This window comes from Nocardia brevicatena NBRC 12119 (genome assembly GCF_000308495.1).
Lineage (GTDB): Bacteria > Actinomycetota > Actinomycetes > Mycobacteriales > Mycobacteriaceae > Nocardia > Nocardia brevicatena.
This window is the reverse complement of sequence record NZ_BAFU01000029.1, coordinates 1-57671: the sequence shown is the minus strand read 5'-3', so window position 1 is coordinate 57671 and position 57671 is coordinate 1. Positions and strand designations below refer to the sequence as shown.

The 57671-nt window shown below is 65.3% G+C and carries 40 protein-coding genes, 1 tRNA gene and 2 pseudogenes (1 of these 43 running past the window's edge); 23 read left to right on the top strand and 20 right to left on the bottom strand.

The genetic code is table 11. From position 1 onward, the window contains the following. A protein-coding gene (locus tag ON20_RS06245; RefSeq protein ID WP_174361860.1) for a TetR/AcrR family transcriptional regulator crosses the window boundary here: on the top strand, window positions 1–404 show its 3' portion. Its footprint begins 295 nt before the window's first position; 404 of the gene's 699 nt are visible here — the last part of the coding sequence; its start codon lies off the left edge, out of view; the stop codon is at window positions 402–404. A gap of 18 nt (window positions 405–422) precedes the next feature. Here ON20_RS06245 and acpS read toward each other — a convergent pair whose 3' ends face one another. Beyond that, window positions 423–863, bottom strand: a complete 441-nt coding sequence (acpS, locus tag ON20_RS06240; protein WP_040833981.1) for a holo-ACP synthase AcpS — start codon at window positions 861–863, stop codon at window positions 423–425. A 12-nt stretch (window positions 864–875) separates the two neighbouring features. Then, complete coding sequence (locus tag ON20_RS06235; protein ID WP_051161777.1) at window positions 876–10235, bottom strand: type I polyketide synthase; 9360 nt, start codon at window positions 10233–10235, stop codon at window positions 876–878. A 386-nt stretch (window positions 10236–10621) separates the two neighbouring features. On the opposite strand from ON20_RS06235, the gene ON20_RS06230 reads away from it, so the two are divergent. The 4 genes from ON20_RS06230 (at window position 10622) to ON20_RS06215 (ending at window position 12919) form a co-directional block, all read left to right on the top strand. Beyond that, a tRNA-Leu gene (locus ON20_RS06230) sits at window positions 10622–10703 on the top strand. A 174-nt stretch (window positions 10704–10877) separates the two neighbouring features. Beyond that, window positions 10878–11300, top strand: coding sequence for a hypothetical protein (locus tag ON20_RS06225; RefSeq protein ID WP_083864698.1), 423 nt, complete (start codon window positions 10878–10880; stop codon window positions 11298–11300). A 3-nt stretch (window positions 11301–11303) separates the two neighbouring features. Beyond that, entirely contained in the window at window positions 11304–12377 is a 1074-nt protein-coding gene (locus tag ON20_RS06220; protein ID WP_051161775.1) for a tyrosine-type recombinase/integrase, read from the top strand. Between the two features lie 185 nt (window positions 12378–12562). After that, complete coding sequence (locus ON20_RS06215; protein WP_040833980.1) at window positions 12563–12919, top strand: hypothetical protein; 357 nt, start codon at window positions 12563–12565, stop codon at window positions 12917–12919. A 394-nt stretch (window positions 12920–13313) separates the two neighbouring features. Here ON20_RS06215 and ON20_RS06210 read toward each other — a convergent pair whose 3' ends face one another. From ON20_RS06210 to ON20_RS06195, 6 genes and pseudogenes are all read right to left on the bottom strand, one after another. Further along, on the bottom strand, window positions 13314–13808 hold the full coding sequence (locus ON20_RS06210) for a transposase (RefSeq protein ID WP_218002455.1): 495 nt from the start codon (window positions 13806–13808) through the stop codon (window positions 13314–13316). A gap of 55 nt (window positions 13809–13863) precedes the next feature. After that, entirely contained in the window at window positions 13864–14409 is a 546-nt protein-coding gene (locus ON20_RS40460) for a helix-turn-helix domain-containing protein (RefSeq protein ID WP_368853920.1), read from the bottom strand. Window positions 14410–14661: 252 nt separating this feature from the next. Continuing rightward, window positions 14662–15417, bottom strand: coding sequence for an ABC transporter permease (locus tag ON20_RS06205; RefSeq protein WP_245547079.1), 756 nt, complete (start codon window positions 15415–15417; stop codon window positions 14662–14664). Between the two features lie 30 nt (window positions 15418–15447). Next, window positions 15448–15660, bottom strand: a pseudogene (locus ON20_RS38585) (ABC transporter permease); the annotation flags it as partial. A 40-nt stretch (window positions 15661–15700) separates the two neighbouring features. Beyond that, window positions 15701–18334, bottom strand: coding sequence for a dipeptide ABC transporter ATP-binding protein (locus tag ON20_RS32865; protein ID WP_245547077.1), 2634 nt, complete (start codon window positions 18332–18334; stop codon window positions 15701–15703). 85 nt (window positions 18335–18419) lie between these two features. Further along, on the bottom strand, window positions 18420–20087 hold the full coding sequence (locus ON20_RS06195) for an ABC transporter substrate-binding protein (protein WP_083864696.1): 1668 nt from the start codon (window positions 20085–20087) through the stop codon (window positions 18420–18422). A gap of 391 nt (window positions 20088–20478) precedes the next feature. Here ON20_RS06195 and ON20_RS06190 point away from each other — a divergent pair, with 391 nt between their 5' ends. The 3 genes from ON20_RS06190 (at window position 20479) to ON20_RS06180 (ending at window position 23595) form a co-directional block, all read left to right on the top strand. Further along, window positions 20479–21555: a 2OG-Fe(II) oxygenase family protein gene (locus tag ON20_RS06190; protein WP_040833978.1), complete on the top strand. Its 1077-nt coding sequence runs from the start codon at window positions 20479–20481 to the stop codon at window positions 21553–21555. A gap of 146 nt (window positions 21556–21701) precedes the next feature. Further along, window positions 21702–22247 carry a DUF6879 family protein gene (locus ON20_RS06185; RefSeq protein WP_368853919.1) on the top strand — a complete coding sequence of 182 codons (546 nt, stop codon included), beginning with the start codon at window positions 21702–21704 and terminating at the stop codon, window positions 22245–22247. A 301-nt stretch (window positions 22248–22548) separates the two neighbouring features. Continuing rightward, the gene (locus tag ON20_RS06180; RefSeq protein WP_169332318.1) at window positions 22549–23595 is read left to right on the top strand and encodes a glycosyltransferase; all 1047 of its coding nucleotides are present in this window, start codon (window positions 22549–22551) and stop codon (window positions 23593–23595) included. Window positions 23596–24013: 418 nt separating this feature from the next. On the opposite strand, the gene ON20_RS06175 is transcribed toward ON20_RS06180, so the two are convergent. The 11 genes from ON20_RS06175 to ON20_RS06125 form a co-directional block, all read right to left on the bottom strand. Further along, on the bottom strand, window positions 24014–25135 hold the full coding sequence (locus ON20_RS06175) for a glycosyltransferase family 4 protein (protein WP_040833977.1): 1122 nt from the start codon (window positions 25133–25135) through the stop codon (window positions 24014–24016). Further along, the gene (locus tag ON20_RS06170) at window positions 25132–26031 is read right to left on the bottom strand and encodes a phytanoyl-CoA dioxygenase family protein (protein WP_040833976.1); all 900 of its coding nucleotides are present in this window, start codon (window positions 26029–26031) and stop codon (window positions 25132–25134) included. Before ON20_RS06170 ends, ON20_RS06175 begins: the two co-directional genes overlap by 4 nt. 44 nt (window positions 26032–26075) lie before the next feature. Continuing rightward, window positions 26076–26963, bottom strand: coding sequence for a phytanoyl-CoA dioxygenase family protein (locus ON20_RS06165; RefSeq protein ID WP_040833975.1), 888 nt, complete (start codon window positions 26961–26963; stop codon window positions 26076–26078). A 73-nt stretch (window positions 26964–27036) separates the two neighbouring features. Beyond that, entirely contained in the window at window positions 27037–28389 is a 1353-nt protein-coding gene (locus ON20_RS06160) for a cytochrome P450 (RefSeq protein ID WP_040833974.1), read from the bottom strand. Beyond that, a complete protein-coding gene (locus ON20_RS06155) occupies window positions 28386–28841 on the bottom strand; it encodes an ester cyclase (protein ID WP_051161765.1) in 456 nt (151 codons plus the stop codon). Before ON20_RS06155 ends, ON20_RS06160 begins: the two co-directional genes overlap by 4 nt. A 19-nt stretch (window positions 28842–28860) precedes the next feature. Beyond that, window positions 28861–29133 carry an acyl carrier protein gene (locus ON20_RS06150; RefSeq protein ID WP_040833973.1) on the bottom strand — a complete coding sequence of 91 codons (273 nt, stop codon included), beginning with the start codon at window positions 29131–29133 and terminating at the stop codon, window positions 28861–28863. 62 nt (window positions 29134–29195) lie between these two features. Further along, complete coding sequence (locus ON20_RS06145; protein WP_040833972.1) at window positions 29196–29993, bottom strand: cupin-like domain-containing protein; 798 nt, start codon at window positions 29991–29993, stop codon at window positions 29196–29198. A gap of 30 nt (window positions 29994–30023) precedes the next feature. Then, window positions 30024–30692, bottom strand: a complete 669-nt coding sequence (locus tag ON20_RS06140) for a hypothetical protein (RefSeq protein ID WP_051161763.1) — start codon at window positions 30690–30692, stop codon at window positions 30024–30026. Window positions 30693–30721: 29 nt separating this feature from the next. After that, window positions 30722–36967 carry a type I polyketide synthase gene (locus ON20_RS06135; RefSeq protein ID WP_169332317.1) on the bottom strand — a complete coding sequence of 2082 codons (6246 nt, stop codon included), beginning with the start codon at window positions 36965–36967 and terminating at the stop codon, window positions 30722–30724. A 72-nt stretch (window positions 36968–37039) separates the two neighbouring features. Further along, window positions 37040–38089: a 2OG-Fe(II) oxygenase family protein gene (locus ON20_RS06130; protein WP_040833971.1), complete on the bottom strand. Its 1050-nt coding sequence runs from the start codon at window positions 38087–38089 to the stop codon at window positions 37040–37042. 80 nt (window positions 38090–38169) lie between these two features. Continuing rightward, window positions 38170–39174, bottom strand: a complete 1005-nt coding sequence (locus ON20_RS06125; RefSeq protein ID WP_040833970.1) for a 2OG-Fe(II) oxygenase family protein — start codon at window positions 39172–39174, stop codon at window positions 38170–38172. Window positions 39175–41756: 2582 nt separating this feature from the next. On the opposite strand from ON20_RS06125, the gene ON20_RS40215 reads away from it, so the two are divergent. The 6 genes and pseudogenes from ON20_RS40215 to ON20_RS06095 all read left to right on the top strand — a co-directional run bounded on the left by ON20_RS40215 (window position 41757) and on the right by ON20_RS06095 (window position 48148). Further along, complete coding sequence (locus ON20_RS40215; RefSeq protein ID WP_306306820.1) at window positions 41757–42125, top strand: hypothetical protein; 369 nt, start codon at window positions 41757–41759, stop codon at window positions 42123–42125. Continuing rightward, window positions 42122–43186 (top strand): reverse transcriptase domain-containing protein, encoded by a 1065-nt coding sequence (locus ON20_RS06115; protein WP_306306819.1) that lies wholly within the window; start codon window positions 42122–42124, stop codon window positions 43184–43186. Before ON20_RS40215 ends, ON20_RS06115 begins: the two co-directional genes overlap by 4 nt. Before the next feature lie 150 nt (window positions 43187–43336). Further along, window positions 43337–44525 (top strand): annotated as a pseudogene (istA, locus tag ON20_RS06110) (IS21 family transposase). Then, the gene (gene istB, locus ON20_RS06105; protein ID WP_040833968.1) at window positions 44525–45322 is read left to right on the top strand and encodes an IS21-like element helper ATPase IstB; all 798 of its coding nucleotides are present in this window, start codon (window positions 44525–44527) and stop codon (window positions 45320–45322) included. The pseudogene istA and the gene istB overlap by 1 nt, the downstream one beginning before the upstream one ends. 468 nt (window positions 45323–45790) lie before the next feature. After that, window positions 45791–46681 carry a hypothetical protein gene (locus tag ON20_RS06100; protein WP_157228720.1) on the top strand — a complete coding sequence of 297 codons (891 nt, stop codon included), beginning with the start codon at window positions 45791–45793 and terminating at the stop codon, window positions 46679–46681. 84 nt (window positions 46682–46765) lie between these two features. Further along, a complete protein-coding gene (locus ON20_RS06095; RefSeq protein WP_040833966.1) occupies window positions 46766–48148 on the top strand; it encodes an IS1380 family transposase in 1383 nt (460 codons plus the stop codon). Between the two features lie 541 nt (window positions 48149–48689). Here ON20_RS06095 and ON20_RS39800 read toward each other — a convergent pair. After that, window positions 48690–49475, bottom strand: coding sequence for a ketopantoate reductase family protein (locus ON20_RS39800; protein ID WP_281032843.1), 786 nt, complete (start codon window positions 49473–49475; stop codon window positions 48690–48692). Between ON20_RS39800 and ON20_RS40930 the strand changes: the two genes are divergently transcribed. From ON20_RS40930 to ON20_RS37830, 9 genes are all read left to right on the top strand, one after another. After that, window positions 49420–50226: a DUF302 domain-containing protein gene (locus tag ON20_RS40930; RefSeq protein WP_281032842.1), complete on the top strand. Its 807-nt coding sequence runs from the start codon at window positions 49420–49422 to the stop codon at window positions 50224–50226. The two genes, ON20_RS39800 and ON20_RS40930, sit on opposite strands and share 56 nt — an antisense overlap. Continuing rightward, the gene (locus ON20_RS06075) at window positions 50204–51370 is read left to right on the top strand and encodes an alpha-hydroxy-acid oxidizing protein (protein ID WP_040833963.1); all 1167 of its coding nucleotides are present in this window, start codon (window positions 50204–50206) and stop codon (window positions 51368–51370) included. The genes ON20_RS40930 and ON20_RS06075 overlap by 23 nt, the downstream gene beginning before the upstream one ends. Next, window positions 51367–52485, top strand: coding sequence for an enolase C-terminal domain-like protein (locus ON20_RS06070; RefSeq protein WP_051161757.1), 1119 nt, complete (start codon window positions 51367–51369; stop codon window positions 52483–52485). Before ON20_RS06075 ends, ON20_RS06070 begins: the two co-directional genes overlap by 4 nt. A 4-nt stretch (window positions 52486–52489) precedes the next feature. Then, window positions 52490–53053 (top strand): TetR/AcrR family transcriptional regulator, encoded by a 564-nt coding sequence (locus tag ON20_RS06065; RefSeq protein ID WP_157228717.1) that lies wholly within the window; start codon window positions 52490–52492, stop codon window positions 53051–53053. Window positions 53054–53109: 56 nt separating this feature from the next. Then, window positions 53110–54201: an NmrA family NAD(P)-binding protein gene (locus ON20_RS06060; RefSeq protein ID WP_040833994.1), complete on the top strand. Its 1092-nt coding sequence runs from the start codon at window positions 53110–53112 to the stop codon at window positions 54199–54201. 128 nt (window positions 54202–54329) lie between these two features. Beyond that, window positions 54330–55132, top strand: a protein-coding gene (locus ON20_RS34055) for an IS5 family transposase (RefSeq protein WP_086008922.1) whose coding sequence is annotated in 2 segments (ribosomal slippage) — window positions 54330–54666 and window positions 54666–55132 — 804 coding nt in all. Because the reading frame shifts where the segments join, the coding sequence is not laid out codon by codon here. Between the two features lie 127 nt (window positions 55133–55259). Beyond that, a complete protein-coding gene (locus ON20_RS06045; protein ID WP_040833961.1) occupies window positions 55260–56651 on the top strand; it encodes an IS1380 family transposase in 1392 nt (463 codons plus the stop codon). A 315-nt stretch (window positions 56652–56966) separates the two neighbouring features. Next, window positions 56967–57467, top strand: a complete 501-nt coding sequence (locus tag ON20_RS38570; RefSeq protein WP_245547075.1) for a hypothetical protein — start codon at window positions 56967–56969, stop codon at window positions 57465–57467. Next, window positions 57464–57671: hypothetical protein (locus ON20_RS37830; RefSeq protein WP_040833960.1), on the top strand; the 208-nt coding region annotated here is incomplete at its 3' end. The genes ON20_RS38570 and ON20_RS37830, both read left to right, overlap by 4 nt.

The window sequence follows — 57671 nt, the reverse complement described above, 5'->3', positions numbered from 1 at the left end:
CCGATTTCCACGGCGAGGTGCCATCGCTGGACTGGCTGCGGCATATGAACCAGTTCGTCGACCACTTGGCCAAACTCTGGGTGACCGACCCGTCCCGGCGCGAGGTGTGGCTGGCCATGCAGTCCACCCCGTCGACCCGGGCCACCGGCGCGATCCACGAGAAGGAGTTCGCCGAGGTCGTCTCGCAGATGCTGCGGCCGCTCACGCCACGCACCCCGCGGAAACGCCGCACCATGATGGCCGAGGTACTGGTGCACGTGGTGTATTCGATGCTCAACTTCTCCGTGCAGGACGAACAGAGCCACGCCGACGCGGTGGCCGAACTGAAACGGCTGATGGTCGCGTACCTGCTGGTGGCGGAGAAGGAATCCCGAACGGCCGGCGGGGACGAGAACGAGAGCTGAGCCCGCCGGCGGCTCGGTTCAGGCGCCTTCCGGTGTCCGTCCCTCGATGAGATCGGCCAGTTCGCCCGGATCCTCCAAGACGACCATAGCGGCCGCGGTATCGCCGTCGTGGGTCAGCGACAGATGCACCCGGACCCGGGGCAGGAACTCCGCGGCCAGGCCGTGCAGTTTGATGCTCGGCCTGCCCCACGCGTCGTTGACCACTTCGATCAGCGGATACGGATTGTCCCCGATCTGCGGGCGGCGGGCGAACCGAGACGATGCCCAGGCCTTGAGCACCGCCTCCTTCGCCGCCCACCGCGCCGCGTAGCTGCGGGCCGGGTCCGTGCCCTTGCTCTGGCAGTAGCGCCGCTCACCAGCGGTGAAACTCTCCCTGAGCATGGTGGTTCCGGCGCGTTGCAGCTGTTCGGCGAACTCGGAGATGGTCACCAAGTCCAAGCCGATACCGAGGATCGTCATGGACACAACAGCCTACGGTGTCACCGACGAGTCGGCATCCGAACCGGTATGGGTCACACCGGTTCCGCCGCTCTGGCCGTTCACCCGATAGGCACCGTCCGCGCCGAGGCGCGCCTCGGCGGACAGCAGCACATCGGCCTCCAACTGTCGGATCTGCGCTGCCGGGGTGCCGTCGGCTCCGAGTCGCCGGTCGGCCGGACGCTCGTAGAGCGCGCGCCCGCCGCACATCGCCTCGACGAACCGCTGCCGGCCCTCGATCCGCCTCCGCTCCGCGCGACGCTGGTACTCCTCCCGCCGGTCCGGGTCGATCGCCTGGACGAACGCCTCCGGGTGCACGATGGCCAGCAGACCGGACACGTGCCCGAAGCCGAGCGAGGTGACCAATCCGGCCTTGAGTGGGAATCGGTCCCCGAACCGCAGCGGATGCCGCGGCCACACCAGGTGCGGATAGTCGAGCATCTTCTCGTCGACACAGTCCAGGCTGCGGTTCGGCGGAATCACACCCTGTTCCAGCACCTGGCACAGGCCGATCAGCTGGAACGCGGCCGCACCGCCCTTGGCGTGCCCGGTGAGGCTCTTCTGCGAAACCACGAACAGCGGGGCGCCCGCGCTGCGGCCGATGGCCTCGGCCAGGCGCTCGTGCAGCTCGGATTCATTGGGATCGTTGGCCGCGGTGGAGGTGTCGTGCTTGGACACCACCGCGATATCGTCCGGCCCGATACCGAGTTTGCGCAGTTCGGCGGCAAACCGGGACTCCCGGCCGCCCCGCCCGGCACCGAGCGCGCCGAGCCCGGGCGCCGGGATGGAGGTGTGCACGCCGTCGGCGAAGGACTGGGCATAGGCCACCACACCGAGCACCGGCAGACCGAGCTCGAGCGCGATATCACCACGGGCCAGCAGCACGGTGCCGCCGCCCTGCGATTCCACGAACCCGCCGCGCCGGCGATCATTGGCCCGGGAGAAATAGCGGTCGCCGATGCCCTTGGCGCTCATGGCCGCCGAGTCCGCGGTGGCGGACATGTCACCGAAGCCGACGATGCCCTCGATGCCCAGATCGTCGAAACCGCCGGCCACGACCACCTCGGCCTTGCCGAGCCGGATCTTGTCCACGCCCTCCTCGACAGACACCGCGGCGGTGGCGCAGGCCGCCACCGGGTGCACCATGGCGCCGTAGCTGCCGACATAGGACTGCACCACGTGCGCGAGCGCGACGTTGGGTAGGGCCTCCTGGAGGATGTCGTTGGGCCGCGGTTCGCCGAGCAGGTTGTCGATGTAGAGCGAGCGCATCGACGACATACCGCCCATACCCGTGCCCTGGGTGTTGGCCACCAGGCTCGGGTGCACCCAGTTCATCAACTCGGCCGGGCTGAGCCCGGCACCCACGAAGGCATCGACCGTGCAGGCGATGTTCCACAGCGCCACCCGGTCCACCGAGTTCGCCATATCCGCGGAGATGCCCCATACGGTCGGATCCCAGCCGGTGGGAATCTGTCCGCCGACGAACCGCGACAGCTTGGCCCGGCGCGGAACCCGGATCTCGGTGCCCGCCCGGCGGGTGACCGTCCAGTCGCCGGAGTCGGCGACCGGGGTGATGACCGTGTGCTCCGGATCGGCGGCGTGGAAGGCGCGGGCCTCGGCCTCGCCGCCGACCGTGAACGACAGATCCTGGTCGAGGAATACCGAGGTCATGAGCGGTGCGGTGTTGTCCACCATGGCGCCGTCATCACCGTAGCGGCGGATGCCGCAGCGCTCCACCACGGCGTCGTGGTATTTCTCGGCCAACTCGGATTCGTCGACGTATTCACCGGTTTCGACGTCGTACCAGCCCGGCTTGGGATCGTTCTCCCAGCGCACCATGTCGGTGGTCCAGGCCAGTTCCAGCACGCCCGCGGCGGAGAGCTCGTCGGAGACCTCCATTTCGAAGCGGGTGCGGGCCGACCCGTACGGGCCCAGCTCGCCGGCGCCGACGATCACGACCATATCGGCGGGATCGGCGGTGACCTCGCCCCATTCGGGGACAGGCAGCGCGGAGGTGAGCGTCGGCGGAGTGGGCAGCGCCGCAATGGTGCGCGCCGTCTCCGGCTCGGGCTCGGCGGCGCCCTCGGCCTGCCGCTGAGCCTGTTTGGCCAGCGCGGCCAGGTCCAGCTCGGCGCCGGCCAGGCCACCGGTCAGGTCGATCTGCTGCGGTTCCTCCGCGGTGACCGAGCGTGCCCGCTCGGTGCACCACTCGAGCAGCTCGTCGGCGATCTCGCCGGTGGACCAGGTGCGCACGCCGGCCTGCTCCACGGCCTCGACCATGGGGTCGTTACCGCCCATGAGGCCGGTGCCGCGCACCCAGCCGATCAGCGCGTGCACCAGGGTGACCCGCGTCGACCAGGACTTCTCGGCCCGCCACTTGGCGACCACCGCATCCAGCGCCGCCTTGGACTCGCCGTAGGCACCGTCGCCGCCGAACATGCCGCGGTTGGGTGAACCGGGCAGCACCACATGCAATGTGGCGTCCACATCGTGGTCGGCACCCAGCTTCGACAGACCGCCGATCAGCCGCTCCACCGACCACAACAACACCCGCATCTCCATTTCGGCGCGGGCGCCCGCGTCGACGAGATCGCCGGCCACCCGCGGCGCCGCGAACGGCAGCAGCAGGGTGGGGGTCATGGCGTCCTTGGTCTTGATCTTGGCGCCGCCCGCGTTGTCGACCTGTTCGGTGCCCACCCATTCGACGAGGGCGTCGACATCGGCGTAGGAGGCCATATTGGCGGGCAGTACCCACAGCGCCGCGCCCGGGCGGGCGTTGTCGCGGTAGAGCTGCTTGTAGAAGCCGAGTTTGGCGTCGTCGAGCCGGGACGTGGTCGCGATGACGGTGGCGCCGCCGGCGAGCAGCCGCGCGATGGCCGCCGCGGCGATGGAACCCTTGCCGGCGCCGGTGACCACGGCGATATCGGTCGACCACTCACCCGGTTCGGCGGTGTCGCGAGCCGCTTCGGCAATGCGCTCGTAGTGTCCGGCGAGCACCGAACGCGCCTCGCACATCGCCCGTTGCCGCCACCAGTCGGCCTGGGCGGCCACGGCCTCGCCGGCACCGAGGAAACCGGTGACCGGCAGCGCGGCACTCACCGCGTCGTCGGCGGTCCACATCCGGGCCAGGTCCTCGCGGGCGGTGGCCCAGCGGTCGTCGATCAGCACCGCCTTGCGGGCGTCGAACGCGGGCGCCACCAGCCGCGGCCAGTCCGAACCCAGTTCGGCCGAGACCAGGTCGACCAGGGAGTCCGCGGTGGCCTCCGGCGCGGAGACCCGGTCATTGAGACCGAGCTGTTCCAGCACCAGCCGGGCCGCCGACGCCAGCACGCCGTCGCGGCCGGTGATCTTCTCGGCGAACTCGCCCAGCGCGGCCGCGTCCACGGTCGCGCCGCCGCCACCGCCCGCGCTGGGCAGCGATACCGCGATCCCGCGCCGCGCCGCCACCGCCTGAACAGCGGCGTCGATCGCGGCGTCCACCGCGGCGGCGTCGTTCGGCGGGCCGGATACCAGTCCGCCCAGATCCCCGCCGCGCACGCTGGCGCCCTCCCGGGTGCCGAGGGAAACCTCGGCGGTGACATGGCTGGCCCAGCCGTCACCCAGCTCCCAGACCTTCTTCACCCGCTCGGCGACGGCGGCGGGCCGCTTGCCGGAGGGGCCGAACACCTTGCGCAGATGGTCGTTGATCGCGTCGCTCAGCACGGAACCGAACGGCTTGTAGGTGCGGGCCAAGCGTTCCACGGTGGCCGACAGGGCACCCATATCGGCGTCGGCCGCGCCGTCGATGGCACCCAACGACAGCTCGGACCCGAGGTCGACCAGCAACTGGTTGCGCCGGGAGCTCACACCGTCGCACAGGCCCTCGATGGTGTCCACCGAGCCGATCTGGTCGATCCGCAGTTTGGTCCACAGCGCGATGAGCACGCGGGTGGCGTCGGCGGCGGTGAACGCGATGTCGTCCGGACGGGGTCCGCCCGAGGCGACCGGCGCCGGGGCGACCGGCGCGGCCGCGGGTTCGGCCGCCGCGGCCGGGGCATCGGTGGCCTCTTCGACCGGTTCCTCCGCCGGGGCGGGATCGGTGTCGGTCGAGAACACGATGCCGGCCTCGCGCTCGATATTGAGCACCTCCACCGTGGTGGTGCCGTAATCGGGCAGCTTCAGCGTCTGGCTCGCCAGGTTCGCCACGGTGGGGGTCGCGCCGAGACCGATCTCGACAAACCGCTCCACGCCCAGTCCGCCGCTCGCGGTATCGGTGAACAGCAGATCCTGGGTTTCGATCCAGCGCACCGGGCTGGCGAACTGCCAGGCCAGCAGTTCGATCAGTACCACCCGGCACAGTTCGGTGGGCCGCTGCGACCAGCTGTCGAAATCGGCCAGCACCTGCGCGAGGGGCTCCGACGGCACCAGATCGGCGATCTCGGCGACGAAATCGCGTTCCAGCGAGAACGGCTTGGGCACCAGGTTCGGGATGTAGCGTCCGACCAGCACCTCCGGCCGCAGATCCTGCGGCAGCAGCTGTTCCAGCTTGCTCCGGAACTCCGGAACACCCTTGCGCAGCACCGTCGAATGGAACGGCACGTCGATGCCGGGCACCAGGATGAACGCCCGCTTGCCGCCGAATTCCGCACGGCGCCGATCGATTTCGTCCTCCAGCGCCTCCAGGCCCACGACCGTACCGGCGATGGCGTACTGCGAACCGCGCAGGTTCAGGTTGACGACCTCGAGGAATTCGCCGACCCGCTCGCCCACACCGGCGACGAAGTCGACCACCTCGTCGTCGGGCAGCCCGATCTGCGACGGACGGATGGCCGCCATGCGGTAGTCGCTGCGGCCCTTCTCGTCCCGCGGCACCAGCTGGTGCATGGCCGAACCGCGCTGGAACACCACTTCGAGCACCGCCTCCAGCGGCAGCACCCCGGCGACGGCGGCGAGGGCGTTGTACTCACCGACCGAATGTCCGGCCAGCAGCGCGCCCTCCGCGAACGCGCCGGCCTCCCGCAGTTCGGCGATCTGCGCGACACCGAGGGTCGCCATGGCGACCTGGGTGAACTGGGTCAGGTGCAGCACGCCATCCGGGTGCCGATGTTCCACCCCGCGCGCCTTGAGATAGGTCGGGTTGTCGCGCACCACGGCCAGGATGGAGAAGCCCAGGGCTTCCCGGGTGTGCTTGTCGGCGCGGTCCCATACCTCTTTGGCGGCCTTCGAGCGGGTCCGCGCGTCCAGGCCCATGCCCTTGCGCTGGATACCTTGCCCGGGGAAGGCGTAGACGGTCTTCGGGGTGGCGGTGCGGCCGGTGGCGGTCATCACCAGGTCACCGTCGGTCCGGCAGGACACCTCGACGATTTCGCTGCCCGCGTCGACCGCGATCCGCTCCACCCGGACATCGATCTCCGCGCCGGGGCGGACCATGCCCAGGAACCGGGTCGTCCAGGCGGTCAGGGTGCACGGCGGCACCGAACTGCTCGTATCCACCGCCGACACCGTGTGCTGCGCGGCGGCCGACAGCCACATACCGTGCACGATCGGGCTGCCCAGGCCCGCCAGCTTGGCAGCGGAATCGCTGGTGTGAATGGGGTTGTGGTCGCCGGACACGGTGGCGAAGGCGGCCATGGTGCGCGGCGCGACGATAGTGGTATCGCGGCGTCGCCGACGCGGTGTCTCGGTGACGTTGTCGCCGACGGTTCCGGCCGCGCGCGGCGGATCGACGAGTTCCCCGGCACCGGTACGACCGCGGATGGCGAACCGCTCGGTCAGCCGGGCCAACGGCACCACATCCAGGCCCTGGTCGCGCATCTCGCCGACCGTCACCTGCACCTCGACCACCCGGCCGAGATCGGTGTCGAGCACCGAGGCGGCCTCGGCCCGCACAACGAGAATGCTGGTGGTCTCCGGCAGTTCGCGCAGCAGTTCGATCTGGTGGTCCAGGTGGACCAGGTCGAGCATGCCCTCGATCACACTGGCGCCGGTATCGGTGCGGGCCGCGCCGAGCACCGCGAACACGGTGGGCCAGCACGCGCCGACCAGCACGTCGGGTGCCGTCCGGCCCAGTGTGCTCAACTCCGCCGGCAGCCCCGAACCGGTGACCCCGGCATGGTCGGCGATGAGGTCCGGCGTCCAGGCCAGGTTGATATGGGCGACCGTGCCCTTCACCTCCGGCAGTGTCTGCCCGGCCGCGACGGCCAGCAGCGCCGACATCGCGGTATCGGCATCGGCCTCGGTGACCAGGGGCGCGCCGCCGTTGTACGTCGATACCGGCACGGTGATCCGGATTCGCACCTCCCGGCCCGCGAACAGCGGCACGACGAGTTCGACGTAGCCGTGTTCGGCCTCCGGACCGGTGGTCTCGGTGAGGGTGGCGCCGGTCGGCGGGTGCGCCGCCCCCTTCTCGTCGACGGCCCACTCGTGCAGATCGCCCAGCCGGTGCACCGGGTTGAGGGTGGCGCGACCGGACCAGGTGATATCCGGCGCGGCCAGCACCACGTCGATCGGGCCGCCGGTCACACCGGCCACCCGGCGCGCGTCCACGACGGCCGGCACCGCGCCGGCCCGCATCATCGAGTAGGCGGCGTCCTGTTCGAAGCGGTCCAGCAGCTCGCCGACCGGTTCGTTCACCTTGGTGATCCCGGCGACCGATACGGTGCCCGGAATGACACACACCTGATCGGCGGAGTAGCGCGGATCGTGGGCCTGCCACAGCGAATCCGAACGCCACCAGCGCCGCACATCGGCGTCGATCACGGGGACGAAGTTCACCGGCTTGCCCGGGGTCTTGCACAGCGAGACGAAGAACGGCACATCGGCCGGATGCAGCAGCGTGGTGGCCGCGGTCGGATAGCGCTCGAGCAGAGCGGCGACGGCGGTGGCCGGGTTCTCCAGGTCGTCGTCGGCGAACAGGGTCTCGATCTGCCCGCGGTCGACAGGCGACAGCCGGGACTCGGCGCGGTGCAGCATCTCGGCGAACCGGTCGCGCCAGGTGATGTCCAGCCACACCGAACGGGTCGCCTCGGTGATCGCGTCGCCGAGATCGCTGCCGCAGTCGAAGTCCTGGCGGCGGTCCGTCCCGACGGCCAGTTCGATATAGCGCTCGAGCCATTCGGTGTAGGTCATGGTGGCCACATCGCCGAAGTACGGTTTGGCGGTGGCGTTCAGCGCGGTAACGATCTCGTCGCGCCGCGCGGCGACCGCGTCGGCGTCGCCGGCGACCTCGTCGAGCAGCCGGCCGGTGCGCGAGGCGGCGTTGTCGATCTCGTGGATGTCGGCGCCCAATTGGCTGCGCCCGGAGGCCATCCCGCCGCGGGCGGTGCCGGCACCCACCCAGTCGGGGGTGCCCGGCGTGTCCACCAGCAGCTGCTTCACCTCGGGCGCGGTGGTGGCCTCGAGGGTCGCCATGGCGGCGGTGCCGACCAGCACGCCGTCCAGCGGCATCGCGGGGTAGCCGTGCGCGGTCGACCAGGTGCCGGTCAGGTATTCGGTCGTCCGCTCGGGGGTGCCGATCCCGCCGCCGACGCAGACCACCACATTGTCGCGGCCGCGCAGTTCGGCGTAGGTGGCCAACAGCAGGTCGTCCAGGTCCTCCCAGGAGTGGTGCCCGCCGGCCTTACCGCCCTCGACGTGCATGATCACCGGGTAGTGCGGGATCGCGTCGGCGATCCGCAGCACTGCCCGGATCTGGGCGACCGTGCCCGGTTTGAACGCGACGTGGGTGATGCCCACCTCGGTCAGTTCCTCGACCAGCGCGACGGCTTCCTCGAGCTCCGGGATACCGGCGGTGACCACCACACCGTCGAACGGAGCGCCCGCCGCGCGGGCCCGCTGCACCAGACGCTTTCCGCCGAGCTGCAGCTTCCACAGGTAGGGATCCAGGAACAGCGAGTTGAACTGCACCTGTCGACCCGGGTGCAGCAGCTTCTTCAGCTCTTCCACCCGGTCGGCGAAGATCTGCTCGGTCACCTGGCCGCCACCGGCCAGCTCCGCCCAGTGCCCCGCGTTCGCCGCCGCCGCGACGATCTTCGCGTCCACGGTGGTGGGCGTCATACCCGCCAGCAGGATGGGAGACCGTCCGGTGAGCCGGGTGAACGCGGTCTCCACCACGATCCGTCCGTTGGGCAGCCGCACCGGCCGCGGCGCGTAGGCCGACCACGACCGGCTCGGTTCCGGGGCCGCGCCCGGGGTCAGCAGGCTGCGCTGGCCCTCGCGGGTCGCCGCCGCGACGATGCCGACCCCGCTGCCCTTCAGCGTGCCGCTGCTGACCCGGGTCAGCAGGTCGCCGGGGCCAAGATCGAGAATCCACTGTGCGCCCGCCTCGACGACCTCGTCCACGGTCGCCACCCAGTCGATGGGGTCGACCAGGATCTGCTGGGTCAACGTCCTGGCGAGCTCGGCGTCCAGACCGCACTGGTCCGCCCAGCCGGACACCAGATCAACGGTCTCGGCCAGCGCCGGGTGGTGGAATGCCACGTCGACGATGAGGTCCTCGAAGACCGGCGAGAACACCGAACCGCCGCGCATCTTGGCCTCACGTTCGCGGTTCTGCTCGGTGTGGATCTGTTCGCAGCGCTGCCGCACCCGCCGCAGCTGCGCGGGGGCGCCGGAGAGCACGGCACGCCGTCGACCGTTGCGGATGGACAGCACCGCCGCCGTGGCCGGGTCGACCCCTTCGGCCACCTCGGCGAGCACCGCGCGCAGTTCCTCGGGGTCGACATTCGACACGGCCACCATCGGCGACTGGTCGCCCACCGGCATGAGCCCGCGTCGCCGCGCCACCAGCCCGGCCGCGGCGCCGATCAGCTGGGCGATCGCGAGCATTTCGGCGTCGTACTGGCCGCTCCGCGCCAGCGCCGCGACGGCCAACTGCCCTTGGGAGTGTCCGATAACCGCGACCGGCGGGAATTCGGTGGTCTCCAGCCCTTGCAGGCGCAACGCCCGCAGGGCGGCGAGCTGGGCCAGCAGTACGCCCGGCATGGAGACCGCCGCCGAGCGCAGCACCTGCTCCGACGGCAGGGCCGAACTCCGCGAGGCGTCCTCGTCGGCGAGCTCGTCCTCGAGCATCCAGCCCATGGGGTCGAAGCCCATCGGGCGCACCATCAGCAACTGCCGAGCGACCGGTTCCAGCAGCGCGGCCGCCTCGTTCACCAGCGCGGTGAGTTCGGGCTCCAGCGCCGCGTCCCGGCCGATCTCTTCCAGTTCGCCGAGCCACCGGGCACCCTGGCCGCCGAACGCCAGCGCATACGGTGTCCCGCCGCGCAGTCGGTCCAGCAGTGGTGAGCGAACCCCTTCGGCAACGGTCCTACCAGCGGTGCCTGCCACGTTCACGCGGTACCCGGCCTTGGCCGCGGTGTTCTCGTTGATCGTCAAGACGCTTCGACTTCCTACTAGTGGCGACATGTCCTCGGAGACATCCCCGGCTCCTCCGGCGCGCGGGCGTTGCATACCCGATCGGCCTCTCCTGGCAAGGATCACACAAAATCATGAGGGAATCCTCAGGTTTCTCCCGACACACCACCCCTACCGCCCAGTTTTTCCGCACGAACGTACCAGAATTTATAGAAATATGACTCTCCCTCATGTTTGAACCCGCAGGTCCGGACGCGCATCCACGGTGCGGAAACATGAGCCTTCCTCACATTGAGTGTTATGTGATCGTTATAATCCCAGGTGGTGTTACTGACGAGTACGCCACACCCACCCGCTGCTTCGCGAACAGCCCCCGGCCCGGTAAAGTTTGGACGGTCGTACCATCAGCGCGAGTGGCGAAATTGGCAGACGCGCCAGATTTAGGTTCTGGTGTCCACGGACGTGGGGGTTCAAATCCCCCCTCGCGCACAAAAACCCAGCAAATTTGCTGGGTTTGCGTGCCGTGTGTTCGAGCGCACTCGAACACACGAAGGGATCAGGCATTATGCGTACTGACCTGCGGAAACTTCTGGCAGATCCGCCAACGATACCCGCCACCGGTGCCTTGGGGCCGCGTTTCGGCGGCATCCGCCGGGAGGATCGATGATTCCGGCACTCATACCCCCGCAGGCACCGCTGGACCAACTGGTCCACGGCCCCGCACCCATTCCCCCGGCCCACCATGTAGCCGACGGCGATGTCGTCTACGGCGTCTGCACGGTGGGCGAAGCAGGCCGGATCCTGGACCGGCACGTCTTCACCACCCTCGGCTGGCACCCGGGCACACGCCTGGACATCGACCCCACCGACGATGCGCTGCTCGTCGGCCGACTCCCGAGCGGACCGATCCGCATCACCGCTGATGGCTTCTTCCGGGTCCCGTTCCGGCAGCGACGCCGCGTGCACCTATTCGTCGGCGACCGGGTGCTGCTGATAGGTCGCCGAAGCAGCGGACGCCTTCTCCTGTATCCGCCGGCGGCACTGAACAACCTGCTCGGCGCTCGTCTCGCACTCCTGGGCGGGTGACCCATGGCATCAACACACCAGCCCACAGCACCCGCGGCCGACACCCTCGCCGCGGCCCGGCTGCTGCTCACCCAGCTGGGTCTCGCCCCTGCGGACCTCCTCACACCCACCGTCTCGGTGCCCACCTTCGCCGAAATCGTCCCTGTCGTGCGCGCGACCCTCGGCCCCGGTACACGCCGCACCTACGGCACGCACCTCGACAGACTCGAACAGTGCTGGGGCGATCGCCGACTCGACCAGGTGAGCAAACCCGATCTCGACGAACTGGCCCACTCCATCCGCTCGACCGCCCGTATCAACCGCGCCTCCCGCGGCGGCGCCGGCGCGGTCGAACACTTCGTCTCCACCGTGCGCTGCGTCTACCGCTACGCCGAGCAGAAGGGTTGGATCCGTCCCGCCGACAACCCCGCACGCACTCTCGTGCGTCCCACCCGCCGCAAATCGCACCGCTACGCCATCCCCACGCACCAACTCGCCGACATCTGCCGGATCGCCGCCACCACAGGCAACGACCCCGAACTCGACTCGCTCATCCTGCGCCTGCACATTGAAACCGCTTGCCGCCGCAGCGGAGCCCTCGGGCTGCGTCCCCACGACCTCGACACCACCCAATGCCTGATCTACCTCCGCGAAAAAGACGGCACCGACCGCTGGCAACCGGTCTCCCCCACCCTGATGACCCACCTCACCGCCCACGCCCGCGACCGCCACAGCCCCCAATCGGAACAACTGCTGCGCTACCGCAACGGCAGACCGATCACCCACCGCCGCTACGACCACCTCTGGAACCGCATCGGCGAACACCTGCCCTGGGTCCTCACCCAGGGAGTCAGCACACACTGGCTTCGCCACACCACCCTCACCTGGGTCGAACGCACCTTCGGCTACGCGATCGCCAAGGAATACGCCGGACACTCCAGCAAGAAAGCAGGAACCACCGCCACCTACGTCAAAGCCAACCTCCACGAAGTCGCTGCCGCCCTGGCCATCCTGACCAACGAACCGCACCCCCTGATACACCAGGAAGGGAAAGTGCGTACAAAGTGGACGACCTCGAATCTCAGGAGCCTGCCGTGACCGGTCCCATCCCGCTCTTGACTCCGATGCAACGGACGAAAAATCCTGGTGTACAGGGATTTTCACGAACAAGCATTGAGCGTCTCGCCCGACGACCTATAGCGTCGGGCCTGGCATGGACGGAATACGGCCCGGCCGGTGCGCCAACACCAGACCGGGGCAGTTACGGAGAAAGGACCTCCGCAATGCAAAGTGTAATCATCTCGATCGGGACCGAGGTGGAAGTCGAAGCACCCTATAACCCACGCTTCCACGATGCGGCCGACGAACTCGGCGGGATGCTCGTACCGGACATAGACGTGTGGCGATTCCCTCGCGGCGACGAAGATCGGGTCCGACGACTGTGCGGTGAGATCTTCAGCAGCGACACCCGCCCGACTCCAGCATCCTCCCGTCAACTGCCCGACACCTCTGAAGTAACGGACGCAGTGGCGGCAAGCGTTCACCAACGGCGGGCGAACCTGCTCGATCGTCTCGAAGCCCTACTCGACGAGGTCGCCGAGATACATTCCGCCCTGCAAACCCTGAACAAGCACCCCTGACCCGCACGTCGACCGATGGCCGAACCAGAGTCGGTCATCGGTCGATTCACCCGCTTACAGATAACATCTGCGGACTTGAGAATTCACCCCTCCCGCACCTGCCGCCCTCGTTCGGGCCACGCGATGTCGTCTACACACCTGATCGCCAGTGGCCGCGACAACAGCAGTGGGCATTGGCGACCCGACGCCAACCAATATCGCGGAACTGATCGGCTTGCCCTTGGTCGCGCTAAGCCTGAACCCACTGGTCGGCGCACCTACGGTGCGCCGACCAGCCTGAAACCCGCGTCGGTGGATTCAGGCTAAGCAACCCAGATACCCGAAACCGGTACCTGGAAACAGCCGACCCAGACGAAATCCACGGCGCCCCTGCGACCGATTAGTGCTGCGTTCCTTAAAGGTGGTAGATAAACCGGCGGCGTAGGGTCCTGGGTTTCGGGGCTGGTCGGCCCCAGACCCATGGTCGTGCGCGGGCGTTGAGGGCGGCGGTGGCTTGGCGGGTGGCTTGGTCGATCTCTGTGTGGTCGGCGAAGGTATGACCTGCGAGGGCTTCTCGCCGAAAGATCCGCCACCACGGCTCTTGCAGGTTGAGCCAGCACGCCCCGACCGGGATGAACGCGTGTTTGATCCGAGGGTGATCCTCGAACCATTCGCGGGTGGATTTGCTGTTGTGACTGGAGAGGTTGTCGGTGATCACATAGATGTCACCGACGGGGTTGGCCTGTTCGATCAGCTCGAGGAAACTCTGATAGTTCACACTGTTGCGTGAGCCGGCGGTGAGCGTGACCGCTTGGCCGTCGCGGACGCGGATCGATCCGTAGACCCAGATCTTGTCCGGGCCTCGCGAATATTCCAGGGGGCCTTGATGCGGTGTCCGTCGATCGACCACCCCGGCGCGGGGCCGAAGGTGCGGGGCGAGATCGGGCCCAGCTCGTCGGCGCAGACTACCGTGGCCCCGGCCGGTGGCTGCATGTAGAGACCGACGATGTGGGTTCTTTTGGGACGAAGTACGGGTCCTTGCTCGTCGTCCACGACCGCGGCCGACGCCATCGAATCCCCTCTGCCACAAGTATTCTTCGCACTTGACTACGACCCACGACAATGCCTTCGGCGCGCAGGGCTGCGGTCAGCGAATCCAGCGTCCAGCACGATGGTGCCCCGTCCTGTTCGGCTTCCAGGGCACCATCGGATCGCCGCGTCAACCGCCCCGGCGGCGTGGTGGCGACCAAGGCAACGATACGACTGCGCTCCGGCTCGGTCAGGCGAGGTTTACGCCCTGACCCCGGCCGATCGCCCAGCCCCTCCAGGCCGTAAGTATTGAACCGGTGCAAGCGTTCTCGCACCGTCTGCGGATGGCATCCCAACTCATCTGCGATCACCGCAGTGGACTTCCCATCCCAGCTCGCCGTGATCATCCGCGCCCGACGAATCCAATCACCCGGAGCATGCCGAGCACCAGCGAGCTTACGAATCTTCCGCTCCTCCAACACATCCCGCGCAGGACGCGCGACCAGCACCTTTGGCAGAACTCACTCCATGACACCCGAACCAACAAGACTCACAACAAGATACATGATCTTTGAGGAACGCAGCACTAGCCATGTCGGGTGCTTCCAGCTCAGTCCACCGCGTCCTGTATCCGCCTCCCCGAGGCGCCTATATTCGCTCGCACGGGGAGCACCCCCGGCAACGGGACCAGGGACAGAACCGCGACTTTGTAAAGTCGCCGCGCATCGCGCTTGTCAGTCATCGGATGCCCGGGGATCGGCAAATGCTTGACCGAGGTCGACGAGAAAGTTCGTCAGGACGTAGACCGCGCCGAGAGTCAGGGTGATTCCGGCGATCGTGGTGTAGTCGCCGACTTTCAGGGCTTGAGCGGTGTAGAGGCCGATTCCGGGCCAGGCGAAGATCATCTCCAGCACGATGTCGGCGCCGAACATGGCAGCGACCTGCATGCCCGCGATCGACAGTGTCGAGTTCACCGAATTGCGCAACGCGTGTTTTCCGACGACGTGTAGTTCGGTCATGCCTTTGACACGGGCGGTGCGAATGAAGTCCGAGCGCAGCGTGTGCAGCAAGCTGCTGCGTAGGGACCGGCCGATCGCGACGGCGGGCACCAACGACAAGCACACCATGGGAAGGATCAAATGCTCGACGGCATCCAGGAATACGCTTGGTCGCCCGGCGAGCAGCGAGTCGATGAGCAAGGACCCGGTCAGCCCGTCGGGCGCGTCGCTGAAGGAGCTTCGCCCGCGAGCGGGCAGAACCCCGAAATACTTGTAGAATAACAGGATCGCAAGCAAGGCCGCGAGGAATATCGGCATTGACGATCCGCCGATCAACACGAATCGCAGGGCGCCCGACCCCGGCCAGCGCAGTGCTGTCGCCGCGCCGAGCAGCAAGCCGAGCAATACCGCCAGCACGAACGCGCAAATTATCAGTTCCGCTGTGGCGGGCAGGAATTCGATGATATCTGAGCCGACCGGCCGCCTGGTCACCGCGGACTGCCCGAAGTCGCCGGTGGCTGCCTTTTCGACGTAGTCGACATACTGAAGCGGCAGTGGCCGATCGAGACCGAGATCGTGCCGTGCTCGCTCGACGACCTCAGCGGAGGCCCTGTCGCCGACGAACGCTCGGGCCGGATCAACCGGCGAGACTTGCCGTAGGACGAACACCACCGCGACGAGAGCGAGGAGCACGAGGACGGTCGCACTGCCGCGCCGGGCTATGGCTGTGAGCATTCGGGGCGCTCCCTTGCGCTGGAAGAAGAGGCGATTCCGGTCAGCGGTCGGTGAGGCGGTCGCGTATGACATCACCGACGAGGTTGGCGATCGTGGCGAGCACGAACAGCCCGATCGCGGGCATGATCGGCACCCACCAGGAATCAAGCAGATAGGGCAGCCCCCTTGCGCACATCGCCCCCAACTCGGGGGCAGGGGCGGGAGCACCGAGCCCGACGAAGGAGAGTCCGGACAGCATCACGATCAAGGCGCCGACGTCTAGACTCGCGGCGACAATGGTCGGCGGCCATGCGCCCGGGAGCAGGTGCAGTCGGCCGAGTCCGATTCGGCCCGCACCGGACATACGCGCGGCGTCGATGTGTGGCAGCGATCGGAGCCTGGTCACCTCGCCTCGCACGACTCGTGCGTACAACGGCCACCAGACCAGCGCCACCGCCACCAGCGTATGCACATACGACGGCCCGATCGCGGCTACGACGGCGATCGCGAGCAAGGCTGCGGGCAGGGCGATGAAGATATCGGTTATTCGCATCAGGATCCGGTCGACGACCCCGCCGAGGGTGCCCGCGACCAGCCCTACGGCTCCGCCGAGGACGATCCCCGACACGATTACGCAGAGGGCGCCCCACCAACTGGCGCGCATACCGATCAGGACGCGGCTCAGGATGTCGCGTCCGACCTCATCGGTGCCGAGCCAATGCGCTGCGCCGGGTGGGGAGATCGGGTCCCCGACCGGGAGATCGGGGTCATACGGGGCGATCCACGATGCGCCGAGCGTGACGACGATCAGGGTCGCAAGCACACACAACGTGATCACATCACCCGGTTTCGCGCGTCGGCGCTCCTTTGCTGCCGCGGGCACTGATCCGATGGCCGCGCCACCGCTGAGAGGCGAAGCCGGCGTCGGAACGTTCGACGGTCCAGCCGCCTCACTGGGTCGCTGTTCCGGTGCGCTCCCGATATTCGGGACGGCGGCCACCAACGCCTTGCTGTAGGGGTGCGACGGTGCGCCGGCCACCTTCTCGGCGGCGCCGATCTCGACAATCTCGCCGCGATACATCACGGCGACTCGGTCGGCAACAAAACGCGCCGCGGCCAGATCGTGGGTCACGAAGACGACTGTCAGCTCGAACTCGCGCCGCAGCGTCTGTATCAAGTTCAACATCGACGCCGCCAGTGGTGCGTCCAACGCCGAGGTCGGCTCGTCACACAGCAATACGGCGGGAACGACGATCGTCGCCCGCGCGAATGCGACGCGCTGGCGCTGCCCTGTCGACAAGCTGTCGGCACGCAGGTCGGCGACGGCCGCCGGGAGCCCCACACGTTCGAGCGCGGCGACCACCTGGGCCCGTCGCTCGGCCCGGTCCAGTGTCCGCGGCAGCCGTTCACCGACCTGTCGCTCGACGGTCAGCCACGGTGTCAACGAGGCGCTGACATCTTGGAAGATCATCTGCGTCGACGCACCGGGCACCTCGATTACGCCGCTGTCGGGATTCTCCAATCCCGCGAGCAGCCTCAGCAGTGTCGATTTGCCCGACCCCGATTCGCCGACGACCGCGACGGCCTCGCCCGCTTCTACCTGTAGGTCGAGGTCGCGCAGCACCGCAAGTACCTCGCGTCCGGCCGGCCCGTTGCGCAGGCGGAAGTTCTTGCCGACGCCGCGGCACCGCAGTGCCGGTCGCGAGCGGTCCGGGATTTGCAGCGGCGGGAAAGCGGATGTGGGCCCACGCGATCGGCTCCGGTCGACCTCTGCCGGCAGGACGCACGCCGCCTCGCCAGTGTGGGTGGCAGCCGGTGTCAAAGGGATCAGCGACTTATCGCAGTCGTCGGTACGAAGCGAACACCTCGGAGCGAACGGACAACCCGGCGCGGGGTCGCGGGGATCCGGTGGCATACCCGTCAGCACAGGTATTCGGTGGTCCACCGGCAGGCTGAGATCGAGTCGCGAATCCAGAAGGCCGACGGTATAGGGGTGCGTGGGGGTGGCGAGGACGTCGGCCATGGCGCCGATCTCGACGAGGCGCCCGCCGTACATGACCGCGACCCGGTCGGCGACCGCCGCAGCGACGCCGATGTCGTGGGTGATCAACAATACAGAGCAGCCGAGCTCCGCCCGTAGGTCGGATAGCAACGCCAGAATCTGCGCCTGCACGGTGACATCGAGCGCCGAGGTCGGTTCGTCGGCAATGATCAGGTCCGGCTGCGCGGCGATCGCGATCGCGATCATAACCCGTTGCCGCATCCCTGCGGAGAGCTCATGGGGGTACGACCGCAGCCTGCGGGCTGCCTGTGCGACCCCGACCAGGTCGAGCAGTCGGACTGCCTCCGCCGTCGAGCCCGCGACTTCCCGCACCTGGTCACCGATCCGCATCGTCGGATTCAGCGATGTCACCGGATTCTGAAACACCGCACCCAAGTGGGCACGCCGGACCTTACGTCGCTCGACAGGCGAGGCGGCGACCATGTCGACGCCGCACACTTCGGCTCGCCCGGTGACGACGGCAGGCGGCTCGCCCACCGGCAGGCCGAGCAGACTCAGCCCCAAAATGCTTTTACCGGAACCGGACTCGCCCACGAGCGCGACGATCTCCCCGGCCGCGATCTCGATGCTCACTCCCCGAATCGCGCGCAAAGCGACGCCTCGGCGGCGGAACGTCACCTCGAGGTCGCTCACACACGCACGGGGCGCGAGCGTGTCGGCCGGCCGCCCACCTTCCTCCCCTTCGGCTGCTCGGTCGCGGAAGCGCATCATCTCGCTGTCACCCCTTCCGGAGCAGGTTGACAGGCACCATTCCGGTGCCGAGCAGCGTATGGACGATCTGGCCGATGCCGGAGTCGGTCACGATGACGTCCTTGATGTCACAGAGGTTGATGACCCAGGCCTGGCCCATCACGATCTCAGCGCCTTCGACCCAGTGCCTTTCGGCCTCAGCTTTGCTGAGTGATCGTTTCCCGGCGTCCATCACGTCGTCCAGTGCGGTGTTCGAATAGTTGAACCAGTTGGTCGGCGATGCGCCCGTGCGGAAGAAGATCCGCAGTGTGGTGTCGGCATTGAGCGCGTCGCCGCCGGACCCGTGGACCAGCATGTGCGGTTGCTGCCCGACCGGCGTCGAATGCAATGCGAACACCTGCGAGGTTGGCATAGCCCGAACCGTGGCAACCAGTCCCAACGCGGCCAGCTGCGTCTGGAGGAGTTCGGCCACGCGCGCGTCGGTGGCACCGCCGGCCTCGTCGTAGGCGAGGTCGATCCTCTTGTCACTGTCCGGCAGTTTCGCGATCAGAGCCTTCAGCTCGGAGTCATCCTGATCGGGCGCATCCGGCGCGACGCCGTCTGGCAACACTCCGGCCGGGTAGAACTGCGAGGATCGGGAGACTGTCGAACCGTAGGCGGGCTCGATGAGCGCGGGAACGTTCACCGCCTTGCGCATCGCCTGGCGGAACGCGGAATCCGTGAACGCACCCTTCTTCCAGTTCAAGAAGATCGACGACTTGAACGCCGTCGGATGTTCCCTCACAGTCAACGCCGGATTCGTCTTCATTGCCTCGATCACGGTGATCGGCAGGCCCTTGGTGATGATGTCCAGCCGGCCCTGCTCGAGCAGGAGGCGTTGCGACGTGATGTCCGGGATGATCTCGATCCGAAGAGCGGTGAATTCCGGTTTCGTTCCCCAGTAGCCGTCGTAGGCGGTCAGCGTGTAGTGACTGCTCGGCACGAACTCGGTGATCCGATAGGGCCCGGTTCCCGCATCGTGCGTACTCAACCAGCCCTGGGCCATATCACCGTTCACGCTGTGAGCCTGTACCGCGGTCGGGCTCACGGCTTTCAGCCCCCACGGGCAGGCGAGGTAATCGAGGAACGGTTCGACCGGATGGCCGAGCTCGATCACCAGCGTGGAGTCGTCAGGCGCGGACATCGACTCGACGTCGGCGATCAGATAGGCAGGCGCTTGGTTGACGGCCGAACGCCGTTGATAACTCTTGACGAGCGTGGTGGCTGTCATCGGCGTGCCGTCGTGGAAGGTGACACCGGCACGGAGCTTGAACGTGTACGTGCGTCCGTCTTCGGCGACCGTCCACGACTCGGCCAGACCGGGCCCGATTTCGGATGAATCGGGTTTATAGGCGACCAAGCCTTCGTAGACGTTCAGGGTTACCTGCAGACCCTCTCCCTCGTAGAAGATGTCCGGGTCGGGCACCTGCATGTCCGCCAGGAATCCGAACCGGATCGTGTCACCGACCGTTGCGGCTCCACGGGATCCGCCCGAACATGCCGACAGCACCGCCGATATCCCCAGGGCGTTCGTCACCGCGACGAGCGCGGTGGCCTTCAGGAAGGTCCGTCGGTCCGCAGTAGGGCTCATATCGCAATCGCACCTTTCAGAGTCGTCGCGGGCGGCGCCGGGGACTACCGGCATCGCGAGCGACATCGGATTTCGTTCCGAGGTACGCCGCAAACCCCTCACGGCGCCCAACGCATGATCCGAATCTCAAGTTTCACACAGCAATCCGAGTTCACGTGCCGAAATCGTGAGTCGCACAACAGAACTTGTACCGACCAAGGTAGGTACACGGGGCTTGACGCTCGCGAGGCTTCCCCGGATCACCTTGCAGGCGTTGGAAGTCCCGTCCGCGACCCGGAAGGCACCCTCATGCGCGACATCTATTGACAGCACACCTGTGGTGATGCGATGTTGAATACAGCACTGACACAGCTTCAACGGCCCGGTCCGCGCTTCTATCATGCACCTCTCCTCGATCATTGTCGGACCCGGCCCGAGTTATTGTGCTTGGATATCATCGTCCGTCAGGGGTGAAGACGTGAGCGACAAAGAAACCAACGACGCGGTATCCGAATTCGGATTTCCGGAAACCGATCCCAACTATTCCGGGTACACGCTCGTCGAGAGCCCGAACGACGAATTCGACGATGATTTCCGGCCACAGGTCTGCGACATGTCGGATCTACACGACAATGCAGCGACACGAAACCGTTTCATCGAAAAGCTCGGCACCGCCATGGAGGATGCCGGAATCGCGATATTGACCAACCATGGTATCTACGCCGATGAATTTCAGGCCACCGACGCCAACGCGCTGAACATTTTCACCACGGTGCCCGATGAAGAGAAAATGAAGTTCGTTTCACCGGATTGCGCCTATGGCGAGCCCTACTATCTGGGATACGTCCCACTGCAGGAGAGTATGCCTGCGCTGCCGCATGCGGTAGAGGCATGGGAATTCGACAGATCCGCCTTCCGCATCATCGGAGAAGATGCGGACAGGGCTGTCGACCACTGGCCCGACGAGAAATTCGAAGCGGCATTCAGAAATTTCTGGCAGGCGTGCGAGGAGTTGACTCCGCAGCTGGGCAGAGCTCTGCTCCGCTACCTGGACATCGACTCCTCGCTGTACGACGAGGACATCTCCCCCACCAACGACGTGCTTAGATTGAATCACTACCCGCCCATCAGCTCTCCCGTCGAGGATCTCGCGTCGCCGGCCCGCGTGCTGTCCCACGAGGACTACGGGCTTCTCAGCCTGATGATAGGAAGCCCGGTAGAGGGGCTACAGGTGTATCGCCCGCAAAGCAAGGCGTGGAGCAGGGTGTGCACCCCGGCCGGCTCCCTTGTTGTCATCAGCGGAAAATGGCTCAGTTTTGTCAGCAACGATCGCTTTCGCGCCTGCACTCATCGTGTCAGCGTGCCACGCGATCCCGCCCAGCGTGCGGTGCCCCGCGTCACGGTTCTCTATACGCTTCATCCCTATGAAGCGGCGCTCATCAAAGTGTTGCCGGGATTCGAGCCGAAACACCCGCCGATCAGTGGCAGAGATTTCATGACACAGGGCGCCGACAGGCTGTCCGAACGATGCCGTTTGTTGATGGACCAGCCATGAGATTCTCCTGGCCGAGAACCATAACCTTTCCCACTCGGGCAACCGAGGTTGCCTGCGCGGATCGAGATTGGATGCGATTTCATGAGTAATCGATTCAGCCGGAATACCCCTGGTCATTCCGGGAGCCGACAGCCGTTCAACGGGGGGTGTTGACAGTGCTGTTCCTCCCACGGTCAGAGCTGGCTTCGCTGTTCGAGCAGGCACGGTATCGCGCCTTTCAATTCGAGGTGGAAGACGAACACGTCGTGAGCGACGAACACGAACCGATGCGTCGATTTCAGGCCGGCCTGGTGCCGCTCGACCCGGACGACTACCCGGTGTTGTGGAAAGAATGGGAAGACCTGAGCGACGCGACCACCGCCCGAGGGGTCGCCATGCAACGTGTCCGGGTCGTCACCGAACCCCTCACCGACTACATCCGTTTCCTCCATGCGGTGACCGGGCGCAACCAGGCACACGGTGAAGACATTCGCTGGCTACCCCGTCACTGGTTGAAGCCGCAGGACTACACCACCGACGAGTGGTGCCTGATCGACGACGACACGCTTGCCTGGACGCTGTTCGACGAGGAGGATTTCGTGGGCTACGGCCTGACACATGATCCGGTCGAAGTCGCGCGCGCAATCGCAGTGCGCGACGCGATGTGGGCAAAGGCTGTCCGACACACCGAGTACGTTCCGGGAGCTCGATAGGCCACGAGTGTCGACCAACCCTGGGGTTCGGCAACAGTCAGTTGATGAACCCTACGGTCGGAGCCTGCCCGGGGTGCTGCCGGATGGGATCGAAAGCCTTTCTGGTAATCGCCCCGCCGAGCGAGTTTCCGTATCAGGAGGCCTGCATTGTGAAACCACCAACTCTTGGGTCACAGGTCGAGCCGTTGCTTTCACATCCGATCCGAATGCCCGATATGACCACCCTTGTCTTCGGCGCCGGCGGCTTCGTCGAACGCGCGGTGTGCTCAGACCCCGGTAATGCAAATTTTGTCGCTGTGACTTGACTCGACTGTCGAACGACCCAGGCGACTGGCCGCACTTTTCCCACTCCTCCCAGAAACCGAGGTTGCAAGTCATGAGGATCGTTGCGGACGGTTGGTACGCAGAGCACATCCCCGACGCGGTGCGACTCGGCGACAGCAACCTCGGGCTATTCCAGCCGATCGCGAACCGTGTCGGAGTTCTGCGCGGTGTCGCATTGGCGATCAAGGGACGAAACGCGGACGCGGTAGTAACGGGAACCCGATCACCGGGCGCCCTCACCTGCATCGTGCTCTACGGCCTGCTCGGAATTCGCAAGCTCGTCCTGCTCGAGTTCATCATGGACGAGCTGCCACAAGGGCGGCTCGGGCAGTTGTTGTTCCGCAAGGTGTGCATGGGAGTGACCGCGCGGGCCCTGCTCTGTGGTCAGGTGCTCACCGAGCACGAGCTTCGCACATATCCGGAACTGCTCGGGATCCCGCAGGACAGGTTGGCGCTCGTCCGATGGCCCGCGCGTTTCGACGACAGCCCGGTCGGCGCTCTCAACGGCGGACGTCGGGTGGTCGCGTCGGGCGAGCGCGTCGATTGGGTCACGTTCTTCGGCGCGGCCGAAGGATCGGATTGGGATGTACATGCGATCTGCACCGCGGCCAATCTAGGTACCGTCGAAACGTTGGCCCGCGGAACATCGACCGTTGTTCGGCACGACATCCCCGCTGAAGATCACCAAGCCGAAGTCGACCGGGCCGCGGTCTATGTGGTTCCAATTCCGGAGACGGGCGCCAGCATCGGCCAGAAAAGAATTATGAACGCCGCGCAGGCCGGTGCACCATTGGTGATCACCGACGTCGTCGGCAGTCGTGAATACGTGGACGATTCGTGCGCGGTGCTCGTCCCACCGGAAGACCCTGATGCGCTCCGCACGGCGGTGAACATGTTGCTCGATGACCGTAATCGAAGCGAGCTGCTCCGAAACGCGTTGCGCAGCCGGGGAAGGAACATGGCCGGCTATCTCGACGACATCGCAGCACTGGTGGTTCGGGCGGTTGACTCCGGCTCGAAGTAGGCTGTGCGCCAGTACGCCCGCAGGGGTTGAACGTTCGCACGCGCTGGGGTGTCCCATGCGAAGTGCAACCATATGCGTTCTTCGACTACCCGATTGCTGATGTGCCTCGGCGTGGCGGCGACTGCGCTGAGCGGATGCGGCGAAGGCGTGCAAGCAGCGCGGATTCGACCGAGCCGGGCGTACAGCGCACCTCGCTGGCCTCGATCCAACACACCAACATGATCCTGTACAGGGCGTATCTGCTCAAAGAGCAACTGCGGGAACTATTTCGGATCAAGGAGACGACGGACGCAAGCTGCTGGCCGGGTGGCTTCAATGGGCCCGCCGCTGCCGCATCCCGGAGATCGTCATTCGCATCGGCGCTGCAACGATCGATGCCGATTCTGGCGGACGGACGGGGTAATGTGGACGGTGATCATCACCCCGATCGCCGATGCCCCAACCCCCGAACCAGTTCCAGCACGCCCCTGGCCCGATGCCCGATCGATCGCGGCGGCAGCGACCGGTACACTCGCAGATACGCCTCGACCATCCGGTCCGGGTGCCCGTCTCCGGCGATCGAGGCCAACGCGCCCGCGACGATCCTTTCCCGGATCTGCGTATCGCCCAGCTCGCGCAAACAGCGGGGAACCTCCAAGAATGCCGCGTGCCGAGGGTATTTCAGCCCGTTCACGCCGTCGGTGATCATGCCGAAGCCGGGACTGTCGGGAACGATCACCGGACAGCCCGAGGCCATCGCCTCGAGCATAACCATCGGGTGTCCCTCGGACCGTGAGGTCGAGATCAGCGCGCCACCGCTGGCGGCGACATCCCGATACAACTGCACCAGGGCAGCTTTCGAACACAGGCCAGGCCGGTAGTCCACCCGCCCGGCCAGCCAATCGTCGAGCCCGAGCGTCTCCGCATTGTCCTCGGTGTCGATGACCACGACCTCGAAATCATCCAGCACACCGGCGGCCACCAGATACAACAGCCCGTGGATGCCTTTGGTCGGCCAGTCGGTATCCACCGCCCGACCCACCCACAGCAGCTGCGGCCGCGCACCGGCCCGCCCGGGGCCTGGCGTGCACACCGTCACATCCGGATCATTCGCGATCACCTGGGGTGAGGTCAGTGTACGCGTGATCAACGCCGCGGCCGCCGCGGCCGACACCGCGGTGTACTCGTCGAACCGTACCTCGGTCACATCGGTCGGAGTGCTGACGTGCGCGGTCACCACCGTCCCTGCGAACAGCGACGCCCACCGCAGCAGCGATCCCAGACCGGATCGGCTCGGGCACGCCGATGTCGCGTGCACCACCGTGAAATCCCCCCGCGCGAGCCGTGCCGCCACCGGCGCGGGCGACCCGGTCCACACGCCGAGCGCACACAACGACCCGACCCGACCGGGGCCACCCTGCGGCGCGTACACCGCACACCGCACACCACGCTCCTCCAGCCCTCGGATCAGCACCTCCAGCACCGCTTCCACGCCGCCGTCGATTTCCGTCGCAACGAAGAGAACACGCTCCTCGCCGGCTCGGTGCGACTCCAGAGTCACCGGAGCGAGGATTCCGTCGTATCCCAGAGCACGGGAAAAATCTTGGGATCTCTGTAGTCGACGTCCCCGTTGGGCAGTCTGCCGCACATCTGATCGTTGACATGTGAGTACAGATTCCCATTTTCATCGTGAACCCGTTGGTACCGGTTCGCCTCATCCTGCAAGTGCACGATCAGTCCTACTCGCGCAAGGTCGCTCAGATTCGAGCCACTGCCGTGAATCGTCATGCAGCTGTGAAAACTCACCTGCCCTTTGCGTAGCAACAGCGGCACGCGTCGAATCGGTATTCCGGTGCTCATGAGCAAACTCTCCGCCTTTGCCGGGTCGGCGCCGAGAATGAATTCGTCGTTATAGCGAATCGCACGTATCTGCTCGGTATCCGACCATCGATGGCTCCCATCGATCATTATAACGGGGCCCATGGATTCGTCACTGTCCTGTAGCGCAATCCACGCGGTCAACATATTCGTGGAGGTGCAGGTTTGCCAATGAACACGGTCGGAATGCCATTCGATGGTGTGCTCCGTGCGTGGTGGCTTGCATATCAAGCTGCTCAACCAGAGCCTGATCTGACTGGTCCGCGCCAGCCGCGCCGCGATGGCCCCGATCAACGGCTGGAGCATGAACCTTCCGAGATGGTTGCTGGTCAGTGCGACGTGATCGTTGAATCGGAGCCGATGCGGCGAGCCCTCGACCCAGTCGTCCATCTCGTCGAGCGTGATGGGTAACACCCAGTCGCGTTCGCCCCTGTGGTGAGCCGCCAGTGCGGCCGACGCGGCGTCCACCACTTCGTCGGTGAACAATCGTGGTGTAACGAACCAGCCATGCTGCTGATAGAACTCGACATCGTCATCGGAGGGCAGCAACTTCTGTTCGGTAGGCGACAACTCGAACATGACTCCTCATTTCAAATCGAAAGAAAAATACGGAATACGGCGTGCTACTCCTCCCACAGCACGGGACAGATCGTAGGGTCGCTGTAGTCGAAATCGCCGTTCGGTAGCTTGCGGCACATCCGATCGTTGGCAGTAGTGAGCAATTCACCCGCTTGGTCGTAAACCGATTGATAGCGATTCACTCGATCCTGCATATCGACTGTCGCACCGACCCTGGCATGCCCGCTCAGATTGGGGCCGCTGCTGTGGAGCGTCAGGCAATGATGAAAACTGACTTCTCCCTTGCGCAACAACATGGGAACGGTTCGCAGCGGCATGCCGGTGCGCTCGAGGCGGTCCTGCAACAACGCGGGATCGGCGCCGAAGAATGTCCGGCCGTATCTGATGGCACGAATCTCTTCGGTATCCGGCCAGCGGTGGCTTTCATCGATCATCACCACCGGGCCCATGGACTCGTCACAGTCCTGTAGAGCGATCCATGCGGTCAACATATTGGTGGAGGTGCAGGTACGCAGGTAGGCGCGTTCGGCATGCCATCCGATAGTGGTATCGCCGCCGGCGGTTTGTGGTTGCTTGTACACAATACTGCTCTGCCACAATCTGATCTGGCTCGTTCGCGCCAACCGCGCGGCAATGGCCGCGACTATCGGCTGCAGCATGAAATCGCGGAGGCGGCGATTGGTCAGCGCGACGTAATCGTTGAACCGGATCTGGTGTACCGCGCCCGGGGCCCAGTCGTAGAGTTCGTCGATCGCGCCCGGGAGCTCGTAGTCACGCTCGCGTCGGTGATGCGCCTCCAATGCGTCCAACGCATCGTCGATCGCTTCGTCGGCGAACAATCGTGGTGTGATGAACCAGCCGTGCTTCCGATAGAACTCGACATCGTCATCGGATGGGAGCGATTCTTGTTCAGCACTTGTCAACTCGAACACCGGACACCTCTTTCACATCGGTTACGCGACGCCCGGATGCTGGGTTGTCGCTGTCCGGACTCACTTCAGTCCCTTATCCCCCGGCCCGGCGGTCGACCACACGTAGGTGTAGACCGCCTGGCACCAAGGACACGGAAAGCGGAGGGCGCATACGCTTTTCGGGGACGACCTGCAACCGCCAGCGACTCGCGATGATCACCAGGGCCAGCACGACCTCGGTCATCCCGAAGGCTTCCCCGATGCACTTCCTCGCCCCGCCGCCGAAAGGCAGGAGTGCCCCCGGGGGCGGTGCCGTTCGCTCCGGCAGCCAACGGTCGGGATCGAAGCGGTCGGGCTCGTCGTAGAGGTCGGCCTGCCGGTGGATGAGGTACGGACTCAGGGCGACTGTGCTGCCGACCGGCAGCTCGTATGGTCCGAGTTCCACGCCTGCGGCGGTGACTTTCCGGGTGAAGAACCACGCAGGAGGGTAGAGGCGAAGGGTTTCGGTGACGATACTGCTCGCGAACTTCAGCCGCTCCAGGTCACTGTATTCGGGCTGTCGTCCGGCGAGCACGGTATCGACCTCGGCATGCAACCGCGCTTCGATATCGGGGTGTTGTGCGAGCACGTACAGCACCCACGCCAACGCGGAGGACGTGGTCTCCGTTCCCGCGACGAAGAACGTCACGACGGCATCGCTGACGTCGTCGTCGATCGTGCCAGGAGCGTCACTCTCACGGTCGTGGACCGTCAGTAGCGCCGAGAGCAGGTCACCGTTGTCGATGCCGCTCGCGCGGCGATCGGCGATGATGCCGTTCATCGTCTTGCGCAGCCGCCGATTGGCGTGGTTGTAGCGTCTGGTGCCGGGTATCGGTAGGCGGCTGATCGCGTCCGGCAGCAGCGTGCGTTGGAAAGTGCCGTCGAAGGTGGCGGTGAGGTCGCCGATCACCTCGTGCAGCACCCCGGCCGGCAGGGTACTGGAGAACATGGCTGCGCCGAATACCCGGGACGTGATCGTGAACATCTCCGGGCAGACGTCGAGGACTCGGCCCGAATGCCAACCGTCGACGACGGAAGCGATCTGCGTCGTCATCGTGTGCGCGTAGTCGACGAGACGTTTCAGATGAAAGGCAGGCTGGGCCAGGCGACGCTTGTGCCGGTGCTTGTTGTGGGTGCAGGTGGCGACGCTTTCACCGAGCCACTCCCGCTCTCGTTCCAGGAACAGTCCGCCTTTGTCGAAGGTTCGGTCGTCGATCAGAACTTTGCGTGTCAGCCCGGGGTCACAGATCACCACCGCGGTTTTCGGGCCGAGCCGGATCTTCACGAGATCACCGTATTCGGGCAGCTGCGACAGAAAGGTGAAAGGCTGCTTCAAGAACGGCAGGAGATGGCCGACCACCGGCCGGGCGCCCGGCGCAGTCGGTATCTCGCAGGAGAGCTCTGTCATGAGACGCTACGTTTCCCCTCATAGATCCCGGGACCACCGATATCGACAGCCCCGACCTGGCGAAGCCATCCGAACCAGTCCTCGAGGCCCCAGGAACGAACAACGAGTCCGCCGGCGATCTGATGGAATTCGTGGATCCGGATCCGGACGGCTCTTCCGGTGGCGGGAACACCGAGCCACTCCCCCTCGTGTACGCCGCGCATCTCCCCACGGACCGCGACCATCCCGTTGCCGTCGGCCCCGCGTCCGTCGACGATCGTGTGCACGACGATCGTGAAACCGGTGAAGGCGTGATCTACTGCGGCAACGAGACTTTCGATACCAGCGCGACCTGGCGCGGGCCCGGGCGAGTCGTCGAACCAGTCGGGGTCCATCACGTCGTCCAGCAGACCGACGTCGCCACTCAAACCGCGGTATAACGTCGTGATCAGGTCGTCGACCGATCGTGTCACCGGTGAACTCCTTCCGCTTCTATTTCATTTCGTACGCCGCGGCCAAGAGCTTGTTGACATATTCGAGGGCCAGCCGCGGCGTGCGAAGAATCTCGACGGTCTCGTTCGGTAACAGCATCGGTATGCGGACATGCCATTCCCGCTGAATTCGTTCGGCCAGTTCGATCGTGCCGAGCGAGTCCAACCCGAGTTCCTCGAAGGGCTCGTCGAGTCTTTTCTCGGTGAGCTCCAGGTCGGCTCCTTCACACGCCCGATACAGTCGGCTCAAGTCATCGAGGGCGAACTCTCTCATCAGTACTCCTTAACAGGAAGGCAGCGACTCACCGGTGCCTGAACCAGATCGGGTGACATAGGTCAGGCGGTGGTTTCGTGACAGGTGCACGCGGTGACATGGTCGAGGCGCGCGAGGTGCAGAACGTGGCGGGCTGCGACCTGGATCGCGCAGGACGCGACGTGTTTGCAGGTGCCGAAGAAGCCGCTCAGCAGGATGCTGGGCGAGCGATTGTACACCTCGTGCCACCAGTGATCGGGCACGTAGAGTGCGTCACCGGCCTGCAGCTCGACTTCGAACAGGGTCTTTTCGGAATTCGTCGCTGTGGCGGCTATCTCCGCCAAGGGCCGGGCCGAAAGACGCGCCCAGGGGTCGTATTTCGGGGACAGCGCATCAGCGCTTTCGACGAAACCGGGTGGCGCTATGCGGAAGCGCTTGTTTCCGCGGATCGCTACGGCGATGTTTCCCAGCAGGTCGTAGTGCGCACCGGTGCGCGCGCCCGCGGGACCCAACCAGACTCCGGGAGGCGGAGCGACCGAATTCCGCGGGAACAGTCTCTTTCGAGGCAGTATGTCGGCCTGGAGCTCTGGAAACCTACGCAGAAGGTTGAATTCTTTGAGGTACAGGGATTCCGCGCCGGGGTTGTCGTCAGCGAGGAATTCCATGAACGCGCCCAGCGTAGACTCGGTGAAATGTGTTGCGGCGCTTTCGCGATCCCCCCGAACCAGCTCGATGGTCATCTCGGGCCCCAGCTTCCCGAGGAAGTCGAAATCCCACCGGTGCACGGCCGGCCAGTCGGCGGCCAGCCCTGGAAGGAACGCCGGTTTCTTTCCGGCGATGAACTCACTCAACGGGGCAGTCGCCGGTTGTAGCTGCAGCATTTCTTCTCCCTCGGCTCGCGCACTGTGCAGTCACCAACTGCTCGGTCGAAGAGGTCTGTGGATCAGAGCGCCGTAGTCCAGAGACTGCGGGTGGGGGAAGTAGTTTGGTTTGACTGCGACTATCGTCGTGAAGCCGTTCAGGTAGTAGTAGCGAAGCTGCCGGTCGACGGGCGTCCCGTCATCGTTGGTCGCCCGTACATAAGAGACCGGTGAACCTTCCGGATTGGCCTTGATCCATTCGCGCAATCCAGGGACGGTCGACCCGCCGTACAGGTTCCGATAACCCAATTCGGCCAGCTGCGGCATGAACGAGCGAAAGAGAGCACCGGCCGCTGCGGAGCTGGTACTGGTCAGGCTCACGCCGAACAGGCAATCGGTACTACCGCGCGGGGGGAGTGGGGCGTAGGCACACGCCCGCCAACTCTCGGCCTCCTGAACCGTTTCGTCGGTGATCGGTCGAGCGAACATAGACGCTAGGAGTCTGTCCCCGTCCGGCGCGAACGCTCCCGCGGCAAGGTCGGGTAGCTGATCAATCCTCTCGAACAGTTCCTCGGCTGTCGCCGCCTGTTCGTGGTCCCACTTGATTCGCTCCATGTCCACCAGTCGGTCCAGGTCGGACAACCGCAGGTTGCGAACCTCGATATCGTTTCCACCGACGGTTCGAACGGCAGCACGCGGAAGGTTTTCGCCTGTTGACATGTGTTTTCCCTTCAAAAGCATTTCTCCACCTAGGGGAGTTCGGGGGGCAGGGAGCCGCTGCCTCGCTCGAGAGCCTCGTTGATATAGACGGCGAGGCGAGTCGGGGTCGGATGGTCCAGGATCCCCGCGACCGTGAGCCGGACGCCGGTAGCGCTGCTGAGGCGAGTGCGCAGCTCCACATTGGATAGCGAGTCGAAGCCGGCGTCTCGGAAAGTCCGATCCGCGGCGAGGGCTTCGGGATCCTGATGCCCCAGAACAACAGCGGCGTTGGTACGAATCAGGGTCGTCAGCGCTTTGACCCGTTCGCCGGCCGGCAAGCCCAGCAGTTCCGGTCGTGGGAGGTTGTGCGTCGCGGAGCTGGATCCGTCGCCGACTGGTGAACGCGTGTGATGCCGAGGCAATTCGGCCAGGACTGCGGCCAGCGGCGCATCGGGGTCGATGGGCGAGAAGGCCATCGCGGCGAGAAGCGGCTCATCCTGCTCTAGGGCCATATCGAAGACGTCGAGCGCGCTAGCCGTGTCGAGCGGGGCAAGGCCTTGCCGGGCAAGACGTGCCAGATCGGTATCGGCGAGGTGGGCGGTGAGTCCGCTGGATTGCCGCCACAGTCCCCACGCGATGGATGTGGCAGGTAGACCGATGCTGTGACGGTGGTAAGCCAGCGCATCGAGGAAGGCGTTCGCTGCCGCATAGTTTGCTTGTCCGGCTGTGCCGACCACGTTGGCGATCGACGAGTACAGTACGAACGCGCGGAGATTCATGTCCGCGGTGAGCTCGTGGAGATGTCGAGCGGCGATGGCTTTGGGCGCCAGAACCCGCTCGAGCCGGTCGGGGCTCAGATCGGTGAACAGACAATCGTCCAAGATGCCGGCGGCATGCACGACAGCACCCAGTGGGTGGCGAGCCGAGATATTTCGGATCACCGAGGACAGGGCGAGGCGGTCTGTGACATCGCAGGCGGCCAGGGTGATCTTCGCACCTATTGCACCGAGTTCGGCTGCCAGTTTCCGGCCATCGGCCGCCTCATCGCCCTGACGACTGACAAGGAGCAGATGGCGGCAACCGTGTGCCGTGACGAGATGACGCGCGAGCAATCGGCCCAAGCTTCCCGTACCACCGGTGATCAGAACCGTCTCTTCGGGTGCGAGAGCGGTGGGCTGAGTCAGGACGAGTTTGCCCGTGCTGTGCCCCTGACTGAGGTGGCGCAACACTTCCCGGGCGTGACCGATATTCCAGGTTCGGACCGGCAGCGGGCTCAGCACGCCGTCGGCGAACAGCGACTGGAGATGGCCGAGAACGACTTCCACACGAGACATCGGAAGATCCGCGATATTGAGGCAATCGTAGGTGATTTCGGGATGTCCGGCGGTGACAGTGGCTGGATCCCTGAGATCGGTCCTGCCCATCTCGAGGTAGATCCCGCCCGGCCGCAGAAGCCGTAGCGAAGCATCCACCGCTTCGCCAGCCAGGCTGCCGAGAACGACGTCGACACCAGTGGCGCCGGTGACCTCGGCGAAGTGCTGTTCGAATTCGAGGGTGCGGGAGTCGGCGATGCGTTCTCGCGCGATTCCCATCGCTTCGACGATCCCCTGCTTGGAAAGGCTCGCGGTCGCATAGATCTCGGCGCCGAGCATGGCGGCGATCTGGACCGCGGCCATACCAACTCCTCCGGCCGCCGAGTGGATCAGGACCCGCATGCCCGGTTTCACCTCGGCGAGCTCGACGAGCGCGTGATAGGCCGTGAGGAAGACGATGGGCGCGCCGGCGGCCTGAGCACGGCTCCAGTGCGCTGGCACGGTGAGGATGGCACATCGGTCGACTACGGCGAAGGGTCCGTACGCCCCTGGCCGCGAGCCCGCATGCAGCACGACCGCGGCGACCCGCGCGCCGAGCTCTATGTCGCCGACCTGCTCACCGACCTCCACCACATCACCGGCCACTTCGAAGCCGAGTGCGGTTTCGTCGAGCATGCCGAGGGCTACCAAGGGATCACGGAAGTTCACGCCGGTGGCCAGCACGCGGATGCGCACCTGACCCGGTTCGAGCGGCACCGCGAGATCGGGTGCCGGTGCGGCCGCGACACCGTCCAAGGTCTTGTCTCGACCTTGCACCAGTCTCCAGGGTTGCTCGGTGGCAGGGGGTCGGAGAAGTCCTTCGGCCGCGGGAGCGAGTCGCGGCACCAACGCCGTCGCGCCGCGCAGAGCTATCTGTGGATGGTCCGTGCCGATCGCACCGATCATCAACCGGTGATCGACCGGGCCGGCGTCGAGATCGATCAATCGCACACGGCCCGGATGCTCGCTCGAGGCCGAGCGCATCATGCCCGCGCATGCTGCTCCGATCGCGTCCGGCACGCACTCCGCGAGGCTGGTGCTGGCGGCGCGGCGAGTGACGCAGACGATCAGTGTCTTGTGGAGCAGCTCGTCGCACAGAAGCGTCTGTGCCTCGGCCATCGAGCGGGAAAGATGTTCCCGCAGTGTGGTTTCCTCCGGCAGCTCGTCGCTCTGTGTCGAGGAACGAAGATCGAGCAGGACGACCTCCGGAACGTCTCGACCGTTCCGCAGCGCGCGGGACAACGAGCGGGCATCGGGGTGAACGTCGGCCCCTGGCAGGTCGCGATGTGAGCCGACAACCACCCATCGTGCACACTTCCCCTCGCCGCCGGTGCCCACATCCACGGGCCGCCACAGGAGTCGGAACGTATGACGGGCGCCGGTGGCGAGCAGGCCGCGCAGTCCACGTTTCGTCACCGGACGCAGGAACAGATCTCGCAAGTCAGCGACCGGGTTTCCCTCAGGGTCGGTGACCCGAACGTGGTAGCGGTCCTGTCCAGCCGGGCTGATCGTGGCACGCAGATCGTCGGTCCCGCGCGGTAGGATCCGTGCGGAGCCGATGGAGTACGGCAGTATCGTGCTCTCCTCGGCTCCGGTCAGCAACAGGGCGTGCAGGATCGAGTCGACAAGAGCGGGATGAACTGCGAAGCTTTCGGTGTGCGGGGGCTGGTGCTGCGCCGGACGGACTTCGACGTACAGCGTGGCGTCCTTGCTCCAGGCGGCCGTTAGGTTCTGGAAGGCGGCACCGTAGTCGTAGCCTCTGTCCCGGAGTGCGGGATAGCATCGGTCCAGGGACAGGCGATGACTGCCCAGCGGAGGCCACACCTGTTCCTGTGGAACGTCTTCGGTGGCCGCCGCGATTCTGTCGACGGTTGTTGCCTCGCCGTGGCAGCGCCACGGGCCTTTGTCCTCACGATCACGGGAGTGCAGGGTCAGCCGTCGGCGTCCGGCCTGTCCCACCGGGCCGCACATCACCTGGATGTCGACCGCGGTGTCGGTCAGCGGCAGAGGAGAACTCAGGACCAGGTCCTGCACCCCGCTCTGGCCCGCTCGCACAGCACACCAGGTGAGAATTTCGACCGTCACCGTGGCGGGGACGATGACCCGGTCGAAAACCTTGTGGTCCGCCAGCCACGAGTGTTCCTTCAGATCGAGGTGGCCCACACACACCATGCCGCCGTCGGAAAGTTCGGTGGTGGCGGTGATCAGCGGGTGGTCCACGATGTCGAACGATGCGTCTCGTGTATTCCGTGACGTACTGGTTATCGGTAGCCAGTAGGACCGACGTTGCAGTGCATACGTGGGCAGGTCGACCTCGCGGGCACCGGGATACAGTGCCTCCCAATCCACCTCGGCGCCCTGGGCATGCGCGTCGGCCACGGCGGCGAGAAAGTCCTCACCTCCGCCTCGCCCGCGCTGCAGCGTGCCGGTGACCCCGGCGTCGATATCGACCAACGATGCGATCTCGGCGATGGCGCCGGTCAGTACGGGATGCGGAGATACCTCGACGAACTGCCGATATCCCGCGGTCAGCGCACAGCGTATCGCCTCGTCGAAATGCACGGTCCGGCGCAGATTCTCGAACCAGTACGAGGCATTCAGGCTGGTCGAATCGATGATCTCGCCGGTGGTCGAGGAAATGATCGGGAGCCGGGCCGAACGCGAGGTGATCGCGCCGAGATCGGCGAGGATACGATCGCGCAGCGTCTCCATGTGTCTGCTGTGGGAAGCGTAATCCACGGGCAGCAGCCGGCCTTCGACACCGCGTTGTTCGCACTGCCCCAAAAACTCGGTCATCGCGTCGGCGTCGCCGGCGACCACTGTGGCCGACGGTCCATTGACCACCGCCACCTCGAGGCGGTCGTTCCACCGGCGCAGCGCTTCCCGCGTGCGCTCGGCGGGCATTGCCACCGATGCCATGGCTCCGCGTCGGTCGACCGCCCGGAGCGCGGCGCTGCGCAGCGCCACCACGCGGGCGGCCTCGTCGAGTGTGAGGGCACCGGCGATATGAGCTGCCGCGATCTCGCCTTGACTGTGCCCGATGACGGCGGCCGACTGGACCCCGAGGCTCTGCCACAATTCGGCCAGCGACACGTACATCGCGAACAGCAGCGGCTGGATCACCTCGGCCCGTTCGGCCTGTGCACTCCGTTCCCCACTCAACACCGCGAGGACGTCGAAGTTCACGTAGGGCCGAAGCGCCTCGGCGCAGCGCGCCATCGATCGAGCGAAAACGGGCGAGTCGGTGAGCAACTGGGCGCCCATCCCGACCCATTGCGAGCCTTGGCCGGGAAAGACGAAAACGGGGCCGGGACCGTGCCGCACCTTCCCCACGGCAACGCCGAGCGGGGCCGAAACAGCCTCCGTGGCGAAGGCGTCGAGCCGCGCAGCCAGTTCTTCTCTCCCACTTCCGGTGACGACGGCTCGATGCGTCAGAGCGCTGCGCGTGGTGCCGAGCGACCAGCTGAGATCCACCTCGGAGAGATCCCCGTTGCTGCGCACGTGCACGGCCAGCGCCGCGGCCTGTGCGACCAGAGCGGACGGCGACGCCGCATACAGCGGCCACATCGGAAGTTGGGTGCGCAGTGCAAAAGGCGCACGCCTGCGCGCCGGCCGATGCCCGACCGGGGCGGGCCGGGGAGCTTCTTCGAGAATGACGTGGGCGTTGGTGCCGGTGATCCCGTACGACAGGACGCCCGCCCGGCGCGGTTCTGTCGTACGGGGCCAGGGACGAGACTGCCGCAGCAGCCGCATCCCGCCCGCCGTCCAGTCCACACCGGCAATGGGGTTCTCCACATGCAGTGTGGCGGGCAATCGCTCGTGCCGCAGCGCCAGCACCATTTTCACCAGTCCCGCGAGTCCGGCTGCGGCGAGCGTGTGGCCGATGTTCGATTTGACCGAACCCACCCACAAGGGGTCGTCCGCGGAATGGTGCCGTGCGTAACTGGTCTGCAGAGTCGCGGCCTCGGTCGCGTCGCCGAGCGGCGTTCCGGGGCCGTGCGCTTCGATCGCACCGATGTGCCGGGGAAGCAAACCGGCGTCGTCGAGGGCGGCGGCGATCACGGCCTGCTGGGCACGCCCGTTCGGCGCCTGCAGAGTAGCGCTCGCTCCGTCCTCGTTGACGGCACTGCCGCGGATCACCGCAAGAACCGGCTTACCGAGAAGCTGAGCTCGCTCCAACGGCATCAAGATCAACGATGCGACTCCCTCCGCCGGCGCGAAACCGTTGCCGTCGGCGGAGAATCCGCGGGAGTAGCCGTCCACTGACAGGACCCGGTGCCGTGAGTATCGTGCCAGCATCGACGGATCGGAGATTGCGGTTGCGCCGCCGACGATCGTGACGTCGCACTCACCGGAGCGCAATGCTCGAACCGCCAGGTGCACCGCCACCAGGGCGGACGAGCAGGCTGTATCCACCGTGATCGCAGGGCCGTTGAGGCCGAGAGCGTAGGCGATCCGGCCCGAGGTCGCGCTCAGCATCGTCCCCATCAGCAGATGCCGTTCCAGGCCAGGAATGCTCGAGCCCGCCAGACCGTAATAGCTGTCTGTCGCTCCGACATACACGCCGGCGCGGACGGTGCTCAGCGACCGTGGGCTCAAGCGCGCACGTTCCAGCGCCAGCCAAGAACTTTCCAGCAGCATCCGCTGTTGCGGATCCATCGTGGTGGCCTCACGCGGACCTATACCGAACAGGCCGGCGTCGAAGTCGCCGAGGCCGCGCAGAAAACCACCTCGCTGGATATATGTCGACCCTTCGACAGCCGGGTCCTCGTTGTATACACGGCTGAGGTCCCACCCACGTTCGGTGGGGAGGCCGTAGGAGACATGTCGCCCCTCGGACAGAAGCTTCCAAAATTCGTCCGGACCATCGGCGCCGGGGAAACGGCAGTCCATGCCTACGATCGCGATCGATCCACTCGGCCCGGCGTCTCTGGGGTCAATCATGGCAACATTCATTCCTCGCGTTCAGGCACAGCGGCAGACCGGATGTCAGGAAGAAGCTCGCTCGGAGCGCGTCTAGTGGTCGTAGTCCACGTACTTACCTGCCAGCTTCGCCATGAAGTCCCGGGCGCCGATGGGGCCGTACTTCGGTGTGCGGCCCGGCCACACCTCGAGAACCGAGTCCTCCCGGGGCAGAACGAGGTAGGGAACAGAGATCCGCGATATCGCCCGATGGCGCGGATCCCGCGGCGCGCACACCCGATGCGAACACGAACGGAAACGGTCGTTGCTGACCATTTGGAGCCAGTCGCCGCTGTTCAAGATCATGGACCCGGGTGGGGCGGTGACCCTGCTCCAGGTTTTGCGCTCCGGGTGGAAGACCTGCAGCCCTTCGATCGGATTGGCGGGCAGCAAGGTGATGAGGCCGTAGTCTTCGTGGGTCATGAAACGACCCGTATTCTCGGTATCGCTCGCACTGCCCCCGAGCGCCGGGTAGTGGTTGATCCTCAGTACGCCGTTCGGTGGCGAAAGTTCCTCGTCGTATATCGAAGGGTCGATGTTCAGATACTCGAGCAAGGCACGAACGAGCAGCAGTGTCAGTTCCTCACACGCCCGCCAGTACGGCCTGAGACCGGTTTCGAACTTCTCGTCCGGCCACATGGACAGCGCCTTGTCGTGATCCTCTCCGGACACACGGAAGGAATCCCGGAAGAACTCCCACGCTTCCACGGCATTCGGCCGCGCCGGTGTCCACTCCTGGACCGCGAAGTACCCGCGGCGGAACGCTCCTCCATACACGTAGTCGGTCGCGGCGAACTTCAGCTTCTGTTCCTCGGAAACCGAAGTGAACAATTCCAGTGCGCACGCGGCGGTGACCTGGAGCGAATCGATATCGATCCCATGGTTCACCAAGATCGCCAGCCCGGTATCCTCCATGGCGCGACCGAGCATATCGACGAAAAATTTCCGCGCGGCCGCGTCGCCCTGCAAATCGGACATATCGCAGATCGGCGGCTCGAAACTATCGTCGAACACGTCATCGGAACTTTCCTCGAGCGAATAGTCGAGGTCTTTGTTCACCACCCCGAATTTGCCGAGCGCTTCATTGGCATTGCTGGAACCCACGTTGTCACCTCTAAATGAATCCGAGCCGTCGACAGACGACTACATTTGCACACAGTGTCGATCCGACGCACAGAAGAACCTCAGCGATCCAGATACCTGGCAGCCAGCCTCGTCATGAAATCCCGGCCACTGACCGGCTGGTATTTTGGATCGAAGCCCGGCAGAACTTCCACGGTCGACGTCTCGTGAGGGTGCACGACATAGGGAATGGTGAGTCGGGGCACAGCCCGCTGGGCACGGTCGCGAGGGACGCTGACGCGATGGGTGCAGGATTGGAAGCGATCGCTGCTGATCATTTTTAGCCAGTCGCCGCTGTTCAAGACGAAAGACCCGGCCGGCGCGCGGAGCCTGCTCCACGTCTTGTGGCGCGGGTGGTAGAGCTGCAGCCCCTCCACCGGAGTCGCGGGCAACAGCGTGATCAGCCCGTAGTCCTCGTGGGCGAGGACACGGCCCGTGTTCCCGGCATCCGCCATGACATCGTCGATCGGCGGGTAGTGGTTGAACCGGAGCACGCTGTTCGGTGGAGATAGTTCTTCGTCGTACAACGAAGGGTCGACGCCCAGATACCGGAACATGGCGTGCACGAGCGGCAGGACCATCCGTTCACAAGCCTGCCAGTACGGCCGCAGCGCTAGTTCGAAACGCTCATCGGGCCAGAAGGTGAGAGCCTTCTGCGGGTCTTCGCCCGGAATACGGAAAGCTGCTTTGTCGAGTTCCCAGGCTTCTACCGAATTCGGCAGTGAAGCCGTACTTTCCTGGAGTGGGATGTATCCCATTTGCAGCGGCTCGCCGAATGTGCAGTCCGTCGCGATGTACCTCATCTTTTCTTCGATGGGTGTCGCCGTGAACATCTGCAGTGCCGCGTCAGCGGCCTCCGACATGGCCGCTTCGGCACCATGGTTGATCAAGATGGCCAGTCCGACGTCCTCCATGGCCGACCCGAGCCGGTCGATAAAGTGACTCTGCGCCGCCTCATCGCCGTCGAGGTCGGCCATATCGCATACTTGCGGCTCGAAGCTGTCGTCGAATACATCGCCAGGGCTTTCGACAAGCGAATACTCCAGACAATCGAGATCATTCTCCACAACCGCGAATTCCGCGTGCTCTACATCGGATCTATTTGCACTCACAATTTCCCCCTTCAAGATATTCGATCAGACGCCGGGCACAGTTCCACTCGGTGACTGGAAAGCTTGAGAAAGGTGGAATAGGCCGGAACTGCTGGGTGGATCCAGATTGCCTCACCACTGATGCGCTGTCAATAGTTGCCCCGGAATCGACAATTCGCACAGAATTTGCTCGAACCGAAGCAATACTTCAGCAATCAGACCGGACAGTCGCGTCGAACTCTGGCATCGTCAATCAGTTCCAGTTCAACAGATCTTCGCAGTCCGACAGTCGCAATAAAGGCGCGGACATCACGACTGCATACCGGCCCAGAACTATCCCACCGGCAGCGGAATCGCGACAACGAACGTGCCGCACCGATCCATGCCGTTTCGCAACGAGCAGCCCGTTCAGCGTCAGGGAGCTGCTCCCCTACCGTAGGCGTCCATCACCTGACGGACATCGAGCACCAAGATACCGCGATTCACGTTGAAAGAGAGTATGTTTCGGACATCTCAGCAAGAGTTCCGACAGGCGGCCCTGGTCGCCGCGGCTTCCAACCAGATTGCGCAAAGTATGCCAAGCTTCGACTCGGCTACCAAGCCGATTCGTACCCAACCCTGTTGTCAAAACACACCTTTCGTGTCACCCCGCCCGCAAGGGCGGTGCCGCTGCGCTCGGCGAGCAGCTCACCAGCTCCGTCGGAGGCCGTGAACGCATTCATTCAGCATCGAGTCCAGGCGCATCGACACGAAAGAATCTGCCTGCGCTGACGCAAGCACGGCGACCACCCGCTGGCGGACCGTCAGGAGGCCGAAGGTCATCACCCTCTCGATAGATTCGACACTCAGTTGGTCCCGCCGGCGAGGCCCGATGGTCATCGCGTACGAGAGGTCGGACACAACAAGACGGACCCCGCAGCGCGTTCCGCCGCCTGCGCATCGAGAACGATATCGACCAGTTCGTTCGCCGGCCCCCGACCACCCTGACCTCGTTTGCACCGACGGGACAAGGCCGCGTCAACATCGCGCATTTCGCCTAGCCTATGCCGCTCGCCCCACATACCACAGGCTGTATCCCGGATCGAGCCCTCGCCGACGATGCGGGCTGATCACCCATGCCGCTGGCGCACCGGTGAAAGCGGATTCTTCGAGCGCGGTACTACCTTGCCCCTGCGTCGGTATCCCGGTGCGCGCCATCGCCCTGCACCTCAACGACAACGGTGGCGTTCAGCCCGTTACCGATGCGTGCCCACTACCTGCACGGAAGGTAGCTCGTCCACAGCACACGCTGTGCGCTTGATCCCCTCGCCCGTTACCTTTTTCGTGGGCCCGGAACCGGGCCCACGGTCGCCAGGCCCGGTATGACTTCTTGCCCCTACTTACCGGGTAACGGTTGGTCGAGCAGTGGCTGATGCCTGCTTTGCCCCTCGGTCCACAGAGACCTCGAGACAGGCCGCGCGCTGACGCTGCGATGCCGATCGTTCGGGTGGTTCGGCCGCGGCGAACGACGCATGGAATACGCCTGGGGTTAGATCCCTGCGACAAGACGTAGCGCGTCGCCGCGGCCGGACTGCCACATCTTGACTTGTTGTCCGGCGACTCCTGGCACACCTCCGGTCCGATGAGGCCTCGTGCAAGACCGCGAGCGTCGGTGGTAAAGCCGGAAGTGGCTGGGCAGCTGATTCCATTGTTGTCCAGTCACTTCCGGGCGTTTGATTGATCGTGGTCCGAGCCCGCCCGCACGACCGAACACCTCGAAAACTGCGAGCCCTGAGCTCTCAGAGAGACCGGTGTCGTGCGGGTGCGCTGGGAACGCGAACAACTCATCGGAGGCCAGCCCATCGAGGCTCGTAAGTAGGGCGTCGCGCGTTCTCGCCTGGGTCTTGGACCTGCGGAAACAACCGAAGAACTGGAGGACCGATGAGCCGCTACTGCGGGATCGATTAGGCCGAGGGCCACGTGCGCCACGAGGTGTCCGTATTCGAGTGGAGGTGAGAGACCTTCGCCTGCCGGCCGTCGCAGCGGCCGGCTGAAGCCGGGGGCAGCCTGATCCGGGAGACGCCGGTGAGGGTGGGAGCAGCCCCGACAACGCCGGGACGGGTCGGCACTGTCAGACGGTCCGGGTCCGGTCAGCGAGACGAGAAGGTATACGAGAGAAACCAGTGTTCGACGCCCCTCAACGGCCCACCAGCTCAAATCTGGCGGATACGGCTGGGCGCGGTGCGTAACCACCGCCTTCGAGTGGTGGGGAACTCCCGGTCACGATGTGACAACCGGCCGGGAGGCCATGGTGAAAGCCTGCGGCGTAACCATGGCGATGCCGCAGCGGTAGAGCTGGATGCCTCACTCGTCGATCGAATACGTGATGAACGTGGGAACCGTCCGGGACCGCCCTCGCTACCGCGCAGCCGGCGTGGCGGCAGGGCAGGTGCGTCGTCTGCTGATGGTGCCGGGCGGGGCGGAGGCTTTGTAGTAGTCCGGGGCCGGGAAAGCCGGTCACATGGCGAAGGGAGCCAGCAAGTCTGTGGTGGAAGTACTGGAATGCCGGGAGGGCACTGGTGAATACGAGTGAGCCGTCGATCGCCGCGTTGCGGGCCGAGCGGCGGGTACTGGGTATCCAGACCAAGCTGCACCGTTGGGCGAACGACGATCCTCATCGTCGGCTCGATGATCTGTTCAACCTCGTTACCGATCCCGCGTTCCTGTTGATGGCGTGGGAACGGGTCTCGGGGAACAAGGGAGCACGCTCGTCCGGAGTGGACGGCACCACCGTCGCCTTCGTTCGGGAACGGATCGGCGTGGACAACTTCCTCGCCGAAGTGCGGGATCAGTTGAGGTCCCGCTCTTTCCGTCCGCTGCCGGTCAAGGAACGGCTCATCCTGAAACCGGGGTCGCGCAAGATGCGCCGGTTGGGATTCCGACCGTGACCGACCGCGTGGTGCAAGCCGTGCTGAAGCTGGTGCTGGAACCGATCTGGGAGGCGGATTTTCAGCCGTGTTCCTATGGATTTCGGCCGAACCGGCGAGCACACGACGCAGTCGCCGAGACTGTCTTCCTGGCATCCAAGACTTACGAGTGGGTGCTGGAGGGCGATATCGAGGCGTGTTTCGACGAGATCTCGCATCCGGCCCTGATGGACCGGGTGCGGGTTCGGATCGCAGACAGACGGGTGCTCGCGCTGGTGAAAGCGTTCCTGAAGGCGGGAATTCTCGCTCCCGACGGTTTCGCCAGGGACAGCGTCAGCGGCACTCCGCAGGGTGGGATTCTGTCGCCGTTGCTGGCTAATGTCGCGTTGTCGGTTCTCGACGATCATATCGTCGGGGCCGCTGGCGGGCTGCGGTCGACGACGAAGCAACGGGAGGTTCGGCGCCGAAAGGGGTTGCCCAACTATCGGATCCTGCGATACGCGGACGACTTCGTGATAATGGTGTCGGGCAACCGTGAGCACGCCGAGGCGTTGCTCCCGGAAGTGGCCGAGGTTCTGGCCACGGTCGGATTGCGGCTGTCGGCGGAAAAGACGCTGATCACCCATATCGACGAGGGCCTCGATTTCCTCGGTTGGCGCATCCAGCGTCACCGCAAGCGAGGCACCGACCGGCATTACGTCTACAACTATCCGGCCAAGAAGGCCCTGCGGTCGATCAAGGCCAAATGCAAGGCGATCTGCCGGATCAACGTCAGCCTGTCGCTGGCTGTCCTGCTGCACAAGCTGAACAGCGTGTTGCGGGGTTGGACCACCTACTTCCGTCCTGGGGTGTCGGCTCGGGCCTTCCACTACCTGCGCATGATCGTCTGGCGTCAGGTGTTCGGATGGTTGCGCCGCAAATACCCTCGAACCGGATGGAAGGATCTGCGCCGCCGCTTCTGCGACGGCACGTGGTGGCCCAGGGACGGGGAGGTCGTGTTGTTCAACCCCGGATCGGTGACGACGACCCGTTACCGGCCTCGGGGTTCGACGATCCCTTCGCCCTGGCCCGCAGCGAGTTGAGGATTCCGAATTACCCGACGGGACTTGGGGAGAGCCGGATGCGGTGAGAGCCGCACGTCCGGTTCGGGAGGGCGGCACGAGGAAACGGGCCAGGCGAGAGCCCGACACCGCGCCTCGTGTCGACCCCACCGGTTGCATCGCTCGGAGGGGATGGCGATCCGGGCGATAGCCCGTCGGATGGGTATTTCGAAGAACACGGTGAAGAAGGCGCTGGCTGCGCATGAGCCGCCGCGGTATCAACGCAAGCCGCGGGGTTCGGCGGTGGATGAGTTCGAGCCGGCGATCCGGGCGGTGCTGGCGGAGTTCCCGGATATGCCGACGACGGTGGTCATGGAGCGTGTCGGCTGGCAGCGGGGCCGGACGGTGTTCTTCGAGCGGGTGCAGCAGTTGCGGCCGTTGTTTCAGCCGGTGGATCCGGCATCGAGGACCGAGTATCAGCCCGGTGAGCTGGCGCAGTGTGATCTGTGGTTTCCTCCGGCGGATGTCCCGCTGGGGTTCGGGCATGTGGGGCGGCCTCCGGTGCTGGTGATGGTGACCGGGTATTCGCGGGTGATGACCGCGGTGATGATCCCGACCCGGCAGAGCCCGGATCTGCTGGCCGGGCATTGGGCGTTGATCTCGCGGTGGGGTCGGGTCCCGAAGATGCTGGTCTGGGACAACGAAGCGGCGGTCGGTCAGTGGCGGGGCGGGAAACCGCAGCTGACCGAGACGATGAACGCGTTCCGCGGGTCGCTGGGCATCAAGGTGCTGCAGTGCAGGCCTCGGGATCCGGAGGCCAAGGGGCTGGTGGAGCGGGCGAACGGCTATCTGGAGACATCGTTCCTGCCGGGCCGAGTCTTCGCCGGGCCGGCGGATTTCAATGTCCAGCTCACCGATTGGCTGGTTCGAGCCAAACCACCGTCACCATCGTCGTCTAGGGTGTCGTCCGGTCGATCGGTGGGAAGCCGATCGGGCGGCGATGTTGGAGTTGCCGCCGGTGGATCCCGTGGTCGGCTGGCGGTTCAGCACCCGGCTGCCTCGCGATCATTACGTCCGCTTGGACTCCAACGACTACTCGGTCCATCCGGCCGCGGTCGGCCGCCGGGTCGAGGTCCGTGCCGATCTCGGCCAGGTCGTGATCAGCGCTGCCGGCGCAGAACTGGCTCGGCACCGGCGTTGCTGGGCCGATCACCAGACGATCACCGATCCCGCTCATGCGGCAGCGGCCGCGGACCTGCGCAACGCCCGGCGCCTGGTCTCGGTCCCTGCGATCGACACCGATGTCGAGCACCGCAACCTTTCCGACTACGACCGCATGTTCGCCCTCGACGAGGCGGACGGCAGCGAGGAAATCGCCTGATGGCCACCAAGAACCCAGCAAAGAACTCACGGGATGTCTCATCCGAGATCGCTTATCTCGCCCGGGCTTTGAAAGCCCCGACTCTCGGCGGCGCCGTCGAGCGGTTGGCCGAACGAGCCCGCGCCGAGAACTGGACCCACGAGGAATTCCTGGCTGCCTGCCTGCAGCGTGAGGTCTCCGCCCGCGAATCCCATGGTGGTGAGGGCCGCATCCGTTCGGCCCGGTTCCCGGCCCGCAAAGCGCTCGAAGAGTTCGATTTCGATCACCAGCGCTCACTCAAACGCGACACCATCACCCATCTCGGAGCCCTGGACTTCATCACCGCCAAGGAAAACGTCGTGTTCCTCGGACCACCGGGAACCGGCAAAACCCATCTGTCGATCGGTCTCGGGATCCGTGCTTGCCAGGCCGGTCACCGCGTCGCGTTCGCCACCGCATCGGAATGGGTGTCACGTCTGGCCGAGGCTCACCAAGCCGGAAAACTGCAGGCAGAGCTGATAAAACTCGGCCGGATTCCGTTGATCATCGTCGACGAGGTCGGCTACATCCCCTTCGAAGCCGAGGCCGCGAACCTGTTCTTCCAACTGGTTTCTTCCCGCTACGAACGGGCCAGCCTCATCGTCACCAGCAACAAACCCTTCGGCCGCTGGGGCGAGGTCTTCGGCGACGACGTCGTCGCCGCCGCGATGATCGACCGCCTCGTCCACCACGCCGAAGTCATCTCCATGAAAGGAGACAGCTACCGCCTCAAAGACCGAGACCTCGGCCGCGTCCCCGCGGCCAAAACCAACGACTAAAAACCCAGGGTGGGTCCGCATTCCACCGGACAGAGTGGGTCAAGGTTCAGCCGACGTTGACATCACCGGCGTACAGAGGCAGCGCGCCGCTGTCCGGCACGACCGGCGCCCCTTGGACCCCCATAGGATCGCGAGCCAGAGGCTCCGATGAGCAGGCGAATGGCACGGTCACAGCCCTCCAAGTGGTGTAGGTCGGATGCGCGTGACGGCATTGGCACACGCCATGAAGCGGTGACTCTGTGTCATCCCGCTACAACGCCTTTGCCGGCCGGATAGCCCGAAGCAGTTCACCGTCGCTTCTGCCGACTGTCGGCGTGTCCTGACCTTGCCGTGACACGGTGTCGCATCTCGACACCCACGAAGTGATCATCTGAAACTTCTTGTGCCCGTGCTGTCTCCTCTGCTCCCCCTCTACGATGAGCAAAGCCGGCAGACGCAGGGAATCGAAGGTCTGAAGGGGTGGTGGCGATGGTTTCTCGCCTCAAAACCGTGCTACGTGAGCGGCACCTGCAAACACACGGTGCGTTCTGCCGTGAATACGATAAGGTTGCCGCGACAATCGATCCCGACCTCGTCGGGTCGGCTCCCAAACGAGCCCAGTTCCACCGCTGGCTGTCCGGCGACGTGAAAGGTCTCCCGTACCCGCATCACTGCCGGGTCCTGGAAAAGATGCTGCCCGGCCACATCGCCGCCCAGCTCTTCACACCCGATACCGCGAACCAGATCATCAACGAACCCACCATGCGAAGCAGGGACCCGGGCCCGTCGGTCGCGTGGGCATCTCCGCGGACAAAGCACCGGTCCCACGTCGATGGGCCGGTATCGGCTGGTTCGCAGACCTTGTTCGGTGATCATCTCTCCGTCCTGCGGATGCCAACGGGACGTTTCTTCTCCGGCCCGGATATCCCGACGATCGTCTTTCCGGCAACGGCGAAAAGTGGTCGTGTGATGGCTATTCCACCGACCGGCGCTGCGTGGGACCTAGCGATGGCCGCCCCAGGGCGATCCTTGGTGGTTGCCCACATCGACGCTCCTGACCAACCACGTCACTATGTGATGGATCGCCGCCGAGCTCGTGCCCGACTGGCGGCCGGCTCGCCTAACGCGCCGCTACTGTTTCCTTGCGCGTACCTGCTCGATGACTTCACCTTCGCCATCATCTGGGCCGTGACCTGTCTCGACAGCGCGTTACTCGACGACGACACCAACCTGGCCGACGCCCTCGCTCTGCTCGACGCGCCGGAGCTCGCCCCGTACCCTGCCTTCGGGCACGACCTGGGCGTGGACTTGTCCCCGGTTTCGCGGATGTGGCTCGGCTCTGAGCCTCGATCCACCGATGCGGGGCGTTCATGGTGGTAGTCGCCGAATGGAAAAGTGCCCTCCGAGCTGGGATGATCATTGTTGTCGAGACAGTGATCGAGCCGGTTCAGAAAGGCACTTCGAGTGCAAGTGTTGCATAGATTCGCTGCGGAGTCAGCGGTGTTCGACGAGGGCAACCTCGTTTCGTTGACCGGGCTGGTTCCGGTGATGAAACTCGCCGAGCAGACAGGGCTGGAGAACCTGCTGGCGGAGAAGGTGTCGATCACCGGGGCCCGGGTGGCGTCGGGGGCAGCGAATTCGGCCACGAAACTGTCGACGCTGATCGCGGGGATGTGCGCGGGCGCGGACAGTATCGACGATATCGATGTGCTGCGCAGCGGCGGTATGTCCACGATGTTGCGGCGGATGTATGCGCCCTCGACGATCGGTACCCTGCTGCGGGAGTTCACCTTCGGGCATGCACGGCAGTTGGAGTCGGTGCTGGGTGCCCACTTGTCGCGGTTGTGTGATCGGGCCGACCTGCTGCCCGGCGTCGATCGGCAGACCTTTGTCGATATCGATTCGTTGTTGCGGCCGGTATATGGGTATGCCAAGCAGGGCGCGTCCTATGGGTCCACCAAGGTGTCGGGCAAGCAGGTGCTGCGTAAAGGGCTCTCACCACTGGCGGCCACGATCAGCACCGATGAGTTGGCGCCGGTGATCGCGGGGATGCGGCTGCGGGCCGGTAGGGCTGGCTCGGGCAAAGGCGCTGGTCGGATGGTTGCCCAGGCGATCGCGGCGGCGCGGGCCGCCGGTGCCACCGGTGAAATCTTGGTCCGTGGAGATTCGGCCTACGGCAGCCGCGCGGTCGTGGACGCATGCCGCCGGGCAGGTGTCCGTTTCTCGCTGGTGTTGACGAAAAACCGTGCCGTTACGCGGGCGATCGCGTCGATTCCCGGTGATGCCTGGACCCTGGTGCAGTATCCCGGCGCGGTCCGCGATCCCGATACCGGGGCATGGATCTCCAATGCCGAAGTCGCCGAAATCCCATACACCGCGTTCGCTTCCAAACCCGATGCCCTCACCGCCCGGCTGATCGTGCGCCGTGTCCGTGACGCCGCCCGTCAAGACGAGTTGTTCCCGGTGTGGCGGTATCACCCCTTCTTCACCGACTCGACCGAACCTCTCGTCGACGCCGATGTCACCCACCGCCGCCACGCCGTGATCGAGACCGTGTTCGCCGACCTCATCGACGGCCCGCTCGCGCATATCCCCTCGGGCCGGTTCGGCGCGAATTCCGCGTGGGTGTTGTGCGCGGCGATCGCGCACAACCTGCTGCGCGCCGCCGGCACGCTCGCCGGCGGAGTCCTGGGCAAGGCCCGCGGATTCACCTTGCGTCGGAAGATCATCGCTGTTCCCGCCCGCTTCGCCCGCCCGCAACGCAGACCCGTCCTGCACCTACCGGCGCACTGGCCATGGGCGGCTGCCTGGCGACGACTCTGGGCAGCCACCATCGCCATGGGTTGACCCGTTCTTTCGTCCCTACAACCAGGAACCACAGTGGAAAAGCTGGGTAGACCAGCGGTCACCTCATGCCAGAAACCCGATGGTCCGCGCGCCGCAGGCGCGCGGACCATCGGTAAACCGCATCGGTGGATCGAGGGTTAGACTCTCAGGGGTCGGCGTGGTCTCCCACCGCAGTGCCGCCGACCTGCACCGCCTCGGCGACCTCGCGCTGAAGACATTGATCCCGTCCCACGCCGAGGGGGCGTCGTCACCGATGTGGTCGCCGGTGGTGCGGGGCTGGTTCGAGTGCCAGCTATTCGGCGCGGATCGGCGCGGCCGGCGAATCGGGTACACCGGCGAGACGGTGGTCGCCGTAGCGCAGCCGGCTCAACACACCCCAGAGCTCCGTAGCAGCCCGTGGCGGGTGTGTTGATGCCGACTGCGGTCTTCCGGGAGGCTGTCCGGTCGGCCCAGGTCGCCGACATCCGCGTCCGGACCGGGTACTGATCCGCAAGTACATCACGGACCTGGAGTCGCTCGCGGTGGTGATCTGACCGACGGCTCAGAGTCCGGCGTTGTGCACCTGGATTCCCACCAGCGCTGCGTCGAGCAGTGGGGTCTGAAGCCCTGCGCCGCGAGCCATGGCGGTCAATTCGCTCAGTACCGCCGCTTCCACGCAGCGTCCGGCCGCGAGGTCCCGAAACATCGACGGACCGAAAGTCGAGGTCGGGTCGGTCAACGTTTCGCGAAGCGCTGCGCGTGAACGCTGGTCGATGCCGTGTCCTTCGGCGTATATGACAACGACGATCTCGTGGAGTAACGCATCGGCGGTGGCGGGACCGCCCGGTGTGCGAGTGATGGGGCCGATCGTGGACCGGAGCAGGCAGGTCAGTGCGGCCGTCGCCGTGATGAAGGCGAACTTCGTCCACATCACGGCGACGATGTCGTCGCTGACTGTCGTCGACACGTCATCGACGGTCAGCAATGCCGCGACTCCGGTGAGCCGGTCCACCGGTCCGGGATCGATGCGGCCGATCTGGATGGTTGCACCGGGACGGATCTCCTGCACCACCCCGGCATCCAGCGAGGTGACCATCTGTGCCGAACCGCCGCAGACGCGGTGGGCACCGAAACGGGCGGTCAGCAGGTCCAGGTGCGCCACCCCGTTGACCACCGGCACGACGGTGGAATCCGCCGCTACCGCGCTGGCGAAGTCGTCGATGGCTGCCGGCACGGCGTCGTTGCGCACCGCGAGGATTACCACGTCGTATGTCTGGTCCAGTGTTTCCGCCGTGACCGTGGGGACCGCGACGGACGTGGTCGTTGCATCGGCCGAGCGGACCTGGATTCCGGAAAGCTCCAGCCTATCGCGTGTGTGGATGAACCAGGAACGTCACGTCTCGTCCGGCCCGGGCCAGTCGGGCCCCGATGTAGCCGCCCACGGCGCCAGCGCCCACGACCAAGATCTTCATGTGCAACTCCGTCCCGCCGATCCCTATGATGGTCATCATAGGCGCGAATATGGAGATTGGCATAGCCTGGAGGTGTCAGCCGTCCCATCCATCAAAGGGAAGATCATGAGCGAGATCAAAATTGACGCGATCAATCACGGCATGACCCGGCTGAACATCTTCACCGGAATACCGTTCACGCAGTTCTGCGTGACATTCGAGCAGGCCGCGCCGGCCTACGACCCGACCGTCTTCCTGGACTGCCGGACTTGGGCGCAGGTAACCGAGACCATGGAGCAATTCGCTCCGCACGGCCTGGTCGTCTACGCCCGACTCGACGCCGGAACGATGCTGGCGTTGACCGGGACGCAGGTCCGATCGGTCGAGTACCTACTCGGCAATCACGTCATCGCCGAGACGATGTTCCGCCATGACCCCAACGCCCTACTCTACGCGCCTTTGCGCGTACTCGTGTTCAGCGATGACCACGGCGATGCGGTGGTCGCCATCGACTGGCCGTCCTCGGTATTCTGCGGGCTCGACAACGACGCGGTCACCAAGACCGGGCATCTGCTCGACGGCAAGGTCGCCGGTCTACTCGGTGCGATCGGCGTCGAGATCGGTGATGGTCGTGACGAGTTACGGTGACTACCAGAACGACATCTACAGTGGTGGGCTCGAGGGTCGGCTCCCGAGGTACCCGGTGGACTTTCCATCGCTGGAAAGCAAAGCAGCACAGGCGCTCCCGGGACCGGTGTACTCGTACGTGGCCAGCGGGTGTGGGGATGAGGGCACCCAGCGCGCCAACGTCGCGGCGTTCGACCGATATGTGCTGACACCACGCATGCTGGTCGGCGCCGCTGACCGGGACCTGTCGGTATCCCTGTTCGGGATGTCGGTGCCCACGCCGATCTTCCTCAGCCCGATCGGCGTCGTGGGACTGTGCGCCCAGGATGGACACGGTGACCTGCACGCGGCAGAGGCTTCGGCCCGCACCGGTGTGCCGATGATCGCATCCACGCTGAGTCAGGATCGGCTGGAGGAGGTTGCCGCGCACACCGCGGACACTCCGGCGCTCTTCCAGCTCTACACACCCAATGATCGCGATATCGCAGCCAACCTGATGGGACGCGCCGAACGCGCGGGGTACCGGGCGATCGTCATCACTCTCGACACCTGGGTCACCGGGTGGCGACCCCGCGATCTCAACACCGCGAACTTTCCTCAACTGCGCGGATTCGCCCTGGCCAACTACTTCACCGACCCGGTGTTCTGCGCCCAGCTCGCCGAACCGCCCGAGACCGACCCAGCTGCGGCGATCGCGCACTGGAGCGCGGTCTTCGGCAACCCGCTGCGCTGGGAGGATCTGCTGTGGCTGCGCGAATCGACGTCGTTGCCGTTGCTACTCAAAGGTATTCAGCACCCCGATGATGCGCGCCGGGCCCAAGACTACGGTATCGACGGCATCTACTGCTCGAATCACGGCGGCCGTCAGGCCAACGGTGGACTGCCCGCACTCGACGCACTACCGGCAGTTGTCCAGGCTGCCGGGGCTCTGCCGGTGCTGTTCGATTCCGGCGTCCGCAGCGGGTCGGATGTGGCCAAGGCGCTGGCACTCGGTGCGACGGCAGTGGGAATCGGGCGGCCCTACGCCTACGCGATGGCTGTCGGCGGCGCCGACGCCGTCATGGCACTGCTACGCGCGATGCTGGCCGAACTGGATCTGCTGATGGCAATCGACGGCTTCCCGACCCTGGCCGACCTGCGACGGGCCGAGGTGCAACGGCTATGAACGCTGCCGAACCGCTCGTGACACACATCCGGACCCGCGGGGTGCTCACTCCGCTCGACCGGCCGCTGCACACCGCCGGCGGCGGCACGGACGTCGCATCGCTGGTCCTCGTCGATATCAGCAGCAGCGCCGGCGTGATCGGCCATGCCTACGCCTTCGCCTACCGCGCCGACATGCTCGCGACACTGACGCGACTCGTGCGAGACCTGTCCGCGACGCTACTCGGGGGCCCGATCGCCCCACAGGCGGCGACCGCCCGGCTGCGCACGGGCCTGACCCTGCTCGGTACCGCCGGCCTGGCGCAGATGGCGCTGGCCGTCTTGGACACCGCACTGTGGGACCTACTCGCCCGCTCGGCCGGCTTGCCGCTCGTGCGGCTCCTGGGCGGTCACCCGCAGCCGGTGCGCGCCTATGCCAGCTTCGGGATGGAGGGCGCGGACTGCGCGGCGCGATCGGCAGCGGCCGCCGCCGAATCCGGATTCGGCAGCGTCAAGATCAAGATCGGGTATCCCACCCTGGTCGAGGACCTGGAAGTGCTGGATGCCGTCCGCAACGAGGTCGGCGACGGTGTCGACATTATGGTTGACTACAACCAGGCGCTGACCGTGCCCGAAGCGCTGCGGCGGTGCCACGCACTCGATACCCGTGACCTGGCCTGGATCGAGGAACCCGTGGCCGCCGACGATCTGGACGGGCACGCCCGCATCGCCGAGCAGATCCGCACGCCCATCCAGATCGGTGAAAATGCCTGGGGGCCCGCCGGTATCAGGGCGATCTTGAACCGCCGGGCCGGTGACCTGGTGATGATCGACCTCGTCAAGGTAGGCGGGATCAGCGAGTGGCTCACCGCCGCCGCGCTCTGCACATCGGCCAATATCCCGTACTCCGACCACTTCTATCAGGAGGCCAGCGTGCACCTCATGGCGCTCTCGCCCGGCGCCCATCTGCTCGAGTTCTACGGCCCCGCGGATGCGATCCTGACCCAACCACTCACGACAGCCCACGGGCACATCGTAGCCGGGGAAGGCCCAGGCAGCGGCGTCGACTGGGACGAAGAGGCGGTCGCCCGGTATGTCCGATGCGGGCACGAAGTCGGCTCCCGGCTGGGAAGGTGAGCGCGTGACCGACGACACCAAGTCCCGGATGATCGCCTCGGCGATGTACCTGCTCGCCCGCGAGGGCTACCAGAGAACGTCGTTCACCGCGGTACTGGAGCACTCGGGAGCCCCGCGCGGATCGATCTACCACCACTTCCCGCGCGGCAAGGACCAGATGATCGCAGCGGCCGTCGATGCGACGCTGCGCCGGGGACTGGAACCGCTGGACGCGCTGCGCGGAAAATCGTTGGCGACCGTGCTGCGTGGCATCTCCGATCATTGGCGCTACCTGTTGGAACACAGTCAATGCCAGGCCGCCTGCCCGGTGATCGCCACCTCGGTCGGCGCGACCAATCCCGAACTGCTGGAGCATGTGGCGCAGGTGATGCGCCAGTGGCGCTCCCACTATCGAACAGTGCTCGAAGAAGCCGGCGTACCCCGACGGCGCTCCGAAGAGCTGGCGGCCACGCTGCTGTCCGGGTTCGAGGGTGCCCTGCACCTGGCGCGCGCCGAGGGCTCAATCGAGGTCTTCGATCACACCACTCGCGCGCTGCGCCGCAGCGTGCGGCTCGCCGCCAGGGCCTGACCGACACAACACGTTCTTCCACAACGGAATCGTTTCGCTCGAAAGGAGTAGTGATCATGTCGAACTCACCGCGAATCTTCGTCATCGGCGCAACCGGTGCGCAAGGGACCCCGATCGTGCAGGGGCTCGTCGCCGACGGGAAGTACTCTGTTCGCGCGCTGACCCGCGATGCCGCCTCCCGCCGCGCCAAAGAACTGACCGGATTGGGCGACGTCAGCCTCATCGAGGGGTCGTTCGCCGATGAACAGGTCCTGCGCGAAGGGCTGCGCGGCTGCCAACGAGCATTCGTGAACATCGACGGGTTCAACACCGGCGAGAAGACCGAAACATACTGGGCCATTCGCCTTTATGAGATCGCTATCGAGGAGGGCGTCGAGTTCTTCGTCTACGGCAACCTCGACTACGTGACCAAGAAGACGGGCTACGACTCACGATTCCGCACCGGGCATTACGACGGCAAAGGACGCGTAGGTGAGTGGATCCTTCTGCAGAACCACGACAACCACCATCGAATGGGTGCAGCATTGTTCACCACAGGACCCTACATCCAGATGGCACTGTCGCCCAGAACACCGATGACACCCACCCTTGAGGACGGAATCCTCACTTGGCGAGTGCCGCTCGGCAGCGGAGCCGTGCCGCACGTGGCCCTCGACGACTGCGGTCACTACGTGCGGTGGCTCTTCGACAATCCAGAGCGCGCGAGCGGAATGGAGTTGGCCATCGCGATCGAACAAGTCCGATACGCCGACCTCGCCGCCGCCTTCGAGACGGTCACCGGCCATCCGGCCCGCTACATCGACACCGACCTGGACGACTACTGGCGCACAGGGCCGCTGGCCTCCCGTGCCGACAGTCCAGCCGGATACAACGCCGATCCCGCCGACAAGAGCACGATGACGGTCCGGGAGAACTTCACCGGGTTCTGGAACAATTGGAAGTTCGAAACCGTGACCCGTGATTACGAGCTTCTCGATGAGATCCACCCACACCGCATTCGGACGGTCGAGCAGTGGCTCAGGCACGAAGACCAACTCGGACACAGCCAAGGAAGAGGCACCCTCGCAGAACGAATCCAGCCCGAGAACTGGGAGCGTCAGGTCCCGATACTGAAAAACTCGCAAGACGGACGACGCGGACGGCTCTGACACAACCACCCGTGACAAACTTCCATACAGCACCCGCAGCACCTGACAACCCGGCGGCTAAGAGATCAGTTCAGAATGAACTTTTAGATTGTCTTGCGCTGCGCTGCAACGTATTTGACAATCTCTCGGTGGGTGATGCGGTGGTGACCGACGAGCTGTGGTCCAGGTTGGAGTCCTTGATTCCGTTGCGGGAGAGACGCTTCCGGTACCCGGGACGTCATCGGTCCGATGACCGGGCCGCGCTGGAAGGCATCCTGTACGTGGCCCGCACCGGCATCGGGTGGAACCAGTTGCCGACCGGGTTGTTCGGCGTCTCGGGTGCGACCTGCTGGCGTCGGTTGAGCGAATGGTCGCAGGCCGGCGTGTGGCGGCAACTGCACGAAGGCGTGTTGAACGAACTCCGCGCGGCCGGACGTCTCGAACTGTCGCGGGTCCTGGTCGATGCCTCCCACATCCGAGCCCTCAAAGGGGGGACCATGTCGGCCCGAGCCCGGTCGACCGAGGCCGGCCCGGCAGCAAGCATCACCTGATCACCGACGCCGCCGGGACACCCTTGGCGGTCACGCTGACCGGCGGAAACCGCAACGACGTCACCCAGCTCATCCCACTCGTCGATGCCCTGCCCGTGATCGGGGGCCGTCGCGGCCGCCCCTGGCGCCGACCCCGGCACCTCTATGCCGACCGCGGCTACGATCACGACAAGTATCGTCGGCTTCTCCGAGCCCGCCGTATCACCCCGGTCATCGCCCGCCGCAACACCGGCCACGGCTCCGGACTCGGCACACTCCGGTGGCCGGTCGAGCGCAGCTTCGCATGGCTACACGCCTTCAAACGTTTGCGGACCCGCTACGAACGCCGCGCCGAGATCCACCACGCACTACTGAGCCTGGCCTGCTCGGTCATCTGCCTCCGGAAACTCATTCTGAACTGATCTCTAAGCCTCGATCCACCGATCGGTTACTGCCGGTTGGGGTGGAATGAATGGAGAAGTGCCCTTTGAGCTGGGAAGATCGCTGTTGTCTAGGCAGTGATCGGTCCGGTTCAGAAGGGCACTTCGGGTGCAAGTTTTGCATAGGTTCGCCGCGGAGTCAGCAGCGTTCGATGATCAGAGTCTTGTGTCGCTGGCCGGGCTTGTGCCGGTGATGCGGCTGGCCGAGCAAACCGGGCTGGGTGAACTCCTGATGCAGAAGGTGGCGATCACCGAGCCGCGGATCCGTTCCGGTGCGGCAAACGCCGGGCCGAAGCTGACGACGCTGATTGCAGGGATGTGCGCCGGCGCCGACAGCATCGATGATGTCGGCGTGCTGCGCAGCGGCGGCATGCCCACGGTGTTCCACCATGTGTATGCGCCGTCGACGATCGGCACTTTGTTGCGGGAATTCAGTTTCGGTCATGCCCGCCAGCTCGAATCGGTGCTGGGTGCGCACTTGTCACGGCTGTGTGAGCGGGTCGATCTGCTGCCGGGCGCCGAAGAGCGGGTGTTCGTCGATATCGATTCGTTGTTGCGGCCGGTGTATGGGTATGCCAAGCAGGGCGCGTCGTATGGGTTCACCAAGGTGTCGGGTAAACCGGTGTTGCGTAAAGGTCTTTCACCGCTGGCGACCACGATCAGCACCGATATGTCGGCGCCGATGATCGCGGGAATGCGGCTGCGAGCCGGGAAAGCCGGCTCGGCCAAAGGAGCAGCCCGGATGGTCGCCCAAGCCATCACCTGCGCCCGCGGGGCGGGGGTGGCCGGTGAGATCGTGGTTCGCGGGGATTCTGCCTTCGGTGGCCGCGCGGTCATCGCGGCCTGCCGACGCGGCGGTGCCCGGTTCTCGCTGGTGTTGACGAAGAACCGGGCCGTGCAGCGCGCGATCGAGGCGATCGGCGATCAGGCGTGGACACCGGTGAAATACCCCGGTGCGGTGCAGGATCCGGATACCGGGGGATGGATTTCCGATGCCGAGGTCGCCGAAACCTCGTATACCGCGTTCGCTTCCGGACCCGATGCGGTGACCGCCCGGCTGATCGTGCGTCGTGTCCGCGATGCTGCTCGTCAGGACGAATTGTTCCCGGTCTGGCGGTTTCACCCGTTCTTCACCGACTCGACCGAACCGGTCGTGGACGCCGACCTCACTCACCGCCGCCACGCTGTCATCGAAACCGTGTTCGCCGACCTGATCGACGGCCCGCTGGCGCATATGCCGTCCGGGCGTTTCGGCGCGAATTCGGCCTGGGTGCTGTGCGCGGCGATCGCCCACAACCTGCTGCGCGCCGCCGGCCGGCTCGCCGACCCGCAACTGGGCCGCGCTCGCGGGGCGGCCCTGCGCCGAAAGATCATCAACATTCCCGCTCGTTTCACCCGCCCGCAACGCAGACCCGTCCTGCACCTACCCGCTCACTGGCCCTGGGCGCGGGCCTGGCAGCAGTTATGGCACACCACCACCACTGCACTCTCGACCGCCTGAACACCGCGAAACACCCCTACGACCAGGAATAACAGTGGAAAGGCTGGGCAGACCAGCGGCTACCCGCTACCCAAAAACCAGTGGGCCACGCGCCTGCGGCGCGCGGCCCACTCAGCAACTTCATCGGTGGATCGAGGCTAAGTAGTTGTCGGCCCTACACGTCAGCTCGAACGTCAAAGCCACCGGCACTGGAGGAAGCCATATGCCATCTCTGGGACAGGATCAGCCGCTCCCCCGCTTGTTGGGCTCAGTCTCGCCAGCAGCGTTACCTCGTGACGGCTCGCAACCTCCTGGCTCACATGCAAAGTGATCCAGATGGACAATTCCACCCGGCGCGTCTTCGACGCGCAGAAGGAGATTGCCCGGCTTGTTCCGTCGCCGTGGAATCGAGACCGGTTCCTGGCCGCTCTGGGCGAGTGGCGTCAACGCTCGATTCAACTGATGCCCGTGGAATCCGATGCGTTACCGGACATTTGGGATCAGGGTCGCGGTGCTCCCTGTGATCTGTGGCTGGAAACCGATGCGGCTGACATGATCGCTTTCACCGCGGGCACGACAGATTTTCATATCGATCAGATCATGTGGCACGAGGTTGGGCACATGGTGCTCAACCACAATACGAGCACTGGGGATCTCGCGGGGTTGAAGGAGCTGTTGCCTGGTATCGATCGTTCGACGGTCCAGCGGGTCCTCGGACGCAGTGAGTTCGCCGACCACCAGGAAAACGAAGCCGAATTGTTCGCGGATCTCATGCTGTCGAGTACTTCTCGATGGCGCACGAGCCCACCCATGCGATTCTTGTGGGGCGAAGAGTGACGTCGTCGGCGCCGGCACTCGTCGCGTGGGTGGTTCTCGGGTTCTGTGCGGTGACCTCGGTGTTTCGGCTGCTGTGGTTTTCTTTCGGCGCCGGGCCGAGTGAGCGCTTGGTGACCTATGCGCTATTGCTCGGGACGGTCTCCGGTGTGCTCCGTGAGCGTGTCGTGCAGGATTGGCTGGCGCAGGTGGGTGTGTCCGATGTTC

Bases quoted from the DNA above. Each gene is read 5' to 3' on its own strand.
- ON20_RS06140 (WP_051161763.1), bottom strand. From the start codon at position 30,692: ATGTCAACAGGCGAAAACCTTCCGCGTGCTGCCGTTCGAACCGTCGGT.
- istB (WP_040833968.1), top strand. From the start codon at position 44,525: ATGGCCACCAAGAACCCAGCAAAGAACTCACGGGATGTCTCATCCGAG.
- ON20_RS38570 (WP_245547075.1), top strand. From the start codon at position 56,967: ATGGACAATTCCACCCGGCGCGTCTTCGACGCGCAGAAGGAGATTGCC.
- ON20_RS06100 (WP_157228720.1), top strand. From the start codon at position 45,791: ATGGTTTCTCGCCTCAAAACCGTGCTACGTGAGCGGCACCTGCAAACA.
- ON20_RS06220 (WP_051161775.1), top strand. From the start codon at position 11,304: ATGGCATCAACACACCAGCCCACAGCACCCGCGGCCGACACCCTCGCC.
- ON20_RS06160 (WP_040833974.1), bottom strand. From the start codon at position 28,389: ATGACAGAGCTCTCCTGCGAGATACCGACTGCGCCGGGCGCCCGGCCG.
- ON20_RS06195 (WP_083864696.1), bottom strand. From the start codon at position 20,087: ATGTCGCTCGCGATGCCGGTAGTCCCCGGCGCCGCCCGCGACGACTCT.
- ON20_RS06135 (WP_169332317.1), bottom strand. From the start codon at position 36,967: ATGATTGACCCCAGAGACGCCGGGCCGAGTGGATCGATCGCGATCGTA.
- ON20_RS06215 (WP_040833980.1), top strand. From the start codon at position 12,563: ATGCAAAGTGTAATCATCTCGATCGGGACCGAGGTGGAAGTCGAAGCA.
- ON20_RS06170 (WP_040833976.1), bottom strand. From the start codon at position 26,031: ATGTTCGAGTTGTCGCCTACCGAACAGAAGTTGCTGCCCTCCGATGAC.
- ON20_RS06060 (WP_040833994.1), top strand. From the start codon at position 53,110: ATGTCGAACTCACCGCGAATCTTCGTCATCGGCGCAACCGGTGCGCAA.
- ON20_RS06070 (WP_051161757.1), top strand. From the start codon at position 51,367: ATGAACGCTGCCGAACCGCTCGTGACACACATCCGGACCCGCGGGGTG.
- ON20_RS06075 (WP_040833963.1), top strand. From the start codon at position 50,204: ATGGTCGTGACGAGTTACGGTGACTACCAGAACGACATCTACAGTGGT.
- acpS (WP_040833981.1), bottom strand. From the start codon at position 863: ATGACGATCCTCGGTATCGGCTTGGACTTGGTGACCATCTCCGAGTTC.
- ON20_RS06225 (WP_083864698.1), top strand. From the start codon at position 10,878: ATGATTCCGGCACTCATACCCCCGCAGGCACCGCTGGACCAACTGGTC.
- ON20_RS06145 (WP_040833972.1), bottom strand. From the start codon at position 29,993: ATGCTGCAGCTACAACCGGCGACTGCCCCGTTGAGTGAGTTCATCGCC.
- ON20_RS06150 (WP_040833973.1), bottom strand. From the start codon at position 29,133: ATGAGAGAGTTCGCCCTCGATGACTTGAGCCGACTGTATCGGGCGTGT.